We start from the raw sequence: 56,019 nt of genomic DNA on the forward strand, positions 1-56,019 counted from the left end.
GGTTTTGGCGGGCGCTCGATCGGCATCGGCACCATCGTCATCGCCCTCGTCGGCTCGTATGTGCTGGGCGTCAATCCCCTGACCCTGCTCAACCTGCTCAGCGGCGGTGGCGGCCAGGTCAGCACCCAGCAAAGCCAGGCCCCGGCGCGCCAGCCGCCCGAATCGGACGAGATGGCCCGCTTCGTGAAAACCGTGCTGGCCGATACGGAAGACACCTGGGGCGCCCTGTTCAAGGCCGAAGGCGGCAGCTATGTAAAACCCAAGCTGGTGCTGTTTTCCGGCAGCATCCCGACGGCGTGCGGCACGGGCCAGAGCGCCAGCGGGCCGTTCTATTGCCCCGGCGACCAGAAAGTCTATCTGGACCTCGATTTCTTCAATCTGATGCAGCAGCGCTTCAAGGTCTCGGGCGAGTTTGCCGAGGCCTACGTGATCGCTCATGAAGTGGGCCACCACGTGCAGAACCTGATGGGCTTGTCCGAAAAGGTCGACAATGCGCGCCGCACGGCCTCCGAACGCCAGGCCAACGCCATGTCCGTGCGCCTGGAATTGCAGGCCGACTGCTTTGCCGGCGTGTGGGCATTTCACGCGAACGCCGACCGCAAGATCCTGGAGCAGGGCGACGTGGAAGCGGCCCTGAAAGCGGCCACGGCCATTGGCGACGATGCGCTGCAGCGCCAGTCGCAAGGCCATGTCGTGCCGGACTCATTTACGCACGGCACCTCAGAGCAGCGCGTGCGCTGGTTCAGCAAGGGCATCGAGAGCGGCCAGATTGCCCAGTGCAATACGTTCGAGGCGCGCCAGCTGTAAAGATCGCCCCCCGTGCCGCCCTGCGCGCGCACGGGGACGTTGCTTCTACTTCAAATCGATACGCCCGTATTGCCCATGCGTCTCGTCATCCGGCCCGGCCGCATAGAACAGCGTATTGACGGGCTGGCTGTTGAGGCCATTGCCGAAGGCGATGCCCCACAAGCCATCGATCGCCAGAGGCGTGCCATCCGTCTTGCGCAGCACGCCAGCGGCGGTACCCGTGTCGGGGTCATAGGCATTGATCTTGCCATCGCCAAAATTCCCTATCAACAACATATTGCTGGCCGTGCCGAAACCGGCGGGCGCCAGCGCCATGCCCCATGGCGCATTCAGGGCGCCGCCGCTCACCAGCCGCTTGATCAGTGTGCCGCCCGTGTCATACACGTTCACGATACCGAGGCCGGCGCCGGCCTCTTCATCGTCGCCGCTGGCTTCCCGCTTCGCGTAGGCGACATAGATGCGCTCGCCAATGGCCTGGATGCCGAACGGCGCATAGCCAGCCGGCAAGGCGGGGTCGCCGAATGCGCCAGGCAGGGCGACCCTGGCGAAGCCGGCATCGAAGACGTCGACGCGCCCGTTGTGGAAATCGGCCGCATACAGGTAATTGGCGCCCGCATAGCGCGAAATAGCCAGGCCCTTGTAGACACTGCCGCCCGCGCTGCCGTCGAACACGACCAGGGCCGTCGTGGGGCTGACCGTGGGCGACCAGGCGGAAATAGTCCCGCTTTCGCTGGCAAAGATGAAGGGGCTGGGCGCCGTCACGCCGTTCTGGCTCAGCTTGAAATCCTGCGTGCCGTTAAATACGATGCCCGTGGGCCCTGCCGGCGTGCTGACCACCAGCGACTGCGGCACGCCGTTGCCATCGTACAAGGTGGACTTCGCCGTGCCGTTATCGGTCACCCAGACGAAGCCGCGCGGATTGAAGGCCACGCCCCAGGCGTTGACAAGGTTGGCGTCCGTGTGCGCGGCGGGCAAGGCTGTCGTGTCCGACACGAGGCTGGTGGCCGCATAGGCACTGCTGCTGGGCGGCATGTGGTTCCTGCCGTCATCGTGACCGCCGCCGCAGGCAAACAGCGACGCGGCGATGCAGGCGCAGGCTATCCTGCTGACATGGTGCGTATTCATGGCGCTTCCTTTCGGCGTGGTGGGAAAAATGTCGCTGCCCGTTGATACCCGCGCACGCCTGAAAGGTTTCGCCTCCGCGAAAAAAATGCCAATTTGCCATTCAGAAAGAATAGGCAGCGCTGAGTACCACTGCCCGCGACGCCGCTTCCACGTAATAGACCGAGCGCGGCGCACCGCCTGAGCTGGCCACCCAGGCCAGTTGCGCATTCCAGTCGCCCAGTGCCGCTGCCAGGCCGATGCTGCCGTCGCGGCGCATACTGGCCGACTCCATGCCAGGGTGCGACAGCGGGCGCAGCACACCGATGTGGGCCACCAGCTTGAACCCGTGTTGCAAGGGATGCAATCCGTTTATTTCGGCGTACAAGGTGCGCATGTCGCGTCCAAAATAATGGGGCGCGAAATAGAGTCTAACGCCAATGCGTTCGGCAGCAAGTCCGGCATACCATTCTCCATAGTCGCTGCCGTGATCGCGGGTCAGCACCGACCTGCTGGCGCCCGCTTCCCAGCTCCAGCCGGACGCCAGGCGCCGTGCCATGCCCGCATAGGCAATCAGCTGGGTGCCGCCCCGTTCGTGCAGGCTGGCGCCCGAAGCTTGCACGCCCCAGTACCAGCTGTCCGGGTCGTCATAATTCAAGGTGAGCTGCGGCACGGGGTGCCCATCGCTCATCGAAACGCCGCGAAAGCGGTAATCGGAGAGCAGCGCGATGTTGCCGCCAACCTGGGCGGCGGCAGCGCCGGCGCACAGCAGCAGCACGGCACCGGCAGTGGCAGTGGCAATCACGGACCCGGGCCGGCAGGCAGGATAGCGGAGGCTGTTGCGCATGAGCAGGGACACGCGCCAGCGGCGCGCGCGATGGTGGCACAGGCGTCGATAGTAGCATTCAAGCGCGTTTCCGGCATGAGCAAACTCTCCAGTTGCGCTGGCATGGCGCCGGGCCGCAATTCGGCCAGCAAGGCCAGCAAGCCAGTGACATGCGCCGCCGCATACGAGTTGCCGGACACGAAGCGCCAACCGCCGCCAGGGATGCTCGTGGGAATGTCGCGTCCGGGCGCCAGCCGAACGGCATGCTGCGGCGCATCAGGCGGCGCAGCGACCGGGTGCGCGTGGTCCTGTTGCGCGACCGCAATCACACCTGCGTGCGAGGCGGGAAAAGCCCGCGCCCCACCATGGGGATCGAGCGCGCCGACAATACTGATGCCGCGCGCCAGGGCGGCATCGAGCAGGCTTTCCAGCAGGCGGTCGGACGGTCCGGACAGGCTCAGGTTGATAATTTTTGCCTGGTGCACGATGGCAAAGTTGAGCGCTTTGCCCAAGGTAAAGCTGTTGCAGCGTGTGCTGTGGTCCAGCTGCTGCCAGCAGGCACGCAAACCCATCAGCCGCGCACCCGGCGCAACGCCGAGCATGCCGCCATTGCCGTCGCGCGCCGCGATGATGCCAGCGACTGCGGTGCCGTGCGCCTCCGCCGCGTAAGGGCTGCCATCGACAAAATTTTCCGTGAGCGCCACCTGCCCGGCCAGGTCCGGATGCCTGCTGTCGATGCCGCTGTCGACCACGGCGACCGTCACGTCGCGTCCGGTGGCCGTGCGGTGCAGCGCGTCCACATGCCAATAGCGGGCGCCGGGCTGCACCGGATACAGCGGATCGACATCCCCCATGCCGGAAAAAAGCCCGACCGGCTGGGCCCATTCCACGCGCGCATCGCGCGACAACAGGTCGGCAAGGCGCTGTGGCTGCTCTCCCTCCCCGTATTCCAACAGGTAGCAATCGAGACCCAGCGCCGGCATCGGCCAGTCGGCGACCAGTTTCAGGCCGTGGCGCCGCGCCAGGTCCTCGGTAATGCGGCGGCGCGCGCTGCGGCCGCCATCGTCGATGTAGCGCCCGCCGTAACTGGCGTCCGGACGGTAGTGCGGGGCGGGCAGGCGCAGCATGACCAGCAATTGGCGCGGCGGCACGGCGCCATTTCCACCGGGAACGGATGCCACGGCATCATCAAGTGCTGGGGCGTCGTGGGCCGGCGCGCTGCCGGCAAGCAGTGCCAGCAAGGCAAGCGCAGGCATGGTCTGGCGCGGCAGGATCACGGCGGACCTCCCCCATCCAGCGTTTCGGCCAGCACAACCGCCGGCTCGGCGCGCAGACGGGTCAAGGCACGCGCCGGTTCCGGCACATTGAGCAGATAGGCGTCGGTCACGGTCGGGCCATCGACCAGACGCGCGTCATTCGCTTGCAGGATGCGGCGCAACTCTTTCTCTGCTGTATCAGGCTTGAAAAGGACAACCAAGTTGCCGGCGCCGGCCGCGCCGCCCAGGCCGCGATAAGCGCCCTGATCAAAGGTGGGCCTGGCCACCAGGAGAACCAGGCCAAGGATGGCGATGAACTGCAGTGCCAGCGCCCAGGGCATCCAGGCCAGGCGATGGAAGGCCGGCCAGCGCCACCGTGGCGCAGGCCGCTCCCGGGCCACTTGCCTGGGCAGTCGTGGCAATAGTTGCGCCAGCGCCCGCTCGACATCGCATTGCGCAGGCGGCAGGTCCTCATCCGCTTCGGCGCGGGTCGCCGCCAGCAGCTGGCGCTCGATCTCCAGCTCACCCTGGCACAGATTGCATGTGGACAGGTGCTGCTCGAGCATGCGTGCATCGCGCGCTGGCAATTGCCCAGTCGCAAGCCATGGCAACAGCGCGCGCGCGGCCTGATGTGCAGGCTCGTCCGGCTTGACGATGCGTCCGTTCATTCGTAGTCCTCCCGCGCCCGCTCGAGCAGCTCCTGCAACTTGCGCCGCGCGTGGAACATGCGCGTCTTGACCGTGTTGACCGGGCAGCCGATGATCGCGGCGATATCGTTATAGCCCATGTCGTGATAATAGGTCAGCAGCACCACAATGCGCTGCGGCAGCGGCAATGCGCCTATCGCCGCCGACAGGGCACATCCCAATTGCCGCTGGCTAAGTTCGTACTCCGGCTCCAGCTCCGGGCCACCCGGATACAACTCCATGTCGGACTCCAATGGTTCGTCGCAGCTGCGGAAACCTTTCAATGCCTTGCGGTAGGCAATCGCGAAGATCCAGGTCGACACCTTGCAACTCCCATCATAGCGCTGCGCTGTTTGCCATACCACCAGCATGGTGTCGTTGACGATTTCCTCGATCAATGGCGCGCTGCGCGTCATCCGACCCAGAAACCGGGTCAGACGGGGGAAGTAGGCACGGTACAGCGCCTCGAAGGCGCGCCTGTCCCCGGCCACGACACGGCCGAGCAGCTGCGCCTCTTCCAGGTTGGCAGCGGTTGCGCACGCGTCCTCCCCGTGTCCCTCCCGCATGGACAATCTCCTTTGTTGCCTGTAAATACCTTACGGCAGACCAATGGTTCTAAGCCGCGCAAAAAATGCACGGCAATCCATGGTAGCGCGCAGAGGCCTTATCAGGGTAACAATATTCTATGGGGGCGGCGGGCGCCTTGAGGAAAGCCAGGGATGCCGCATCAGGGCGTGCCGACGTCGTAGCGCTTGCCCAGTCGTTTCAATTCGCCCGTCTCGATCAGGTTATTCAGTTCCTGGTCGAACTGCAGCCGCAGCCTGTCGAAAGCGGGTGAGCGTGGATAGGCAAAATAGCCGTTTTGCAGTTCGATGATTCTGGGCAGCGGTTTCACCTGGCGGCCATAGCCGAGACGGGCGATGACGGGGTCGGTATTGCGGCGGTTGCTGATGAACACGTCAACGTGGCTGTGCACCAGCATCTTCAAGCCATTTTCCACATTGTTGGCCACGCTGACCTGCAGGCCGGGCCGCACGCGCTCCCAGTCCGCGCCATAGGCCCAGCCATTGAGCAGCACCACCCTGCGGTTCTTCAGCGCCGCGTAATCGCCATCCCAGCCGAAACTGGCGTCCTGGCGCGTATAAAAGACCATCTGGTCCTGGTAGAACGGCTTGTCGGAAAACGCCATGCTGGCGATGCGCTCGGGCGTCTTGTAGGGACCGATGAGGATATCGGCCTGGCCCTGCACCAGCATGGCTTGCGCGCGCGCCCACGGCACCATGCGAAAACGCACGGTGTTACCCGTGCGCGCCGCCATCACGCGCAGCAGTTCCGCGCCCAGGCCGCCGTATTCGCCGCTGTCCTGATATTCGAACACGCGCTCGAACTGCGCACCCACGGCCAGCAGCTCGCGCGCCGGCGCCGGCAAAGGCACGGCAAACGCCGGCCACAGCAGCGCCAAGGCCAGCAGGCGCCGCCCCGCTCTTCTCATCAGCCGACGATGCGCAAAGAGTAATCGGTGGCCCGCACGTCCTTCGTCAGGCTGCCGATCGAGATGCGGTCCACGCCCGTTTCGGCGATGGCGCGCACGGTGTCGAAGTTAATGCCGCCCGACGCTTCGAGCAAGGCGCGGCCGTTGGTGAGGGCCACGGCCTCGCGCATCATGTCGTTGCTGAAATTATCGAGCAAGACGGAGACGGCGCCCGCGTCCAAGGCTTCCTGCAATTGCGCCAGGGTTTCCACCTCGATCTGCACGGGCACGCCCGCGTCGAGGTTGCGCGCGTTTTCCAGGGCTTGGCTGACGCCGCCTGCCGCCGCGATATGGTTTTCCTTGATCAGGATGCCGTCATACAAGGCCAGGCGCTGGTTCTTGCCGCCGCCGACCCGCACCGCATACTTTTGCGCCAGGCGCAGGCCCGGCAAGGTCTTGCGCGTGTCCAGGATGGAAGCTTTCGTGCCGGCCACCACGTCGACATACTGGCGCGTGGCCGTGGCGACGGCCGACAGCAGCTGCAGGAAATTGAGGGCGCTGCGCTCGGCCGTGAGCAAGGCGCGCGCCGGCGCTTCAATCGTGCAGACGACGCTGTCGGCCGTCATCATGTCGCCTTCGGCATAATGCCAAACGATGTCGATGCTGCGGTCCAGGCTTTTCATGATGCCTTCGAACCATGGCGCGCCGCACAGCACGGCCGCTTCGCGCACGATGACACGGGCCGTGACGATGTGGTCGGGCGGCACCAGCTCGCCCGTCAGGTCGCACTGGCCCACGTCTTCCAGCAAGGCGGCCAGCAGATTGCCTTCGAAGGCGCGCGCCAGGGCGGGATCGAAGGGGGCGAAAGAATTAACGAGGGTACTCATGCTGGACCGATTCCTTGGAACAATGTGGTTTCTTTTGCCAGGTCCGCGCCCGGCTTGAGGCCTGCCTTCTTGGCGGCGGCGAAGTCGAGCATGCGATTGATCGAACGCACGGCCAGCTGGCCGACGGCGGGATCGACGTGGATTTCGTTGTGCATGTTTTCCAGCGTTTGCGCCAGATTCAGCAAGCCGTTCATGGCCATCCACGGGCAATGCGCGCAGCTTTTACAGGTGGCGCTGTTGCCGGCCGTGGGTGCTTCGATGAAGCGTTTACCTGGCGCGGCCGCGCGCATCTTGTGCAGGATGCCGTTGTCGGTGGCGACAATAAAAGTGTCCGTGTCCATGGTTTGCGCTGCCGCAATCATTTGCGACGTCGAGCCCACCATGTCGGCCAGGGCCACCACGTTGGCGGGCGACTCCGGATGCACGAGCACCTTGGCTTGCGGATACTCTTCCTTGAGCAAATCGAGTTCGATGCCCTTGAATTCGTCGTGCACGAGGCAGGAACCTTGCCACAGCAGCATGTCGGCGCCCGTCTGCTTCTGGATATAGGAACCCAGGTGCTTGTCCGGCGCCCACAGGATTTTCTTGCCCTGCGCATGCAGGTGGGCAACGATGTCGAGGCCGATCGACGACGTCACCATCCAGTCCGCGCGCGCCTTGACGGCCGCGCTGGTGTTGGCGTAGACGACGACCGTACGGTCCGGATGCGCGTCGCAGAAGGCCGTGAATTCATCGACCGGGCAGCCGAGGTCGAGCGAGCAAGTGGCGTCGAGGTCGGGCATCAGGACGGTTTTTTCGGGACTGAGGATTTTCGCCGTTTCACCCATGAAGCGCACGCCGGCCACGACCAGGGTCTTGGCCGGATGGTCGCGCCCGAAGCGGGCCATTTCCAGCGAGTCGGAGACGCAGCCGCCCGTGGCTTCGGCCAGGTCTTGCAGGTCGGCATCTACGTAATAGTGGGCAACGAGCACGGCTTCGCGCTCGATCAGCAGGCGCTTGATGCGCGTGATCAGTTCGGCTTTTTCGGCCGGGGACGGCGTCGCTGGCGTGCGTGCCCAGGCGTGGGCAGTGCAGCTGGCTCCGTCTTGTGGATGTTCGTACTCGACGGATTTGATGGCTAAAGTTTGCATGGCTGTGTCAAACAAAAACGGGATAGACCGGCACGATTGCAATGAAGCAGGTGCGCCGGAACGAATGAACCGCGGCGCGTCGGTGTGGTGCTCGGTGGTTTGCCTTGTAATGTCGGATTACGCTACGCCTCGGCGGCCCCGCTAATCCGACCTACGCGACCAACCCGGGGAACTCACCCTGACGTAGGTCGGATTAGCGCACAGCGCGTAATCCGACCCAACGTTAGCGTACAAATTAATCGATACCCTGGCTCTTGAGGTAATCCTCGTAATTGCCGCGGTAATCGACCACTTCATCTTCCTTGATTTCGATGATGCGGTTGGCCAGCGAGGAAACAAATTCGCGGTCATGCGACACGAAGATCAGGGTGCCCGCGTATTTTTCCAGCGCGATGTTCAGCGATTCGATCGATTCCATGTCCATGTGGTTGGTCGGTTCATCGAGCATCAGCACGTTGTGGCGGCCCAGCATCAGCTTGCCGTACATCATGCGGCCCTTTTCACCACCGGACAGTACCTTGACGGCCTTTTTCACATCGTCGCCGCCGAACAGCAAGCGGCCCAGGATGGAACGCACGGCCTGGTCGTCGTCGCCCTCTTTCGTCCACTGGCCGATCCAGTCGGTCAGGTTCGTGTCCTTGGCGAAATCTTCCGTCGGGTCTTGCGGCATGTAGCCGACGTTGGCGTTTTCCGCCCACTTCACGCGGCCCTGGTCCGGCTGCAGGCCGGCGATGTCGCCCGCGATGCAGCGCAGCATGGTGGTCTTGCCGGCGCCGTTGGCGCCGATGATGGCGATGCGTTCGCCCGCTTCAACCATGATGCTGAAGTTCTTGAACAGCTGGCGGTCAAAACCTTTCGAGATGTTCTCGACTTCCACGGCCAGACGGTGCAATTTCTTTTCGCCGTCGAAGCGCACGAACGGATAGGCGCGCGACGATGGCTTGATGTCGTCGACCTTGATCTTTTCGATCTGCTTGGCGCGCGAGGTCGCCTGGCGGGCCTTCGATTTATTCGCGGCGAAGCGGCGCACGAATTCCTGCAGTTCCGCAACCTTGTCTTTCGCTTTCGCGTTGTTGGCCAGCTGCTGGTTGCGCGCCTGGGTCGAGGCGAACATGTATTCGTCGTAGTTGCCCGGATAAATCTTCAGGGTGCCGTAATCCATGTCGGCCACGTGGGTGCACACCTGGTTCAGGAAGTGGCGATCATGGGAAATGATGATCATGGTGGAGTTGCGCTCGTTGAGCACGTCTTCCAGCCAGCGAATCGTGTTGATGTCCAGGTTATTCGTCGGCTCGTCGAGCAGCAGGATGTCCGGATTCGAGAACAGCGCCTGCGCCAGCAGCACGCGCAGCTTCCAGCCTGGCGAGACATTGCTCATCGGACCTTGATGCAGGTCAATGGCGACACCGGCGCCCAGCAGCAGTTCGCCGGCGCGCGATTCGGCCGTGTAGCCGTCGTATTCGGACACTTTGCCTTCCAGCTCAGCCGCCTGCATGTAGTCGTCGTCCGTCGCTTCCGGGTTCGCGTAGATGGCGTCGCGTTGCTGGATGGCGGCCCACATTTCCGTGTGGCCCATCATGACCACGTCGAGCACGCGCATGTCTTCAAACGCGAACTGGTCCTGGCGCAGCTTGCCCAGGCGCTCGTTGGTGTCGAGCATGACGTTGCCGCCCGACGGGTCCAGGTCGCCGCCCAGGATTTTCATGAACGTCGACTTGCCGCAGCCGTTGGCACCGATCAAGCCATAGCGGTTGCCGTCGCCGAACTTGACGGAGATATTCTCAAACAATGGCTTGGCGCCAAACTGCATCGTAATATTTGCTGTAGATAGCATGTGATATTGGGTCTTTATTCAGTTAAAACAGCTAGTTAAATACTTTTCTCCCATTATACAGCACCCACCCTCATCACTCTATAGCGGTCCGCCGAGGGCGACCGGAGCACATGCGGAGAAATAATGGCAAGAAAATATGATTGCCGTATTTTAATTTAACGGATACGCTGCGGGGCATCCGTTTCCACCCCTCCATATCACAGGCTTCACTTGAAAAAAATCACCGTCGCCGCGGCCCTGGCCGTCATTGCCGTCGCCGCCACCGCCTACGCTGCGCCGTATTACACCTTGCACCAGATCAAGACCGCCCTGGCCGAGCGCAATGCCGACGCCCTGGCCGAACACGTGGACTTCCCCGCCCTGCGCGCCAGCGTCAAGACCCAGCTCGAAGCGAGCATGGCGCGCAGCATCGCGGCGACCGCCGGCAGCGATAACCCGCTGGCCGCGCTGGGCCAGTCGATCGCCGGCGCCATGCTGGGCAAGATGGTCGATGCCATGGTCTCGCCCGCAGGTGTCGTCGCGCTGGTCAACAAGAGCGCCGTCAGCCCGCAAGCGGGAGCCGCAGGCGACGCGGACGCGCCCGCCGATGGCGCCCGGAAAAAAGCCGCGTATTCCGCAGGCTATGCCGGCCTGAACACCTTCGTCGTGCGCGCACAAGACGGCAATGCGCAGGACGGCGCACTGGTCCTGCAGCGCCATGGCGTGTGGGACTGGAAGCTGAGTTCGATCGAGATTGCGTCGGCGATGGCTGGCCGCTAGCGGCGAGCGAGCGGCAGCCTGCCGGGCTGCCTTGCCCGCCGCCCGCAATCAAAAGGTCATCGGCAGCCTGACCGAGATGGACACATCGGGCGTATCGCGCGTCAGACCGGCGCCCACCGACACGTTCAAGGTCCTGTCCTTGCCAAGGCGATACGAAAAACCCATCAGCAAGGTGCCGAGCTGGGTGCGCACGGAGCCGGGCACGGTCACGCCATTTTGACGCGTGCGTCCAACGCTGCTGTGATCGTAGCCCAGACTGAGCGACGCCTTTTCATTCAGCGCCAGGCCGATGCCAAAATTCACGCCGAAAATTTTCCCCGGTTCGATGGTGCCCAGCGGTTCGCGCACGCCATTGAGCACCAGGCGGCTGACGTCAGTGCGCTTGAAGCTGTGCAGGTAGCTGATGCTGCCAAAGAATACGGCGGGATCGGAGGGAAACAGCCAGGTCAGGCTGGGCTGCAGGGAATAGAAACCGGAGCCGGTGGGCAAGTCCAGCGGCAAGCCCGTGCCTGTCGCATTCTCGCCCACGCAGCGCTGCGTACAGTCCGTGACGACCTGGAAGGGATCGCGTCCGGTGCGCGACTTGAAGCGCAGGCCGGCCACATAATATGGCTTGTCGGCGCCGCCATTGTTCAGTTGGTAACGGGCGGCCACCTCGATATCGCCCAGGGCGCGCCCGCTGGTGTCGAACACCCGCTCCGAGGCCGTGCCGGTAAACAGTTCGCGGCTGACGGTGGCATCCGAGCGATAGACATACGGCACCCTGGCTTCAACCTCCAGGCGGTTGCTCAGGCCGGTACGCACGGCCAGCGCACCGGTCAGGGTATTGCGCTTGACCTCGCGCACATCGATCAGGCCGATCAGCAAGGCGGGAATAATGGTGTAACCGACCAGGGCGACCCTGTTGCTTGAAGAGTAACCGAATTGCATCGAGGGTTCCAGCACGTATGCCCCCTTGGGCGTCAGCACCCCGGGCTGCTCGAACAGCGGCGCCACTTCGGGCGGCCGGACGGGCGGGCTGGGCGCCTGTCCCACCGGCTGCGGCGCTGGCGGCGGCACCTGCGGAGCGGACCCGACGTCCTGGACCTCCGCCAGCGTCAGATAGACACTGCGCAAACCCGTGCCCCGCTGCCTGGCCAGGCGGCTGTTGTCGAGAGGTTCTGCGCCCTGCAGCACATCGATGCGGCGCTGCTGCTCATGCATCGATGCACGCAACGCCTCCAGCAGGTGCCGCTGTTCGGCCAGTTGCGCTTTCAGGCTTTCCAGCTGCGCCGCCAGATCGTCCTGGCCGGCGCCGGGTGCTTGCTGGGCCTGAACGGCGGCACACAGCAACATAGCCGATACACCCGCCGTACCAGATCGCAATAAGTAAAGATGCCGCATAGTCTCTCCCGATGACAAGCCCTGCCTATCAGTAGCCAGCCCTGGCAGCACGACAGCAACGGCCCGGTGCTACTGCACGATGCCGCCCGGCGAATCCAGGCGGCTTGCTGAAAACCCTATTTGGGACCTGCCACCGTGCCCAGCGCATTTTGCAAGGTGTCCTGGAAGTTCGCCAGCTTCAGCAATTGAAGACTGTTCACGCTGCTATTGACGATCGTCTGGGTACGCAAGACCTGGTCATTCAAGCTGTTCTGGATCACGGTGGTCGCCATCGTTTGCGCCATCGGGCCTGGCGAAAATACATTGCCGGCGCCGTTCTGCAAGACATTCATCGACGCGATTGCCGTATGCGCCAGGCTCGCTTCCTCGACGCTCAGGTGCGCCACGTCGGCAATCGTGAACGCCACGCTGGACACCACGTTACCATTGATGCTGACCAGGCGCTCTATCCCGAAAGACAGGCTCAAGCCGCCTGGCACGTCGAAGCCGCCCCGTGCCTGCTCCAGCGTTTCCTCGCTGACCGCCGTCCATCCCGCCGCCGGCGGCTCGGCGCCGGCATTCTGCACGGCAACAAGCAGACACGCCAGACTGGCCGCAATCAACCGCTCTTTCTTGTACATACATCCTCCAGCGTGGCGTTTTCCCGCCATTAGAAATTTCCACCGTCATTCTTCGGCATGGTGAGCTGATCGAGGCCGCTGCGGCTGATCGCCTGTCCCAGTGGCGCTTGCGGCGCCGCACGCCAGTCATCCGCATCGTTGAAGCGGGCCGCCTGCGTTGCCACGTCGGTCGCGGCGGGACCCGGTGCGGCCGTCGTCGCGCGTCCATGGATCACAAACAGCAAATGGCCCTGCCAGATCGTCTCGAAACCGGCACGCGGCATGGCGCGCGTGCCGCCGGCAGGATCGCCGATCAGCACGCGGCTCTGGCTCAGCCCCTTGACCACGACAAAATGCCGGTAGCCTTTTTCGGCCACCAGCACGATGGCGGGAAAGCCCGCCTCAGCCAACTTATCCAGCGGCAACTGAAACCCGTCGGCCAGAAAGCCACGGGTTGCAAGAAAACGCTTGATATCGAGCAAGGAAAATCCCTCCTTGCGTATCTTTTGCTGATCACCTTGCTTATACATTTCCTCAAAAACAAACTCTTCCGTCACTGGATCGGCATAGTGATGGGTCAGCAGCGTGGCCACCGCGGCGGAGCCACAACTGAAATCGTATTGCTGGTGCAAGGTACGCTGGAAACGCGCCTCGCGCATGCTGACCAGCGGCACCTCGAAGCGGGCGCCGAACGCGCCGATATCGGCTGCGCCCGCGCTTGGAGATGCCAGGCCGCCAAGCAAAGGCAGACACAGCATGAGCAGCGCGAGTGAGCCAGGCGTGGCCATGCCTAGCGCAACTGCAAATTGATGATGGTGGCGTTCTGGATCAACACATTGGCTCCCGAATTCTGAATGACGATCGGGATGCCGGAGGCGTTGGCAAACGCGGCGCCATCGATCGTGTTGGCCCCCGTGCTGACGTAGCTGGCAGAGTTTCCGGTGACAAAGCCGCTCAGGCGCGCTTCATTGGTAATCGTCTCGGTGCCGCCACGCGCCTGGTCCAGCGCGTATTCGCCAGCGGCCCGGCCAAGGCCCCCGGCAAAGGCACCATCCGCCTTCAGCGGCATCAGCGCGGTCAGCGAAGTTGGCGATGCAGTAATAATCGGCAGACTCAACTCTGGCCCGGCAAGCAAGGGCAGCGCCATTGCTTCCTGTGCAGCCATGGCACCTGTGGCAAGACAGGCCAGGCTGGCACAGCATATCGAATGAAAAAAAAGGCGCATGCTCATCCCCTTGTTCATGACTTGCGATGCTCCGCCGCGACATTGCCACGGCGGAGCCTGACACTAAGCGGCTCGCCTAGTGTCCCACTGCCAGATTGGCCTGCACCGTCACACTTTGCTGTATCAGCGAAGAAATGCCGCTGTTCTGGCTGATGACAAGCAAGCCTGCCGCCGACTGCGCGGTACCGCTCATGGTGTTGGACATATCGAAGGCGCCTGCATTGACAGCCACCGCACCGCCGGCACCGCCCGTGCCGCCAGCGCCGGTACCGCCGGTTGCCGCGCCGCCCGTGTTGGTGCCACCGTTACCGGCGGCGCCGCCGCTATTGCTGCCGCCACCGGCACCGCCAGCGCCGCCAGCACCGGCAATGGCGCTGCCGTTCGAGGGCGAGCCATTGCTTGCGTTGCCATTGCTCGAAGCGCCGCCAGTAGCGCCGGCGCCACCCGTGTTTTGCGCCATCCCGCTGCTGCCGCCATTTCCGCCCGCGGCACCAGTGGCACCGTTGCCGCCAGTGCTGGTGCCACCCGCACCGGCGCCACCTGCACCGCCGGTACCACCAGTTGCCGCGGCCCCGGCGCCGCCCATACTCGTCAAGGCGGCGCCAGCGCCGCCAGCACCGGAGGCGCCAGCCCCGCCTGCGGCCCCGGCACCGGCCGTATTGGTGCCACCGGCACCACCGGCACCGCCCGTCGCAGTGCCACCGCCGGAGGTGGATACGCCGCCACCCGCATTCCTGGCCACGCTACTGGCGCTGCCGCTGCCGCCAGAGCCGCCAGCGGCGCTGCGGCTGTAGCCACCGTCGCCACCTGGACCGCCGATGGCTTTGCCGCCATCACCGCCGCTACCGCCTGTCGTGCGGCCAGTATTGCCACCAGCGCCGCCACTGGCATCGCCTGCCAGGCCGCCCTTTCCGCCGTTGCCGCCATAGATATCACCGCCGGCCGCGCCACGGCCACCTGCGCCGCCCTTGCCGCCCACACCGGCATCCCCGCTGCTGGCATTCTTGGCCAGTCCACCCGCGCCACCTGCCCCGGCCGTGCTGTCGCCCACCGTCGCAGCGCCATTGATGGCACTGCCATTCCTGGCGTTCCCCCCTTGCGCGCCCGATGCGCCGTCGCCACCGGCCGCCGCGCCGCCTGAGCCGCCCTTGCCGTAGGCATTGCCCCCCTGCGCACTGCCTCCTATGCCACCCTTGCCTGCGCCACCGCTGGTATTGCCGTTATTGGTGGCGACATTGCCGATGTTATTCACCGTGTTGCCCGACACCGCGCCACTCAGGGTGCTCGCTGCCGTCGCCGTCGAGGTGTTGAAGGCATTTGCCACGCTATTGCTGCTGGTGCCGCCATTGTTTGCCGCGGATGAGCCCAACGCGGTGGCATTCGCGTCACCGCTGCTGTTGTTTTGCCCCGTGCTCTTGTCGTTATTCTGGTCTGAATTATTGTCTTGCGTGGCGGTGGAATGCGCGTTTGCCCCGGGCCCGGCACCGGACTGCGTCGTGGCATTGCTCGCCGTCTGGGTATTGACACCCGTGACATTGTCGACCTTGGTCGTGCCATTGTTCTGGGCATGGGCGCTGAAACCGAAGGCCAGCGCTACCGCTGCCGCGATGAGAGTTTTTTTCATTGCAGTTTCCTCTTTAAAAGTTAATCAGGATGCTGGCACCAGACTGAAGCGTCGGGTCCACAGCTTCACAGCAAATTTGGTGCCAGCAATAAAGAACTTGGCCAAGCCATTGAATTGCAACGTCTTATTCCATGATCGTCGGCTTGCATGGCATTCCCCTTGGAAACTTGGCAAACAAAAAACAGAAAACTGTCGCAGCCCTGCGCCACCCGCTTTGCTGCCCCCGCTTGCAACCACAGAAATATCTACACTGAATCAAGCACTTGCAAGGTGGCCTACCCATCCTGCCGCTGACTCAATCCTGTTACACCCTTCCGCTGCGTCGCTGCGCACGCAGGGCGGAAACGCGCCCCTGATGCGCCAGGTTCAACATTCAATATTGAGCTTTTTGATCAGCCGGTACAGCGTCATGCGGGACACGCCCAGGTCGCGTGCGGCCTTGCTGATATTGCTGCCGGCACTGGCCAGGCAGGCCTGCACGGCGTCACGGTCCGCGCGCCAGCGAATACTGCCGAGTTCGACATCGGCGCCTGGCGCGTCCGCAAGCGACAAGCCCAGGTCCTGCGGCAGGATCGCCCTGCCTTCCGCCATCACCATGGCGCGCCGCACCCGGTTGATCAATTCGCGCACATTGCCCGGCCAGCTATGGTTGCAGATCGCCTCGACGGCGGCGTGGCTGAAGCCGCGTACCAGCGGCGCCCGCTCCGACACATAGGTGGCAAAAAAATGGTTTGCCAGCAACATCAAGTCTTCCTTCCGCTCGCGCAAAGGAGGAACATCGAGCGCCAGCACGTTGAGCCGGTAGTACAAATCCTCGCGGAACGTCCCCTGCTGTACTGCCTCCAGCAAATTCACATGCGAGGCAGCAATGACGCGCGCGTCCACGGCAGTGCTGTGCGTGGCGCCGACCCGGTAAATTGTTTTTTCCTGCAGGAAGCGCAGCAAATTGGTTTGCAAGGAGAGCGGCAAGTCGCCTATCTCGTCAAGAAATACCGTGCCGCCGGCTGCCGACTCGATCAAGCCCCGCTTGTCGCGCGTGGCTCCCGTGAAGGCGCCCCGTTCATGGCCGAACAGCTCGGATTGCGCCAGGCCGGCTGGAATCGCGCCACAGTTGATGGGCACGAAGGGGCCTGCCGCCCGCGCCGAATGGCAGTGTATGGCTTGCGCTGCCAGTTCCTTGCCGCTGCCCGACTCGCCCCAGATCAGCACCGGCGCGCTGGCAGCGGCGACCTTGAGGATCTGGCGCCGCAAACGGCTAATGGCGATGCCGCTGCCCTTGAGCGACATGCCCGGCTGTTCCAGCGCGCACAGCGGCGCTTCCGGCATCTCGCGCAAAGTGGCGTAGCCATACGCATGGCCCAGGGTATGCCGCAGCCGCAGCAGGTCGACAGGCAAAGTGTGGTAATCATGGCAATGTTCGCGGACCAGGCGCCGGCATGCGGCCGTCTGCAGGGCGCGTGGCGGAAAAATGCCCACCCATTGCATATCCCAGTGCTGATGCAGGAAACTGTCGATTTCTCCCAGCCCATCGGATGAAGAAATCAGTACCCCAACGGGAAAGGTGTGCGTGCGCAGCGCACGTGCCGCGGCCGCCAGGCCCGTCACGGTGCAGACTTGCCAGCCTTCCCACGCCACGCCAAACTGCTGCATGCCTGCCTCATGCAGCGAACCGTTGCCACTCAAATCGATGCACAATAACTGTCGTTTCAACATCCAGCCTCCGAATGGACTGTGAGCATCAGAAAACATCGCACCATCGCGTCCCGCAAGCAGAGCTGCCCTGCAGGCAGCCGGATAAGCTGTCGCACTCTGTCCAGCCTGTCTTGCTTTCCAAAATAATAAAAGCCGAAGAGCAGACTGGCGCGGATGGACACCATCACCGCCACCTATCTGCAGTGAATGGAAGCCTTAACAATCAATGACTTAAGGTAAGGGCTGGCGCAACATGCGAAATGGAACAGCCCTCAGGCAGGGTAGCGAGATTTGTGTATATGTGTGACAATCTTATTGATGTATATCACTGTGGTACTAAAAAATACTTTTTTTTATGGCGAGTTTGTATTTTCTGCCACACAGCGTTTTCCATAATCATCCAAGGTGCGGCTCAGCCGTTCGACATCTTTTTGATCAAGGAAGATGCGCCTCCACGAGATCCCCATGCTGACCAAACATGTTTTTACGCTGGCCATCGCCGCCTGCCTCGCCAACACGGCCCTGGCTGCCGGCCCGCTTGAGCAAGCCGAGCGCAGCCACGCTGTCGGCTCGCGCATGCAGGCGGAAACGTCCAGCGCCGCCGATCCCGACGCTCCCGCGCCGCTGCCCGTGCCCAGCGACATCTCGCTCGCCGAGCTGGAGCGTCGCTGGGCGCTGGGACAGGCGCAAGCGGCCGAAAAACACTGGACCAGCGCGCTCGACCCGGCCCCGCTGACGGCCCTGGCGCAGCAGATGGATTGCCAGGATATCGTCGGCGTGCAACCGTTCGGCTTTCCGCTTGAGCCAGCGCAAGCGACCGTCCTGAGCGGCGCCCACCTGCTGGCCCGCTGTCCGGACCGCGCTTACGTGACGATCACGGCAATGTCGATGGCGGGCAAGGCGGGCAAGCGGGCCTCCCTCAGCCCGCAGGCGTTCAGGCACACGGTCGATGGCCGGCCCGCGCGGCGCCTGTATTACAAGGCGCCCAACGGCCGCCAGAAGGAATCGCTGACCATCATCGATGGCAGCTATGCGTATGCGCTCGAATACTGGTCGCTCGATGACAGCCAGCACAGCGGCATGGTGGGCATGCGCCGCATGGAAACATTAACGTTGCCGCAACAAGCCGGGCAAAAATAGTCGAAATACTGTATATTTATACAGTTATCGACTATTTTCCTGCCCGCCATGCCCGCCAACCAGCACCACGCCTTGCCGTACACCATTTCCGTCAGCGCCACGATCGATGCGGAGGTCGAGCAAACCATCCTCGACGGATTGAACGCCTATAACGATGCGATCACGGGATACCAGGACAGACAGGTGTTGAGCGTGGTCGTGCGCGACCGCGACAGCCAGCGCGTGCTGGGCGGCGCCATGGGCCGGACCTCGCTGGGCCTGCTGTTTCTCGATTTGTTTTATTTGCCCGCCGCCTTGCGGGGGCTGGGACTGGGCAGCCAGGTACTGGCGCAGTTCGAAGAGGAAGGCCGCCGGCGCGGCTGCGCCTCGGCGGTGCTGTACACCATCAGTTTCCAGGCGCCCGAATTTTACGAGCGCCGCGGCTGGCGCCGCTTCGGCGACATCGCCTGCAGTCCCGAAGGGACGAGCCGGGTCTTCATGAGCAAGACCCTGTAGGCTCCCTGTAGGCTGTCAACGGCAGCGGCCGGCGGCAAACCGGCCGCCAGCTGCTCTCCGATACCGCTGCTTACATGCCCAGCGATTTGAGCAGGTCGGCGTTGTCGTCGTCTTCCGGTTCCGCTGCAGGCGCCGGGGCGGCGTCGCGTTCGCGGTTCGCATACTCGCTATCCATCAGCGAATCGGCGTCGATTTCGCGCGAATCGAAATCGTGCAGCTTGATGAACTCGGTACGGTCGATCGCCAGTTCCAGATAGAAAATATTATTCTTTTCCGTATAGAAAGTGACGCGGCGCATTTCCGGGCGGTCCAGCGGCGTATCGACGCTGAGCATCACTTGCTTGTTCAGCACCAGCATCTTCGGCTGGCTCTGGGTGATGTTCGTTTGCAGCTCGCGCCGCACCTTGCCCGTGAAGTCGCCGACAATCTGGTTCATCAGTTCGCCCATGATGTTCGACACTTCGTCCGACGTGTAGAAGCTGGCCAGCTCCGACTTCGGCATACCCATGTGCAACATGTAGCGCTCGTAGATTTCCATCGCCGTATCGGCGGCGAAATTGAGCACCACCAGGCCCGTGAAACCGCCATCGAACATCACGAAGCAGCCGATGTCGGGCTTGAGGCCCGTCTTGGTGATGCGCTGCACCATGCCCGAATAATTGACCTTGCTTTGTGTTGCCACGTTGAGCACCCGAACCACCGAGTTGCACAAACTCATCAACAAATCTTCTGTACCGTACACAACATCCTTTTCTGCATCCATGAGCAACCTCTCCTACTATTTTAAAGATGACAGCACTGTTCCCTGCCCGCCGCGAGCCGAAACATGACCGTTTCGCTCAGCAAGCGGACGACTTCACCTTTGCATGCCTGACCTTGCGTGGCAGTGCGCGCCGCGATGCCGCCGGCCCGAACCGCCCTCTTACCTTTTTCTGTATAGAAATAAGTATCAGATGCGCAGAATACCGAGATGTAACATTTCCGTCCAGCCATACCTGCATTTACTTGACGATCTGTGCGGAAATACCATAGCTGGCCAGGACACGGGTGCAGGCAGAAGAAATAGTAACTAAAAATCAAGTGCGCGCAAGACCACGCTGCTGACCAGCAGATCGCGGCTCAGGTAAGCGAAGGCGCGCTGGCCGATGCGCAGGCGGTGGCTGTCGAAGATGTCCAGCAAGTTGCCGCCCTGCTCCTGGTCCAGGCTGTGCAAGGCCGTCACGGTGATGCGGCAGGTCTTTTCCGCCCCGAAGACGGACAAATGGAAGCGAATGGCATCGCCCGCCGGCTCGAGCGCGATGCTGTCGCGCAGGATTTCATAGGGCATGGGCTGGCATCCCGCTGTGCGTATGTTCCGCTGGCCCCCGGCACCATCTGACTGACGGAATCGCCGAACAATGACGCTCAAGCTCGGCGCGGTTTTCTGCTAGGAATAAATGCATCATGACGTGTACGGCAATCTCAATGATCAATAACAAGCAAGCGTAGCGCGATGGCTCGTCAACTACCGTCTGTTACCGTACATATTCAACCGCGTGCCTGCCTTGGGGCCGTGCGGCGCACGTCCCGGCCCTCCCCCTGTGCTATTGTCGTCAGGTACATCACCAGGCAGGAGCCATGCATGAGCAACATCGTTACCAGCGTCTCGTTCCGCCACATCGATCCGCGCCACAAGGAACCGGGCCCCAGCCGGGAATTCATCAACCAGAACATTCTGCTGCCGCCGGGTGCCCATCTGCCGCGCATGGGCGAAGCGATCGAACTCATGCACTGGGACTTGAACCGCGACATGAAATCCGGCGTGTATTCGGTCCTGTTCATCCACACGCGCATCGCCTTGTTTGATGGCAATGACAAGCCATCGGGCTGGCACACCACGATCACCGTGGGCCCGCAGTCCGACGAAATCGACCCGCGCTTCCTCACCGCCCCCTCCTGACAGCCGTGCGGCCCTTGTTGCGGCCAGGCCCCAGCACTTAAAATAATGATTTATATTAAAGATTGCTCGTGACGCCATGCGTTGGCTTTGTCGCGTGCATGGCATGAGAAAGCGAAATAGATGAGCACACTTCAAGAACTGGCAACGGCAGAAATGATGGCTGCCATCAATGCGTGGTTTGACGAGCGCCTGCAGCGCACCGATCTGCAGTCGTCCCTCGACCGGACAGGCATGCAAGTGGGCATCTTCAACGATTTCCTGCTCGACTACAAACCGGGCCGCACGACGGCTGACGATTTCGACTTCGGTTACGACGACGATGAGCGCTCCAGAACGCCGGCCCGTCTTGATGATGCGCAAGTGCGCGACCTGATCGCGCCGCAGCTGACGGCGCTGGTGCAAGCGCGGCTGGCGCCGCTGGTGGACACGCCGATGATCGATTACCGCTTCACGTTCCGCGGCAAATTCCAGACGGCGCAGCGCAAGCTGCACCTGACCTTGCTGGAATACGTGAATGACAATAAACGGCAACTATTGCTCGAACGCATACACGCATATGTCGACCGCAAGCTCACGCACGGCACCGATCCGACGGAAAAGCTGGAAACCTTCTTCCTCACGCGCCACCTGCTCGACAAGCAACTGTTCCCGCAACTCGACGTGGCCTGGACCATCGCGCAATTCGAACGCATCCAGGCCTTGAACAAGGCCAGCCCGGACACGCTGGCCGAACACCGTCACGATATCATCCGCGCCATCACCGGCTGGGCGGAAAACGAGTTCCTGCCGCAATACTACGACCGCGCCCAGTCCGCTTACCGCGCCACCGAATACGCCTTGAAAGCGACCGTGGCGCTCGATGCGCAGGCCATGCGGCCGATCGACCTCCTGTTATATGGCGCCGTCATGATACTGCGCCATGAACCGAGCTACGCCAAGTCGAAGGGCCTGAAATTCCTGGAAATCGCGCGCGAACTGGGCAGCGAGCGGGCCGTGCGCATGCTCAAGGAAGGCAGCGGCGCTTTCGCGCCCGACGCCATCCACCTGAAAAACGCGCAGCTGGAATGCCGCGCCAATGACGTGTTTGCCACCATCAGCATCACGATAGCCCGGGAAGAGGAAGGTGCGTATGCGCAGGCGCTGGCCTTCATCACGCGTTTGCTGAACAACGGTTTTCCGAAAAGCTGCCAGATCAAGCTCAAGTCCAAGGTCAAGGCATACCTGCCGATCAAGGGACTGGCGAAATCCGATACGCACCGCTTCTTTGCCAACGCCCTCGCCTACGCCGCCCTGCAGCCGCAACTGGAAGCGTATGCGCGCGCCGCCATCGAGCAATTCGAATTCTATGCGGACACGGAAGGCGAAAAGAATTGCATGCCCGGCAGCTACGCCACGTTCGGGCTGGGCCTGCTCGATGCGCGCTATTTCCCGCTGGTGCAGCACTACATGGCCAACGTCGACGAGGAACACCAGTCCGTGCAGGACCAGTTCACGGCGGCCTTTGCCGAGCAATATGGCGTCACGCGCGACTCCGCTCCAGTGCTGGCGGCGTGCCTGCGCGCTTGCACGGACAACGCAAAGGTCAAGATCCAGGCGGAACTGGAAGAGGTGGAGAAACTGGAACTGTTCTGCCAGCAACTGCAAGGGCTGGAAGGCTATCTGGTCGAGCACATGCTGTATCCCATCTGGGGCAAGCTGGAAAAACTGGCCACCCTGGCGCGCAAGGCGCAAGGCCGGCGCAAGGAACTGCTGCTGGCCTTGCTGGAAGCGGCCAGCAAGGCGGATGCCTGAGGTGCGCCACCTTCTGTGCGCAACATTATGACTTTCACCATTTATAATGCGGGCGCCATAGTTGCCATAAGGCATTTTTTGGCGCCTGACATTGAATCGTGGAGAAAATACATGCACCAAACAGTAACAACATCGCGCACTGCCCTGCTGGCGGCAGCCTTTGCCGCCGTGGCGCTGGCCCAGCCCGCCATCGCCGCGGAAACCGCCGTCGAACTCGCGCCCGTCGACGTGGCCAACCTGTACATCAAGACCATCGTCAACCAGGATGAAGCGAGCGTCGCCAAGCTTAACGCTTACCTGCGCCCCACCCGCCTGGCGGGCAAGCAGAGCGCCGAGTACGCGTCGTACAGCGACCTGAAGGCGGCCGATGCCAAGTTCCCGACGGAAACCGGCAAGCTGATCGCCGATCTGTTCCCTGCCGCCATGCGCGCGGCCGTGACGCCAGCCGCCGAACAGTTGGCCGCCAATGTCATCGCCGCCAAGAATGGCGCCGCGTGCCAGGCCACCAAGGCGGCCCCGGTGACGGTGGAAAACGGCATGCAGACGGCTGCCGTCAGCTTCGAATGCCAGGTCGTCAAGGTGCCCGTGGCATGGGCGCCTGCCGCCCAGCAACTGGCGAAGAGCGGCTGCAAGGTCGAGCAATGCAAGGCCGGTCTGCAAAAGATCGCCGCCACCTACACGAGTTCGCCGAAGCAGACGTGGCGCGCCGTGTTCGCCGTCAGCCGCGAAAAGAACTCGGAAGCCTGGCGCAACGATTTCGCCCGCGAAACCTTCGATGAAATCTGGGAATACCTGTAATCCCGACCTCGTTTAGAATGGCTGAATGGACAAATTGACACCGGTACCACAGCCTGCGGGCCTGGCCTTGCTGCGCTTGATCGACCCCGACCATGTGGAAGGCGCGGTGGTCGCGCAAGCACTGGCGCAAGACTTGCCTGCCCTGCACGCCAGGCAATTGCTGGCGCTGCTGCGCCGGCTGCGTGCCGCGCAATCGAATCAGCAGGATTATGCGGGCGCCAGCCCGGCGCAGGCCGAACAGCAGTTCGGCGCCGCCATCGCCGCCGTCAAGGCGGAGCTGGCCACGCGCCCGCACATTCCCAACAAGCAGGAAGCCAAGGCCCTGCGCCAGGCGGCGGCAAAGAGGCGCTGAACGAGGCGCAAGCCGCCCGCCAGCAAGGCCGTTTCGTGTGGGCAAGGACGCCAGCCCCCTCCTATAATCGGAGACTCTCCTGTTTCCGCTCTTGAAAGGCATCCCCATGTCCACACGATTTTCCCGCCACGTAGCCGGCTGCGCCATCCTTGCCGTCGGCGGCCTGGCCGCCATGCAGGCTGCCCATGCCCTGGAGACGGGCCCCATCGACGCGCGCGTCGTGTGGCAGGAGCGCTCTTTGTCGGCTTGCCGCAGCGAACAATCGCCCACGGCGCCCGACGTCTGCCTGCTGCGCACCATGCAGCGCTCGGGCGCCCGCCCGCAAGCCATCGCCGCCGCCAAGATGCTGGTCAAGGCAAACAAGGCGGGCTTCATCTCGGCCTGGCGCCCGCTGGGCAAGGCGGCGCTGGCCACCGTCAACTATCCGTTCCGCGCCAACACGAATGAAGGCAGTCTGCTGATCGGCAGCGATGGCGCCGCCATCGACGTCGACGAGGACTCCGTGCGCGAGGAAGACCGCGCCACACCGGCCTGGCGCGCGTTTGCCGCCGCCCACCCAGACTCTGTCCCGTTCGCCCTCGCCGACTTTATTGGCAGCACGGCGACCGCCGATGGCGGCCAGAGCGTGCTGTTTTCCACGCCCCTGATCACCTGCCACGCCTGCGCCGAGGATGGCGCGCTGCTGGTTGCCTACACGATCGACAAGGCGGGGATCGTGCGCGAGCGCAAACTCTTGACGATCAAGTAAGACTGCCTCAAAGATAAGATAGAATTGCTTGGTGGCATGTCTATACGCGTACATGCCATCCATTCAACTTATTTATCACGGGAAAACATGCGCCGCTCTTGCCTTGCACTGCACCTCACCGCCGCCCTGCTGCTGTCCAGCTCTGTCCACCTCGCCACTGCCGCACCCGCCGCTACGGCTAACGCTGCCGCCAGCGCGGCCACGCCGCTCGTCATCGGCGAAAGTTTCACGATCGACTCGCAGGCGCTGAAGGAACGGCGCCACATCAATGTGTATGTGGCGCGCGCCTGGGATACGCCGCCCGACGCGCCCCTGCCCGTGCTGTACATGCCGGACGGCGGCGTGGCCGAAGACTTTCTGCACGTGGCCGGCTTGCTGCAGGTGTCGGTAGCCAACGGCACGATGCGCCCGTTCATGCTGGTCGGCATGCAAAACACGCAGCGCCGGCGCGACCTGACGGGGCCGACGGACAGCGCGGCAGACCGCAAGATCGCGCCCGTCGTGGGCGGTTCGCCAGCCTACCGGGCCTTCATCCGCGATGAACTGATGCCGGAAGTCAAACGCCGCTACCGCACGACGGGCGAGACGGCCATTGTCGGCGAATCGCTGGCGGGCCTGTTCGTGGTGGAAACATACCTGCTGGAACCGCAGCTGTTCGACCACTACCTGGCCTTCGACCCCAGCCTGTGGTGGAACCAGGGAGCCCTGCCGCGCCAGGCGGCGACCCTGCTGGCCAAGGGCAAGCCGGGCAAGCACAGCCTGTACCTGGCATCCAGCAGCGAAGCGGGCATCGCCATCGAAGTGCAGCGCCTGGCCGACGTGCTGGCAAAACAGGCGCCGCCCGGCTTGCAATGGCACCAGGAAAAGATGCCGGAAGAAAGCCATGGCACGATCTATCAACCGGCAGCCTTGCGAGCTTTCCGTGCCGTGTTCAAGCCGGCCGCCGCGCCGCAGTAAGCGACACGGCTACGCCATCGGCAGCGCCTGCCCCATCTGCTCGCGCAGCCAGCGCAGCAAGGCGGTGCGGCGCGCATCGCCGTCGAACGGCAGCGGCGACAGCAGGAAATAGCCGCTGCCGTCGCGCCGGAAACCCAGCGGCGCGACGAGACGCCCGCTGTCGAGGTCTTCGCGCGCCATGAAGACGGAGCCGATCGCCACGCCCAGGCCGGCGCAAGCGGCTTGCAGACTCAGATAGAAATGCTCGTAGGTCTGGCTGTCGCCGTGGCCGTGGCAACTACTGCCGTCGTCCGTGCCGGCGGCGCGCCAGTGCGCCCAGGCGGCCGGGCGCGACGCCGTGTGCAGCAGGCGTTGCACGGACAGGTCCAGCCGGCCTTGCCGCATCAGGGCCGGCGCGCACACGGGCGCGATCCATTCGTCGCACACCTTTTCCACATGCAATCCCCCATCCCACGCAAAATCGTTGCGGCGCAGCGCCACGTCCACCGCATCGCGCTGGAACGCCACCGGCCCGCCCGAGGCGAACAGGTGCAGCGGTACGTCGGGATGACGCTGGTAAAAATCGCCGAGGCGCGGAATCAGCCATTTCATCGCGATCGTCGGCTCGCATGACACCACCAGCGGCGCCGGGCGCGCCGGCTGGCGCACCGCATCGAGGGCGGCGTCGAGCCGTTCGAACGCCTGCTGGACGGCATCGCGCAACTGCGCGCCCGGCGCGGTCAGGAAAACGCCCCGGTTGCGGCGTTCAAACAGGGCCGTGCCCAGCGACGTTTCCAGCAGGCGAATTTGCCGGCTGACCGCCCCGTGCGTCACGTGCAGCTCGTCCGCCGCCTGGACAAAACTGCCCAGCCTGGCCGCCGCCTCGAAGAAACGCAAACTGCCGAGTGCTGTCTGTCCGGTCATGATATGTCACTTTTTCTCACACATATCGGCAAGATATCATCGTTTTTCATCGGCCGCCAGTAGCTTGATAATGCATCTTCCGGCCACCGGCACGGGCACAGGTTCTTGCCCATACAGGCGATGAATACTCACTGATCGCCATGCGGCCGCCACTCCCCAAGGAAGACACATGATTGCATTGCTTGCCGTTGCATTGATTACCCTGCTGGCCGCCATCGTCCCCGGCCCCGATTTCGCGATGGTCACGCGCAACAGCTATCTGCATGGACGCCGCGCGGGCTTGCTGGCCGCGCTCGGCATCGCGCTGGGCGTCCAAGTGCACGTGTTCTATACGATGTTTGGCGTGGGCCTGATTATCGCCAGCTCACCGGCCTTGTTTACGGTGATCAAGACCGTGGGCGCCGTGTACCTGATCGTGATCGGCTGGAAGACCTGGAGCAACCGCGCGGGCCTCGTCATCGACCTGCATGGCGGCACCCGCGTGCCCCGGCATAAAATTTTGCTCAACGGCTTGCTGACGAATGCCCTGAACCCGAAAACCACCTTGTTCGTCATCAGCACCTACACTCAGGTGGTGCAGCCCGGCACGCCATTGAGTGTGCAGTTCGGCTACGGGCTGTGCATGTCCGCCATCCACCTCACGTGGTTTGCCCTGGTGGCCATCTTTTTCTCGCAAGCTAACTTTCGTTTGCGCATGATCAAGCACCAGCGAACCATCGACCGGCTGATCGGCACGCTGCTGATGGCCCTCGGCGTGCTGCTCGCTTGCGCCAACATGGACAAACTGTAATGGCGCGCACGGCTCAGGCACACGCTACGGCGGGTAAAATCGGCGGCCCTGCTTTTCCCGCCTGAGTCCCGTACGCCATGAGCTTTTTGCAATTATTTATCCTTTCCATCGTCCAGGGCTTCGCCGAGCTGCTGCCCGTGTCCAGCTCCGCCCACGTCATCATGGCGGAAAAATGGATGGGGCTGGACCCCACGTCGCCCGAACTGACCATGCTGCTCGTGATGCTGCACACCGGCACCATGTTCGCCGTCATCGTGTATTTCTGGGCATCCTGGCGCGCCACGTATTTCAGTTCGGCCAGCGCCTTGCGCAGCAATGTGCTCCTGCTCGCGGCCGCCACGGCCCTGACGGGCATCGTCGGCTTCGGCTTGCTCAAGGGCATCACCCACTTCATGCGCAAGGATGCACCCGGCTTTGAAATCGAGCACTTGTTCGGCAACGCCAAACTGATGGCTGCCGCGCTGGCCGCCGCCGGCGTGCTGATCATTGTGTCGTCGCGCCTGCAAGCGCGCCAGCATGGCACCTTATCCATCGGCAAGGCGATGGTGATCGGCGCCGTGCAAGGCCTGTGCCTGCCCTTCCGCGGCTTTTCCCGCTCGGGCGCCACCATTTCGGCCGGCATCGCCATGGGCGTGCCGCAGCGCCGCGCCGAGGAATTCAGCTTTGCCCTCGCCGTCGTGCTGACGCCGGCCGTGCTGGCCAAGGAAGGCTGGCGCTTCTACCAGGCCGTGGCAAATGGCAGCCTGGAGCATCTGGAACACGGCAACAGCCTGCTGCACCTGCTCGGCCCCAGCCTGCTGGGCATGCTGCTGTCGTTCCTGGCCGGCTTGCTTGCCTTGCGCTGGCTGTCGCGCTGGCTGGAACAGGGCCGCTGGTATTTCTTTGGCGCCTATTGCCTGCTGGCCTCGTTAGTCGTGCTGTACGTAGGGTAAAATCGCCGGGTTTATAGTTTGTCACTACCATCCCAGCCAGGTTTTACTGAAAGCCAACGATGAATTTCGCCGCCACCGCCGCCCTCTCCCTTGCCATGTCCACCGATGCCTTCGCGGCTGCCGTCGGCAAGGGCGCAGCCCTGCACAAGCCGCAATGGCGCGAGGCGCTGCGCACGGGGCTGATCTTCGGCGTCATCGAGGCGATCACGCCCATCATCGGCTGGGCCCTGGGCAGCGTGGCCGCGCCGTACGTGGAAGCGTGGGATCACTGGATCGCCTTCAGCCTGCTGGGCATCATCGGCCTGTTGATGATACGCAATGCCCTGTCCGACGCGGACGAGGAAGAAGCCCCCGCGCAATCGCACTCGTTCTGGGTGCTGGCCGTCACGGGCCTGGCGACCAGCATCGATGCCATGGTCGTGGGTGCGGGCCTGGCCTTGCTGGGCGCCAATATCGTCGTCACGGCGGCCGCCATCGGCTTTTCCACCTTCGTCATGGTCACCCTGGGCGTGATGCTGGGCCGCGTGCTCGGCACCATCGCCGGGCGGCGCGCCGAACTGGTGGGCGGCCTCGTGCTGATCGTCATTGGCTGCGTCATTTTGTACGAGCATATCGGCCACCCGGCCTGAAGCCTGGCCGCGCACGGCACAAGCGCCGGCGTGGCCGGCAGCGCGCTTTGTGCTACATTCATTACTCTGCATCCCTGTCTCGCAAGGTGACCACCATGGAAACTCTGGAGCTGATTTTTGCCTCGATGGTACGCGAAACGGCCGAGTCGATACGCGACCACCACGTCCCTTTTGCCATCAAACACGACGAGCGCGCGTATTTCGAGTGGATGGACGGGCACCCGGTCAATGGCTATATTCAGGAAGCGTATCGCGAGATCGAGGAAACAGCCCAACAGATCCGCGCCATTCGCGCTGGCTGATGACGGCTGGCCAAATCGGCTGCGCGGGGCGCTTTGCGGCCTGCGATGCTCACCGTACTTATGTGCGGTTGCGCTTCTTAGCCACAAATCGGCGCCGCTCGCTTCGATTTTGCCAGCCGTCGTGACGTGCGTTGGATCGTGGTCAAGAATTGGGGCATTGATCGAGATCAAACACTCTGCCGTTCGATACGCGTGGCATGGTCAGGCCCATGACAATCAGGTCTGGAGGCGGCAAACATGGATCAGCAACAAAAACACCAGATCCGGGGCTATGAATTTCATGTGGCGGGGGCGCTGGAGAAGGATGGGCGCTACCGGGGCATGATTTTGATCAGCAAGCGCGGCGATACCCTGCAGGTGTACCCCAAGCCCGTGCTGATAGAAACGCCGAGCAGTTTCAAGTCCGTGCATGCGGCCTTGATCGAGGCATCGGCGTATGCCCAGGAACTCATCTATAACGGCGCCATCAAGGCGCTGCTGCCGGCCGATGGGCCGATGGCCGGAAAACAGGCGCCGCAGCCGCCGGATTTCGTCGGCAACTGACGCCGGCAAGCGCATCCGGCCATCCAGGGTGGCGCGTATAATGACGCGCTTTCCCGGATGAAAAATCAACACCATGGAATTTGTGAATTTACCGCTCGTCTTCCTGGTCGGCTGCGCGCTGATCGCCTTGCTGGCCAAGAAGAATGGCTACTCGTGGTACCTGTTTTTCTTTGCGATCGCCGTACCCGCGCCCCTGTTGCTGCTGGCCTTGCCCCATGTGCTGGGCGTGGAGGTCGCGTCGCGGACCTCCGTACGGCTGGGCGCCGCGCTGCTGCTGCCGCTCGCCGGCTTGCTGCTGGCCCTGCGAGGCAAGCGCTAAGGCCGTTTCAGCGTGCAGGCACTCCATCGGCCAGGCGCCAGCCTACCGACAAGGCCACTTGCTGCGCTTCTTTTTCATTGCTGCAATCGTCGTAATCGCAGGTGTCCGCATACGCGCCGCACGCCTGGTTCTGGCTGACATATGAGCCGACCCAGCGGCCATCACGGCGCTGGCTGGCCGTGGCACTGATGGTAAAACCTTTGTGGATGGTGGGATTTTCAAAAGGCATAATTCCTCCGATGCAAGAAGCGTCAGGGATCTGACTGGGTTCCACTGTGCGCCTTGCGGCCGCCCAAGTCTGTACGTTTGACCACACTCACGAAAAGGGCGCGCGCCGCGCTCGTGGCACCAGGCGATCGGGTATGATTTCGGCATGTGTGGACGATTCGATCAAAATGACACGGCGCGCGTGCTGGCGTCATCGTTCGGCTGGACCGACGCGGTGTTCGACAGCGAGGCCGAACCGCACCTGAACGTGTCGCCCGGCACGTACCGGCCCGTGCTGCATATCCAGGATGGTGTGCAGCGGGTCGACGATGTCTTCTGGGGCTACCGCCCCGCCTGGGCCGCGCAAGCCGTGCCCGCCCCCGGCAAGAAAAAGATCCTCATCGCCATCAATGCCCGGCTGGAAAAATTGGCAAGTGCCTACTGGAAACCCTTGCTGCGCGCGGGGCGCGGCATCGTCTGCGTCGATGGCTGGTATGAATGGACGGGTGAAAAAGGCAGCAAGCAGCCGTGGCACATCCACCGCAAGGACCGCGCGCCGCTGTTTCTGCTGGCGCTGGCCCAGTTCGGGCCGTACAAATTCAACCGGGAAGAAGCGGGTTTCGTGCTGGTGACGGCCGACAGCCTGGGCGGCATGGTCGATATCCACGACCGCCGCCCCGTCGCCGTCAGCCTGGAAGACGCGCACCGCTGGCTAGCCCCCGCACTGACGTCCGAGCAAGCGCTGCACCTGGCGCGCACCTGCATGCTCGACGTGGAGCTGTTCGAGTGGCATGCCGTCGATAATCCCCTCGTGCCGTCCGCCAAGGCCAAGGCACCACCGCCGGCGTCGCCGCAAGGCGCCTTCGACTGGGGCAGCGACTAACTCAGCCAGGCAAGCGCGCCAGCCGGCGCCACAGCGCTTCCATCGGCCCCTGGCGGAAGTGCCGCAGCCAATAGTGGCTGAGCAGCACCTGCCCCGCCATGATGATGACCGCCAGGCCCAGCATCTCGGCGGGACGCAGTGTGGCGCCCCAGCCCAGGCCCGGCCCCTGCAGCAGCCAGGTGCCGAGCAAGGATTGCAGCAGATAATTGCTCAGCGCCATGCGTCCCACGGGCGCCAGCCATGCACCGAGCCAGCGCAGCAGGAAGGGACCGGCCAGCATCAGCACCGCCACATAACCGGCCGCCAGCACGGGACCGCCGGCAAACAGGCCCACTTCGAACAGGGCCGTATCAAACACGGTTTGATACGGATCGGCCACCTGCCACGCGACGGCCCCCGCCGCCAGCAGGTTGAATGGCAAGCCCACGCCCAGCCCCACGGCGCGCACGCGGCGCCACAGGCGCTCGTGGCGCCACGGCTGCGTCAACCAGCCGCAGCGCACGGACAAAATGCCCAGCAGGAACAGCACGATGATGTGCGGCAGCATGACGCCAGCGTACAGCAAGGAGACGAGGAAATCGTTGGCGCGCAGCCTGGCCACGGCCCACACACTGCCTTGCGTGTAGGTCGCGTAGCGGGCGGCGAAGTTTTGCAAATCCTGCGCCGTATCCGGCGCGCCGCCCTGCTGGCCCACAGGAATGAGCAAACACATGAAGAGCAGAAAACCGGCCGCCACCAGCCAGGCGCGGTTGCGTATGCCGCTCAGTTTAGCCGCTGCCAGCGGCAGAATCAGCATGCCGGCGACAGCATACGAGGTCAGCACGTCGCCGCTCCAGACAAGAAAACCGTGCAGCAGGCCGAACACGAGCAGCCAGCGCAGCCGGCGTTTATACGCCGCTTGCGCCGCTTCCCAGCCGCCCAGCTGGCGTTTCAGTGAACGTGTTTGCAGGGCAAATCCGGCACCGAACAAGAAGGCGAAGATGGGGTAGAACTTGAATTGCGCCAGCGCCGCCACGCCGAAAATGACGAGCTGGTCCAGCACGGGCGGCTGCGCCGGCAAGGTGCCGTAGCGCAAGGACAGCGTGCCCCAGGCAAAGCCCCAGATATTTACCAGTAAGATGCCAAACACGGCGATGCCGCGCAGCACGTCGAGCTGCAGCAACCTGCCGGGTTTGGCGTGAATAGCGTTCAGGGAGTTCAGGGGCGCGCCAGGGTCGGGTAATCGTTTACCTGCAGGCTGAAACCGGACGCATCCGATTGCAGCCGCGCCTGGCCGCCGAACGGCAAGGTGACCCGCCGGCGGATGTGGCCGAATTCGAGCCCCGTCAGCACGGGCACGGGCAGGCGCTCGCGCACGTAGGCCAGCATGACGTCGAAATCGTAGCCCTTGTCCATCGGACTCAATTTATAGGCGGAAAAGTCACCGAGCACGACCGCATGCTGGCGTTCGAACACGCCCGCGTGCAGCAATTGCAGCAGCATGCGCTCGACCCGGTACGGGTGCTCGTTGACGTCTTCCAGGAACAAAATGCCGCCGTCGATCTCGGGGAAATACGGCGTGCCGAGCAGGTGGACCAGCATGGCCAGATTGCCGCCCCACAATTTCCCCGCCACATCAACCTGCGGATTGCCAACGGACGCGCCCGTGACCGTGTGCGTTGGACCCGTCAGGCACGACCACAGTTGATCGAGCGTAAATTGCTCGGGCTCGTCGCGCGTAAAATCATCGCAGATCATGGGGCCGGCAAAGCTGGCGCGGCCCGTTTTCGCCATCAAGCCCATGTGGAAGGCAGTAAAATCGCTGTAGCCGACGAACAGCTTGCGGCTGGCGGCCATGCGGTCGAAATCGATGTCGGGCAGGATGCGGCTGATGCCGTAGCTGCCGCGCAAGGCGAGCACCACTTGCACGTCCGGGTCGCTTGCCGCCGTGTTCAGCTGCGCCAGGCGGCCCGCATCCGTGCCGCCGAAGCGCTGGAAGCTGTGTGCGGGGTCGTAGTACGTGTGGACGGTGGCGCCTTGCGCCTGCAGGCGGGCGATGCCGCGCGCCACGGCCGCGTCATCGGGCGCGCAACCGCCCGGCGCCACGATGGCGATGCCAATTTCAGGTGTCTTCAAAATGCCCGTGCCTTCAAAAGTGGTGGGCGCGCCTAGGCTGGCTGGGAGCGCATCTGGGGCGCCATCTTACCTTGCAGATGCACATCGATCAAGGCGAGCAGGCGCTCGATCAGCTGGGGCGGCATGTCGTGCCCCATGCCTTCGATCACTTCGAGCGTGGCGCCCGGAATCAGCGCCGCCGTATCGATGCCGCAGGCGACGGGGATCAGGGGATCGGCCGCGCCATGGATCACCAGCGCCGGGCAGCTGATGTTGGGCAGCAAAGCCGTGCGCTCGCCCGAGGCGGCAATGGCCACCATTTGCCGCGCCACGCCTTCCGGGCAGCTGCCGCGCTGCAACGCCGCTTCGATGCGCTGGTACAGCAATTTTTCCGACACGGGATAGGCGGGACTGCCGATGACGCGCACGGTGGCCGCCATGTGCGCCATCAGTTCGGCGCGGCTGGCATTGCGTTTCGGGCGTTGCAACAGGGCATTGCGTGCCGCCCGCGTGGGGCCGGGCAAGCCGCGCCGGCCGCTGCTCGACATGATGGAAGTCAAACTGAGCACTTGCAGCGGCGCGCGCGCCGCCATCACTTGCGCGATCATGCCGCCCATCGACACGCCGATTACATGCGCCTGGGCAATGCGCAGAGCCGCCAGCAAGCCCAGCGCGTCGTCCGCCATGTCATTCAAGGTGTAGGAAGTTTTCAGTGGCCAGCCCAGCAGGTTTTTCACGTAGGCCAGCGGCAGATACGGTTTGCCCGCCTGCGCCATCTTGCTCGACAGGCCGCTGTCGCGGTTATCGAAACGTACGACGCGAAAACCTTGTTCGACGATGCCTTCGACGAAGTCCGCCGGCCAGGCAATCAGTTGCATGCCCAGGCCCATGACCAGCAGCACGCACGGATCATCCGGGTTGCCGTGGCTTTCATAAGCTATGTTGAGGCCGTTCGCCATGATGGTTGCCATGATTGCCTCTCTTCAGGAACCAGCACGCAGGCACGATCGCTGCGGCCTTGCAATCAGCATACCACTATTGTGCTTCAGACATGAGACCGGCACGCGGCACCCAGCTGAAGTGTTGCTCTGGTCGCACATGACATCAGCTACGGCGTATCGCTGCGGTTCTGTCACGTGCTGATACTCATCAACTTGCAAAAACCTTATTTTGCCTTTGGCAGACTATCGGCCAGGTCCACCCACGCTTGCGGCTGCGGCTTGCCCCGCTCGCGCACGCCGAAGAACGAGACCACTTGCGTGCCGTCGTTGTCGAAGAATTCGACGGACGTGACGCCGCCGCGCTTGACGACCCAGCCGCTGCGCAGGGCCGTGTCGCGGATGTGCAGGTTGAAGTCCGGGTCCAGCACATTGAAGAAGCCGCCGGCCGCCATGGTTTTTTCGATCTTGCCGCTGTAGATCTGCGTCAAACCTTCATTACCCAGGAAGACCATGATGGCGACCTTGTCCTTGGCCGCGTTTTCCAGCAGGGTGCGCAGCGCTTGCGGCGTCACGCGCTCGACCACGCCGGCCGGCGCCAGGCGCAGCGCCTGCTCGCGCGTCAGGTGGAATTCGCGCATGATTTGCGCAAACTGGTGCACGTCCGTCATGTCTTTCCAGGCCAGATGGAATTCCTTGACGTCGATCTCGCTGTCCGGCTTTTCCGCCGCCTTCGGCGCCACGGCCAGCACGTTCAGTTCGGCGCTTTGCTGCGGCGCACGGAAGGTGGCCACCAATTTATCGTAGACGGCCACGCCAGGCTCGTTGCGCAGGTAGATTTTGTGCACGGCCGTGCCGTTGGCGTCAAAAAATTGCAGGCTGCGCGTCGGCTTGCCATCGCGGCCAGGCTGTTCCACGGCAAATGCGTATTTCCAGTTTTCAAAGTGGAAACGCAGGTCGATCTGGCCGCCCAGGTAGCCGCCCGCGATATTGCGCTGGCGCGCTTCCGTTTCCGGGTCCTTGGCGTCGGCCTGCTCGGACTTGTCGCCCGCCTGCTTGAACTTGCTGGCGACGCCCGTCGTTTCGATGACGCCGTTTTCATTGCGCGTGATCGCTTGCACGACGCCCAGGTCCAGCGCGGCGCGCATGATTTCGCGCGGCTGGTTGCCGTCCGCCTGCAGGCGCGTTACGCCCTTGCCGATGTTGGTTGCCAGCAATTGCGCTTCCGACACACCCAGCGCGCGCGCCGCGTCGCGGATCTGCAGCTTCGGCTGTTCCGTGCGCAAGGTGGACCAGCGTTCCGCCAGGGTGGCTGGGGCCGCATATGCGTTTGCAATCAGCAGGCTGCCTAGCAGGGATAGAACGAGTTTGGATAACTTCATAGAGAGACCATTCAATCAAACATGGAAAATAAGAGGGGCAGGCGCCCCTCCCCGGTAAAAATTTAGAAATTGACGCTGAGGCTGGCTGCGACGTTGCGGCCCGGTTTGGCGTAGCGCTCGATCTCGGCGCGGCTGGCGGCCGTGGTGCCGGCGGCCAGGCTGCGCGAGGCGGCGTAGTCCCAATACTTGCGATCCGTCAAGTTGTACACGCCGACGACGATCTTCGCGTTCTTGTGCACGTTCCAGTACGTCGACAGGTCGAAGATGGTGTACGACGGCACGGTAAACAGCGGGCCGGCATCGCCGATCAGCAGGTTTTCCGGCGCCTGCTTGGCGCCCGCATGCACGGCCGTCAGCGCCAGGCCGAACAACTGGTTCGCATGGTCGTAGCCGAAGGTCAAGGCCGACTTGGCCGGCGCCACCGAGTTCAGGCCGCCGCTCTCGCCCGTCTGGGTATTGAAGGAGCGGCCCTTGGCCACGCCGGTCGCCAGGTCCACGTGGTAGCCCTGCATGGCCGGCGCCCAGGCGCCCAGCTCGGCGCGCAAGGTCAGCTCGGCGCCCCAGGTGCGCGCATTGCCGATGTTTTCCGGGCGGAACAGGCCGCGCGTGATGGTCGGGTAGTTCACCGGATCATCTTTTTGCATCACGTAGTCGATCATGTCCGTGTATTCCGTCTGGTAGACGGACGCGTGCATGCTCAAGCCCCTGGTGACGTCGCCCTTCAGGCCCAGTTCATACGCCTTGCTCGTTTCCTTGCGCAAGTTAGCATTGCCCAGCACGGCATAGCCCTGCCCCGTGCCCGTATAGCTGAACGAGTCGTAGGTGCCCGTGCGCTCGGCCGCCGTCGGCAGGCGCGTGCCTCGCGTGAAAGTGGCGTAGGCGTTCATCTGCGGCAAGACTTCCACGGACAGGCTCAGGCTGGGCGTGAAATAGGTGTCGCTCTCTTCGCGCACTTCCTTGGCCGCGTTCGGCACGGCAATCGCATAGGTTTGCAGGTTTTTCGGTTCGTTCTTGCGGTAATCGGCACGCAAGCCCGGCGTCAGCACGGCTTTCTTGCCCGCCAGATTGAAACTGAGATCGTCGCGCACATACAGGGCCAGTTTGCTCGTGTCCATGTCGGCCATGCGGTTCTTGTTGGTGACCTGATGCTGGCCCGTGGCGACGATGACGCGGTCTTCGCGCCACGGACGGCGCGTTTTCAGCTGTTCCAGCTGCACGCCGTACAGCAGCGCGTTGTCCGCATTGAGCTGCTTGAACGCTTCCGACGTGACGCCGATGCTGTCATTCTTGAAATTGGTATCGATCGAGCGCCGGGCCGGACTGCCAAACGTGTAGAGGCCTTGCGTCTTGTCCTCGGTTTTCGCGTTCTGCAGATACACTTTCGACGTCAGGCGGTCGAACAGGGCAAAATCCTTGAGCACCACGTCGTGGCCCAGGCTCACGCGCGTGCGCTTGGTAGTGGAATCCTGCTGCACGCCCGTCGGATAATACGTGCTGACCTTGCTACGCAGGTCGCGCTTGTTCTTGCGCTCGAACATGTCGACCGTCAAGTCCAGCTTCTGTTCGCCAGGCAAGGTCCACACGAGCTTGGACAGCAAGGCGTTCGAATGCCAGTCGTCCGGGTTGACGGGCGTGGTACCGCGGCTGTCCATCTGCTCGCCATCGCGGTGCACGTAGACGGCCAGGCCCTGCAGATTGGCGCCGATTTTGGCGGCGCCCGTCAGCGTGTGTGCATTGCTGCGGTCGGCCGTGGCGCGGCCGTATTTATAGGCCACGTAATGGTCTTGCCCTTCGCCCAGGTAATCCTCGGGCGACTTGGTGATGAAGGCCACGCCGCCGCCCAGGCCGGGATTGGCGCCGCTGGCCGCCGTCGTGCCCGAATCGATGCGCACTTCGCGGAAGGTTTCCGGATCAAAATAATCACGGCCCGTGGCGAAAGCGTTGAGGGTGTTTCCGTCCGGCTTGGGCGCCGCGTCGGGCAGCGAGATGCCGTCGAGTTCCAGGCTGACCCGGTTGCCTTCCAGGCCGCGGATGTTGTAACCGGTATTGCCGGAGCCGTCCCACACGCTGCCGCTGCCCGAGGCCGCCGCCGGCGCACTGATCAAGGGCAAATAGCGCACGATGCCGCCCATCTCGGTGACATTGCGGCGCTCCAGGTCGTCCGCCGTGACGACCGTCTTGGTGCCGGCGCGGCGTTCATAGTCCTGCTTGGCGTTGACGACGATTTCCGGGAAGACAGGCAACTTGGCCGGCTCCTGAGCGGCCGTGCCCGCATTGATGGCGGCCGTCTGCGCGAGAGCAGGCAGCATCGGCGCCGCGAACAAGCCCAGCAAGGCGGCGCGCAGCACCAGGTTATGGCGGCGGGCAGGCAGATGAGCTGAGAATACGACGGGTGCAGCGGTGCGCTGCGGAAGCACAGTAGTCATGATGGTCCGGTTTAAGAGTGGAGGCTGGCTCTTGAACCCGGATCGATAACGAAAGTGTTAACGATGCATAAGGAAAGTTTGCTGGCGAAAACAATACTGTAACACGAATCATTCTCATTTGAGAATGACAAAGTGGTCTAGACAGATGTTATTTCGCAACAATTATAAAAATGCCAGCCGGATGGCTGGCAAGGGATGACTGACAAGGCATGGATGGCATTCTGGCAAAGCCATGGCGGCCCTGCCCGGCGTCAGGTAGCCGGATTGGCCAGCTTGCGCGCCTCCGCCTGCGCACGGCGGCGCTCGGCAAAGAAACGCTTGAGAAAAGCGCCGCACTCGTCGGCCAGCACCCCGCCAACGATCGCCGTCTGGTGGTTCAGCGCGGGCTGTTCGAACAGGTTCAGCACGGAGCCGCAGGCGCCCGTCTTCGGGTCGCCCGCACCGTACACCACGCGCGCCAGCCGGGCATGCAGCATGGCGCCCGAACACATCACGCACGGCTCCAGGGTCACGTACAGCTCGCAGCCGGGCAGGCGGTAGTTGCCCAGCTTTTCGGCGGCCGCGCGCAGCGCCATCACTTCCGCGTGCGCCGTGGGGTCGTGGCGGCCGATGGGCTGGTTGTAGCCCACGGCGATGACTTCCCCGTCCTTGACGACGACGGCGCCGACGGGCACTTCACCCAGGTCCCACGCGTGCTGGGCCTGCTCCAGGGCCAGCTGCATGTAGCGCGCGTCCTGCGCGCCAGCGTGCATTTCAGTCATCGGTCACTTCTGCCCAGCAATTTGGCGTTTCATGCAGCACCAGTTTATGCAGGTGCAAGCCCGTGCCGAAATGGTCGGTAAAGGCCGCTTTCAAGATCTCGAAGGCGATGCGCGCCAGGTTTTCCACGGTCGGGATGCGGTCGATGACGACGGTTTTATGGTCGGGCAGGCTGGCCAGGAAGTCGCGCACGGCCGTGTCTTTCTCGTAGACGAGGAAGGCATGGTCCCACACGTCGACCAGATGCTGCTTGGCCAGGGTTTTCACGTCGGAAAAATCCATGATCATGCCATTGTCGGAATTGCCTTCCGCTTCGATAACCTTGCCGACCAGCGTGATTTCCACCGTGTAGCGGTGGCCGTGCAGGTTGCGGCACTGGCTTTTGTGGTCGGGAATGCGGTGGCCCGCGTCGAATTCGAGCTTGCGTGTGATAGTCAGCATATTGTTTTGTTAAGGTATTTGCAGGAGTTTATGGGTTTGCAGGCTCAGCTTCCACTTCGGGTTGCTTTTGCACGTCTCGATGGCCAGCTTCATGTTGTGCGCGGCCAGGGGGCCATCCATCGCCTGCACGAAGAAGTTCTCAAAGTCGAGCCCTTCGTAGGCGGCCAGGTCTTGCTGGAACTGGGGAATGACGACCTTGATCTCATTGCCCTTGTGGACGACCAGTGTCGAACCCATCTTCGGGCTGACGCAGATCCAGTCCACGCCGGCCGGCACGGGCAAGGTGCCGTTGGTTTCGATGGCGATGGTAAAGCCGACCGCGTGCATGGCGTCGATCAGGGCCGTGTCCAGCTGCAGCAGCGGTTCGCCGCCCGTAAACACCACGTATTTGCTCGGCGCGTAGCTGGCCGGCCACAGGCTGTCGATCAGCGCGGCCAGCTCCTCGGGCGTCTTGAACTTGCCGCCCAGTTCGCCATCGGTGCCGACGAAATCCGTGTCGCAGAACTGGCACACGGCCGTGGCGCGGTCGCTTTCGCGGCCCGTCCACAGGTTGCAGCCGGAAAAGCGGCAAAACACGGCCGGACGGCCCGCGTGCGCACCTTCGCCCTGCAGGGTGTAAAAAATCTCTTTGATGCTATAAGTCACTGTATTTCCTAAGAGCTGGCTGGCGTCATCGCGCAGGGCGAACGCATCGAGGCCGGCGCACCGCACCGTCACCGCAAAAGCTGATTGACAACCCTCTATTATATGCCGCCACGACACTTTCCGTGCAAATGCCGTGCCCGCCGTCTGGCGCCGCGGCATCCGACAGCAAGAAAGCCACGGCGGCCGGCAAAACTGCGCAGCTTTTGCGTTTAGACAATATAAATAACCCATGGTTAATATATTTTCTGTAAGAACATTGCCTGCTGGAAAACATTTAGGGAGCGAGAAAATGATGCAACGCTGGCTACGCCCGCCGTACCGCCTGAGCATTCTGGCTTGCCTGGCGGCCGGCGCACTCGCTTCCCTGCACGCCGGCTACGCCGCCGGCCCGACACTGCAGACCGGCACGCCCTTGCCCCTGATGCTGGCCTGCTCCATCCTGTGCGGTGCGCTGGCGCTGATGCTGTGGCGCCAGCACCGCCTGGCGCTGCGCCTGCGGGCGCTGGAACAGCTGCGCGCGGACGCCGAGCAGGAGCGCCTGGCCAGCGGGCAGCAGCAGGCGCGCGAACAAGAGCGCCAGCGCATCGGGCGCGACATCCACGACGACCTGGGCCAGCATCTGCTGACCTTGAAGATCGACCTGTCCATGCTTCAGACCAGCACGCATGGCACGGCGCCCCAGCTGGCGCAGCAACTGGCCGTGATCGTGCGCAATGTCGACCTCAGCATCGCTGCACTGCGCTGCGTCATCCATGACTTGCGCCCGCCCGCCCTCGACGCCGGGCTGCAAGCAGCATGCGAAGAGCTGTTGGCCGACTTCCGGCGCACCACGGGCATTGATTGCCGTTTCGATTACCGGCTCGACGCCGCCGCCGGCCGCGCGCATGGCGTCTTGCTGTACCACGTGGTGCAGGAAGCGCTGGCCAATATCGCCCGCCACGCGCGCGCCACGCATGTCCAGCTGTGCCTGCAGCAAGCGGGCGCCACCGTGACGTGCCGCATCAGCGACGACGGCATAGGGCTGTCGGGTTCGCCGCCGCGCCTCGGTTGCGGCCTGTCCGGCATGCATGAGCGCGTGGCGGCCGCCGGCGGCAGCCTGCACATCGACAGCCGCAGCGGCACCGGCACCACCTTGCGCTTGTCGCTGCCGCTGCCGGTCCGCCATGACGAGGCGATGGCCCATCGCTGAAAATATTGCTCAGTATCAACACCTTCGGCCCGCCACGCTGCATCATGGCCAACGAACCAGCCCCCACTCACGCCCAAGAAGGATGCTTTCATGCCGGATAGCCACGCACATGCCAGCGTATCGCCGTATGGTGAAGCCCAGGGTTTCGCCGTCAAGATGATGGAATTACTGGTCGTGCCCACCTTCGTACTCGATGTGCATGGCAGGGTGATGATCTGGAACCGCGCCTGCGAGCAGCTGACGGGCGTGCCAGCGTCCGAAGTGCTGGGCGCGCGCGAGCCGGGCCGCTGCTTTTACAACGACGAGCGCCCCACCCTGGCCGACCTGCTGCTGTCCGGGCGCGGCGGCGACATGCGCGCCCTGCATGCCCAGCAGCAATATCGCAGCGGCACGGGCAGCAACCTGTGCGCGGAAAACTGGTGCGACATGCCGCGCACGGGGCGGCGGCGCTACCTGGCCGTCGATGCCAGCCCCATCCACGGCAATCACGGTGAACTGATCGCCGTGGTCGAAACCCTGCGCGACATGACCGATGAAAAACGCGCGCAGGTGGAACTGGAACGCCTGGCCACGCGCGATGGCTTGACGGGGCTGGCCAACCGGCGTTGCTTTGACGACACCATCCTGGCCGAGTGGCAGCGCGCGCAGCGGCAGGAGCAGCCCCTGTCGCTGCTGATGGTCGACGTCGACAATTTCAAGGAATATAACGACAGCCACGGCCACCAGGGCGGCGACCTGTGCCTGCGCAAGGTGGCCGGCGCCGTGGCCAGCGAAATGCGCACGAACGACATGGTGGCCCGCTACGGCGGCGAAGAGTTCGCCGTCATCCTGCCGAACCAGTCGCTCAAGGGCGCGGCCATCGTGGCCGAACGCATCCGCCAGCGCGTGGAACGGCTGCAGCTGCCGCGCAAGCGTCCCGACGGCGCCTGCGTCACCGTCAGCATCGGCGCCGCCACGGCCCTGCCCGGCCCCGGCACGGAACTGGGACAACTGATCCACACGGCCGACTGCGCCCTGTACCGCGCCAAGCACCTGGGCCGCAACCGCATCAGCCTGCCGGAAACGACGCTGACCTGAGCACCTGTCCCTGCGGCACGCCTTGCCTGCCCTGACGGGGCCGCCCCTTCATGCCAAAACGCCTTGCCCCTATGCACGGCGGCATGAATATTCTATGCTGCGGCGTTGCACTTTCATAACATCCAAAAAAGAAGGAGCCCTCGTGTCAAGAATCATGCCCGCTTTATTACCCGCTTTCGCCCTGGCCCTGTCGGCCATGGCCGCGTCGAACCTGGGCGCCGCGCCCGTCAAGCCGGCCGCTGCCCACAGCGCTGCCGCCGCCAAGGCTGATTTGCTGCCGTTCAAGGCCACGGAAAAAACCCTGGCCAACGGTTTGAAAATCATCATCGTGCCGACGGGCTTCCCGAACCTCGTCTCGCTGCAGATTCCCGTACAGACGGGTTCGCGCAATGAAGTCGAACCGGGCAAGTCCGGTTTCGCTCATTTCTTCGAGCACATGATGTTCCGCGGCACCAAGGCCTATCCGCCCGAGAAATACCAGGAAGTCATCACCCGCGCCGGCGCGCGCCAGAACGCCTACACGAGCGACGACCTGACCAATTACCACACGACGTTCGCCAAGCAGGACCTGGAAACCGTGCTGAAAGTGGAGGCGGACCGCTTCCAGCACCTCGATTACGCGGAAGACGCGTTCAAGACGGAATCGCGGGCCGTGCTGGGCGAATACAACAAGAACAGCGCCAATCCCGTCTCGAAACTGTTCGAAGTGATGCGCGACAGCGCCTACACGACGCATACCTACAAGCATACGACGATGGGTTTTATCCAGGACATCGAAGACATGCCGAACCAGTACGCGTACTCGAAACTGTTCTTCGACCGCTGGTACCGTCCCGAGCGCACCACCATCATCATCGCCGGCGACGTGGAGCCGCAGCAGGCGATCGCGCTGGTGGAAAAATACTGGAGCGGCTGGCAGCGCGGCAAGCAGCAGGCGGCCGTGCCCGTCGAACCCGCGCCGCGCGGCCCCGTCTACAAGCACGTGGCCTGGCCCACGCCGACCCTGCCGTGGGTAGCAGTGGGCTTCCACGCGCCCGCGTTTTCCGTCAAGGACAAGGACCAGGCCGCGCTGGCGACCTTGCTGTCGCTGTCGTTCGGCCGCACCTCGCCGCTATATAAACGCCTGGTGCAGAACGAACAGAAGGTCGACCAGTTGTTCGAGATGACGCCGGACCGCGTCGATCCAACCCTGGCCGTGCTGGGCGCGCGCGTGAAAAACATCGATGACGCCGTCTACGTGCGCGACGCGATATTGGCCACCGTGGCGCAGCTGCGCGACACGCCGGTGAGCGAAAAAGACCTGGCGGATGCCAAGTCGGCCGAAAAATACGGCTTGATCCGTTCGCTCGACAACACGGAGCAGATCGCCGGCACCCTGGCCTCGTTCGTGCACTTCGACCGCTCGTATGCCACCATCAACCAGTACTACCGCCTGATCGACACGCTCACGCCGGCCGACCTGCAGGCGGCCGCGCGCAAATACCTGACGGATGACGGCCTGGTGGTGACCACCCTGTCGCACCAGCCGATGGCGGCCGCCATCGCCACGACGCCAAAGCTGGCCAGCCTGCTGCCGGCCGCCTCGAACGTGAAGTTCGACGTGCTCGTGCAAAAGTCCGCGCTGCCGCAAATCCGCTACAAGCTGCTGTTTATGGCCGGTTCCGCGCAAGACCCGCAGGGCAAGGAAGGCCTGGCCGCGCTGACGGCCGCCATGGTGGCGTCCGGCGGCTCGTCCGAGCGCAAGATCGACGAAGTCAACCAGGCCCTGTTCCCGCTGGCCGGCAGTTTCAGCCAGCAGACGGACAAGGAAATGACGACGTTTACCGGTTCCATCCACAAGGATAACTGGACCCAGTTCAACGCCATCGCCCTGCCGCTGCTGCTCTCGCCCGGTTTCCGCGAAGACGACTTCCGCCGCCTGAAGGATGCGCAAAAGAACGCGCTGCTGCTGGACCTGAAGGACAACAACGAAGAGGAATTCGCCAAGGAACGCCTGCAAACCAATGTGTATGCGGGCACGCCGTATGGCCACCCCGTGCTGGGCACGGTCGCCGGCATTGACGCCATCACCCTGGACGACGTGAAACAGTTCTGGAAAAGCGCGTACGCGCAAGGCGCCGTCAAGGTGGGCCTTTCCGGCGACGTGTCCGACGCCATGACGGCCTCGCTGACGCAGGCGCTGGGCAAGCTGCCGGCCGGTCCCGGCTTGCCGGCCACCGTCAAACCCGCGGGCCGCAAGGCGAACGGCCTGGAAGTGGAAATCATCGAGAAGAACACGCGCGCCACGGCGATTTCCTTCGGCCTGCCGCTGGAGGTGACGCGCACGCACCCGGACTTCCCCGCCCTGTGGCTGGCGAAGACGTGGCTGGGCGAGCACCGCGCCTCGAATTCCTACCTGTACCAGCGCATCCGTGAAATCCGCGGCATGAACTACGGCGATTACGCGTACATCGAAGCGTTCCCGCGCGGCATGTACCAGTTCTTCCCGAACCCGAACCTGGGCCGCAAGGCGCAGCTGTTCGAAATCTGGATCCGTCCCGTGGCGCCGGACAACGCCCACTTCGCCCTGCGCGTGGCGCTGACGGAATTGGGCAAGCTCATCGACAACGGCCTGACGCAGGACGATTTCGCCACCACGCGCGACTACCTGATGAAGAACGTCTTCGTCATGACGTCGACGCAAGACCAGCAACTCGGTTACGCGCTCGATTCGCAATGGTATGGCACGCCCGAGTTCACCAAGCTGATGCGTGACGGCTTGTCGAAACTGACGGTGCAAGACGTCAACCGCGCCATCAAACAGCACTTGTCGGCGAAGAACCTGTCCGTGGTGATCGTTGCCAAGGATGCGGCCGGCCTGAAGGAAAAGCTCGTCAGCGACGCGTTTTCTCCCATCAAGTATGACGGCAACAAGCCGCAGGCCCTGCTCGATGAAGACAAGGTCATCGGCGCGATGCAGCTGAACATCAAGCCGGAGGCCGTCACCGTGACGCCGGCGGCGCAGGCGTTTGCGAAGTAAGAGCTAGTGCTGGATCAACCTCATCTGACGAAGAATGTCGGATGAGGTTACCTCCGAGGATGACCTGGCATGAACATCTCAACGACCTTACGGTGAAGGATCTGCAATGCCACGCTGCCACATTGACCATATCGCCATCACGGCGCCAACGCTGGAAGCGGGTGCGGAGCTGGTGCGGCTGGCGCTGGGGGTGGAACCTCAGGCTGGCGGAGCACATGCCCGCATGGGGACGCACAACCTTCTGTTGCGGCTTGGCGATGCTGTCTATCTGGAGGTGATCGCGCCCGACCCCAGGGCGCCGCTGCCGTCCAGGCCCCGCTGGTTCGCGCTTGACACCCTGGCTGCCGATGCGGCGCCGGCACTCGCCACCTGGGTAGCCCGCACCACCGATATCCAGGCAAGCGTTGCGGCTTGTTCGGAGCCGTTTGGAAATATCGAAGCCATGAGCCGAGGCGCCCTGAATTGGCTGATCACCATCCCCGATGATGGCGCGTTGCCCCTGAACGGCGTCGCCCCGGCACTCATCGAGTGGCAGGCAGAGGCGCACCCCGCGGCCAAACTGCAGGATCATGGGCTGTCCCTCGTCAAGCTGGAACTGTTTCATCCCGAACCCGAACGCATTGCTCGCTTGCTGCTATCGCTGGGCCTGGATAGCCAGCTGACGGTGCACCCATCGACAGGGGAACGCGGCGCCGGCCTGGTGGCCCACATCGATACGCCGCAGGGGCCGCGCCAACTGTAAGCAAGGGGGACGATCAACCGCCCCCGAGCTTGCCAACTCACTCGAAGGGATTGGCCACCGACGTCACCTCGGGCGGCGGCAGCTGGTCGGGCAGTTCCTGCTTTTCCAGCTGCGCCACCACGTCGGCCAGCAGTTTTTGCAGCTGCTTGGCCAGCGCCAGGCCCGGCTTGTCCAGGGTCAGGTCGATGTCGCCGCTGATGCTGATGCGGTCGATACGGTTTTCGATGGTCAGGCTGCCAATTTCCAGCACATCGCTTTCATTGGCATACGGGACGAATTTTTTTGCGCACATGGGATTTCCTTTTTGACGGTCTTGTTATTTCTTGGACTTGCTCTTCACCTTGGGCAAACTCAGCATGCGCAGTTTCTGCTGGCGCGTCAGCGACGGTAACAGATCGATGCCTATCCTGTCTTCCAGTTGCGCAATGCTCAGCACTTCATACGTCTTGGTATCGACGTTTTCAATGAAGTAGGCGGCGCCGGCGCGCTGGCGCGGGCTGTACACGGCCTTGTACAGATGACTGGGCACAATGACTCTTCCCACCTTGCGCAGGTTGCCGCCGATAAAAGCCGGCCCCGTGATCACGTACAGGTCGCCCTCTTTCTTCGCCATCTTGCGCACGGCGCCTTCGATGCCGGCCCACACATAGCGGTTGTTGCGCGCGTCTTGCGGCACCATGTTAGCCAAGGTAAAGCTGTCGCGCTGGCTCTGGCGGTCCGGCATGTCGCCGTTGGGCGCCATGTGGCCACGGTCGAAGCCGCTGCGCGCGTAGTCGGCCAATTCGGCGCGCTGGGCGGCGGGCAGCTTGCGTTCAGGGTGAAAGGAGTTTTCGCGCGACAAATCCTGCGCCGCTTCCAGATTGTTGGCCGTCAAGTGCTCTGCCGACCACAGCGGCGTGCGCGTGATACCCGAGTGCATGACGCCAAACACGTTGTAGCACAGCTCTTTGGTTGCCACGTCCAGCTTGGGGTTGGTGATTTCCGGCTTGCGGCCATCGACGTAATGGGCGGGACAGGCATCGGCATGCGCCAGGTTCGCGGCAAAGGCGGAAGCCAGCACGCCGCACGCCAGGGTCAGCCTGGCGATCGTTCCTTGAATCATATTTCCCTTTGAAATCTTTGCAGGCCAGCATTCTAGCGGACGGCGGCCCTCGCCACAAACCGGCACTAGCCTGGCGTGCGCGCAGGCGTGCAAGCGGCCCTGCGCAAAGCCAGCGCAAATAAAGGCCAACAGGCCGCGCACGGCCATTCATATCTGCTAAGATTGCCTTGATTCGTTCGCATCGACCATTCAAGATTTGGAGAGCATATGATCAAAAAAACCCTGCTGCTGATCGTTGTCGTCGTCGCCGCCATCCTCGGCTATGCCACCACCAAGCCCGACACCTTCAGTGTCCAGCGCGAAATCACCATCAAGGCCCCGCCCGAGAAAATCGCCGCCCTGATCACGGACTTCCATTACTGGGCCGCCTGGTCGCCGTGGGAAAAGCTCGATCCGGCCATGCGCCGCACGTTTACAGGCCCGGCCAATGGCCTGGGCGCGCAGTATGCATGGCAAGGCAATGACAAGGTGGGCGCCGGGCGCATGGAAATCACGGAGGCGGCCCAGCCCGAACGCACCGTCATCAAGCTGGACTTCCTCAAGCCGTTTGAAAGCCACAACACCACCACCTTTACCATGACTCCCGAGGGCGACGGCACCAAGGTGAACTGGACCATGACCGGCCCCAGCCCTTACGTCAGCAAGGTCATGACGGTCTTCGTCAGCATGGACAGGATGATCGGCAAGGATTTTGAAAAAGGCTTGAACAACCTGAAGGCGGCTGCGGAACGCTAAGCCTGCTCGCAGCACATGACAACAGGGCCCGTGCGGCCCTGTTTTATTTGGCGCTCCCCCTTGCGGGCCCCGTCAGAATTGCTCGATCCAGGCGGCCAGGTGGTCCGGCGTGAGCGCCGGCTCGGCCTGCACCACCTTGCCCTGCAAGCCCAGTTCCGTCTTGCTCAGCTGCAGGGACCAGCCGCGCCGCGCCAGCCACAACAAGCTGGCCAGCCAGAACGAGTGAATGGGCGAGACGGGCGCCGTGGTCGGCGTTTCCAGAAATTCCGTCAGCAGCCGGCCATCGAGAAACAGTGCCGTGCCGCCCTGGTTTTGCAGCGCCGCGCCAAACACGGGCAGCAGCATGTCGATCGCCTGCTCCACGCCACGCCCCGGATGCTCGCGCTCGAGCGTGTCGAGCTGCTGGCGCACGGCGGCGGCAAAGGCCGTGCCGCGGAAGGCTTCCGAACTGACCAGGTCGGCATAATCCATCAGCAGCCAGTCCGGCTCGGGCGGCGTGACGCCGGCCGTCAGGGCCGCCGACAGATACGCTTCCACAGGCAGCTGCTGTTCCGGACCGGCCAGGCTGGCGCACAAGGCGTACAGGGTGCCGATGCGGTTGGCGACGGCTTGCCGCTGGCGCACCATCAGCTTTTCGCGCAGCAACTGGGCGTGTTCATTGCGCAAGCGCGCCAGTTCCAGCGCCTGCTTGAGTTCCATGCGCAACGCCGCGATATCCCACGGCTTCTGGATGTAGCGGTGGATCTGCCCCTGGTTGACGGCTTCCACCGTGTGCTCGAGCTCGGAATACGCGGTGGTGAGTATGCGCACGATGTGCGGATGGCGATCCCAGCAATACGACAGCAGCTCGTTGCCGTAGGCGCCAGGCATGCGCTGGTCGGACACCAGCACGGCGATGCGGTCGGCCTGCTCGTCGAGTATGCGCTTGCCTTCCTCGACCGAAGTGGCCGTCAGCACGTCGGCCAGCGGCGCGATGGCGCGCTGGAAGTATTTGAGGGCGTTGGCCTCGTCATCGACATAGAGTATCGTCGGCAAGCCTTGCGCCGGCTCACGCTGAGCCGGTAAACGCAGATTGGCGTCAATCATGCTCGTTCCTTATATGTACTGGAAAATTCAGGGTTACCGTGGTGGAAGTGTCAAATTCGGTGGCGATATCGAGGTTGCCGCCGAACGACTGCATCATGCGGTGGCAAAACACCATGCCCCAGCCCTTGCCTTCGCCGCCACCGGCACTGACGGGGTCGCTCAACAGCTGTGTGACGATCTCGGGGGCGATGCCGGCGCCATTGTCGCGCACCGTGATGCGGCCCGCATCGATGCGGATGCCGATCGCAGGATGGGCTTGCTCGCCGGCCGAACGCAAAGCATTCGCCAGCACCGACGATAAAATCAGCGCGACGCAATTGGGCGACTCGGCAATGGAGAAATCGTCGCCCACTTCCACCGTAATGGCGGCGCGCTGGTCCGTGCTCAAGGGATAGCTGTCGAGCAAGGCATCCAGCAGCTGGCGCGCGCTGCCGGCGCGGCGTCCGCCCTGCATGCCGGGACCGGCGCTGGCCAGACGCACCGTGTCGACAAAGCTGGCCAGCACCGACAAACAATAACGCGCATTGTCGTGCATCAAGGCGGCCGCTTCGCCGATCTCGGCCTGCGGTGCGGCGTCCGATTGCGCGCGGCGCGCAATGCCGCGCGCAAAATTGGCGATGGCCGCCAGCGGCGTGTTCAATTCATGCGCGAGAAAGGCCAGCGACTCCTCCATCGCCACCAGGCCCTGGCGGCGGGCGGCCCGCTCGCGTCCCGTCTGCACGGCCAGCTGCAGCGCCGTTTGCATGGCGGCCAGGTCGAGCGGCTTTTCCAGCAAACGGAACAAGGTGCCGCCGTTGATCAGCTCGAGCAGCACGTCCTTGTCCGCATACGCGGTGACGAGCATGCAGACGATGTGCGGATAGCGCTGCGCCACTTCCTGCAGCAATTCGCTGCCCAGGCGGTCCGGCATGCGGTAATCGGTGACGAGCACGTCGATCTGGCCGGCCTCGTCTTTCAGCAAGGCCAGCGCAGCATCGACGCTCTGCGCCGTCAGCACGCGGTAGCGCTGGCCGACGGCGCGCTCGAAATACTTGCAGGCGAGCGCTTCGTCGTCCACGTACAGCACGCTGGCGCGGCTATCGTTATCCATGCTAGCGGCCCTCCCAGTCGGAGCGCTGCAAGTCGAAATTCATGCTGGCCCATACACCCAGCTCGCTTTCGGCGGAGAGGGTGCCGCCGTGGCGCTCGATCACGCCATAGCTGATGCTCAGGCCCAGGCCCAGGCCCTGCCCCACTTCGCGCGTGGTAAAGAACGGTTCGAACACGCGCGCCAGGTTTTCCGGGGCGATGCCGGGGCCGTTGTCGCGCACGCTGATGCGCAGGCGGTTGTCATCCCAGTGGGCCGTGATGCGGATCTCGAACGGCGGCGCATTGCCCTTGCGCATGGACAGCACGGCATTGCCCAGCAAATTGATCAGTACGCCCACGATGGCCGCCTCGTCGCCGCGCACCAGGGTGTCGACCGGCAAGTCGTGGCTGATGCTGACGTTCTTCGTTTCGTGGCCCACGAGGCGGATGGCGGCCTCGAGCGCGCTGCGGAACTGGAAGTGGCCCGTTTCCAGCTGGTTGCCGCTCTTGCGGTAGGCAAAGGTTTTCAAATCGGACACGATGTGCTGCACGCGCAGCATGCCCTGCTTCGCGTCGGCCAGGCATTCGCTGACCAGTGCGCTTTGCTTGGCGGCCGGGTCTTCGATGGCCACCTCGATGGCCATCATGCAGAAGTTCACGGGATTGTTCACTTCATGGAGCATGCCGGCGGCCAGGGTGCCGATGGCGGCCATTTTCTCTTGCTGCAGCATCTGTCCCTTGATATCGGCCAGGCTTTTATTCGTTTCTTCCAGCTGCGTGTTCTTTTGCGCCACTTCCGCCTTCAGCTGGAACAGCATGAAGCGGGCGCGTTCATTAAAATAGGTAAATACGGCGCTGATGCTGGCCGACATGATGAGGAATAAACAGTTGACGACAAACGTACTCGGCAAGTCGAAACCGCCCGCATGCCAGGCGCACGCGGCCACGTACAGCAGGCAGGAAATCGCGCCAAAGACCATATTTTGCCACAGGCCGAAGGCCAGCACGATGCCCGATGAATAGATGGCCAGGGTCATGCCCACATAATAGATCGAGGTGGCGCCTTCCGTGACGGCGATCATCCAGGCGATCATGATTTGCGGCAGGATCAGCCAGACAAAGGTCAGTCCCTGGATGCGGTCTTGCGCCCAGCGCGTGCGCATGGCCAGCACGACGCAAAAGATCAGCACGGACACGACGATGCGCGCGCTGGTAAACGCCGACTGCTTGTCCGGATACAGGGCCGAATCGAGGCCCATGCCCAGCAGGATCAGCACGATGCCCGTGTAGGCCCCGCCGCGGCTGAATTCCAGGCGGAAGTCGCGCAAAACGGCCGTGTAGCCGGCGTGCAGGCCTGGGGTATCCATCATCAAGGAATGCTCACTTCCGCAAATACATTCACGCCCGTCGCGTCGACATAGATTTTCGGGTCCGTCGCATGTTCGGGCAGCAAGGCCGACAGGCCCGCTTCATTGCGATAGATCAAATGCCACTCCAGCAAATGCTCCATGCCGAACTTGCCCGGATTATCCGCGTGCACATTCGTCACCAGCAGCCGCCCGCCCGGCCCCACGCGCGAGGCGAAGTGCATCAGCAGGCGCGCGCACACCTTGTCGGACAGATAGTCGAACAGGCCGGCGCAATACACGGCGTCGAAACTGCCGGGTAGACCCGTGGCGCCCGAACCGTGGCGGCGCTTGAGCAGGTTGTGCACGGAGTCGTGCACATAATCGATCTCGACCACACGCCCCGTGCGCTGCATGATGGTGGTCAGGCGCGCGCGCGTCCAGTCCAGCGTCTCGCTGCTGAAGTCGACCAGCTCGAAGGCCAGCCATTGCGCATCGGGGCACGTTTCCAGAAAACGCTGCACCTCGATGGCCGGGCCGCAGCCCACGTTGAGCACTTTATACACACGCCCGGCGGCGCGCGCCGCGGCCGCCTTTTGCGACAGGAATTCCGTCAGGATATCGATGCGGTTGCGGTGTGCCGTCGCCACGGCCGCCTGCAGGAAGGCCGCATTGACGATCTGAAAATACGTGCTCGGGCCCTGGCGCGGATCGTCCAGCAGCTGGTTGACCATCTGGTAGTCGCCCGCATAGCCAAGCGGCTTGGTAAACGTGCGGAAGACGAAGGGCGCGCGCAGGATCAGCGGGTGCAGCGCCGCCTGGGCAAAGGCGCGGTGGGCCGGCGCCCGCTCTTCCTCGACCAGCGACGCTTCCACCTCGAGCTGGCGCAAGTACAGCTGGGTTTGCTCCATCAGCGGCAAGGCCAGCTCGTCGAAGATGTCGGGACGCAGGCGGCCGTTTTCCTTGGGCAGCGAGTCGGACAAGTCGACCTGCTCGACCCAGCGCGCCACTTCCGACAGGAAGGCGCGCATTTCGTTGACGACGATCTGGTAGTCGCGGCGGATGCGGAAGCGCTCGCCCCAGCCGGCGACAAAGGCGCTCGACTCTTTCAACACGGCGCCCTTGACGACGACCACATCGCTCAATTCGCGCCACTCGTCGATCAGGGTCACGGAAACGATGGCGGTCAGGCCCGTGTTGACGCTGCTGATGACGACGGCCTTGCCCACGTAGGCGTTCTTCGCCCCCATGCGCACCGTCACGTCATTGAGCACCTCGCTGACCTGCACAATCGAGTATGGATTATAGATTTCCATGACCAGCGAATTGCGCTGCAAGTTGAAAATCGTGCCGCGCACCGCCTCACCCTGGGTGTTGCGGAAACTGACGACTGGATCGATCTGCGATTGTGAATACACGATTGAGCATTATCAAGTTGCCCGGTTTCCGGCGCACCACACTGGTGACGCCAGTTTCCAGGCTGGGTTAAGGCACGGCACGCCGGTTGTCTGCCGCCGGCCCGCCATCGTGATGGCGGTATTGCGGCGTCGCGTGACGCCGTACCGGAGCGCCTCAAAGCGCGTCTGTCCGCTCTCTGATCGAGTGTACTATGGATGTAGCAGAACGGGCAATTGTTCCCTCAGGAACGACCTTGCGTGGCGCCGGCGCGCAACGCCGGCGATCATCCAGCCACGAACAGAGCCAGCGCGTGACGCAATAATTGCGGCGTTTGCCCCGTCCACCGTTTGAACGAGCGGCGGAAGTTGGTGGCATCATGAAAGCCGAGGTAGGCGGCCACGGCATCGTTGTCGTAGCCATGCGCCTGGAACAGGTAGATGGCCTTGTGTGCGCGCACCTGATCGAGCTCGGCCTGGAAATGCGTGCCATGGCGCGCCAAATGGCGTTTCAGGGTGGCGGGACTGACGCCGAATTCCTGCGCCGTGCGCTCCAGGGTCGGTGCGCAGCGGATATTGAGCAGCAGGTAGTCGTACAGCGCACCGAGCAGGCTGGCTGCCGGCACGGGCGCCAGGGCCGCCGCGCGCAAGGCCAGCGCGGCCGCCGTGGCATTGCCGCGCGGCCAGGGCTTGTCGAGCCAGCTCGAATCGATGAGCATGGCGTCCACCTGGCAATCGAAACGCAGCGCCTGGCCCAGGTGCACCTCGTGCTGCTCCACGTGGCGGGGCCGCGCGCGGTTGAAACAGAAGCGCCATGGCAAGGACTCTCCCGCCAGCCAGCGGCACATGGCCGCCAGCGCCGTCATGTGCATTTCCACCAAAAAAGGCAGCTGGCTGGGCGCGCCGAATGCATCGACCCAGTACAGCACGTGCATGTCGCCGGCCTCGCGCAAGCGCGGCTGCAGCAGCGGACACAGCAAGGTATGAAAATCGCACAGGATGGCCAAGGCCTGGCGCAGATTCTGCGCCTGCAGCAAGGCATGACTGGCGGCGCCGTAATGGCCGGGCAACATTTGCTGGCCCAGCATGAAGCTGGTGTCGGCACTGTCGAGGCCGCGCGCCACGTTGGCCAGCAATTGCAGGTATTGCGCGGCGCTCACCTGACTTTCCGCGGACGGCAGCGCGCCGCCATCGAGGCCCGTGCCCTTGAGCAGCGGCGCCGTGGCCAGGTCGCGGCTGCGCGCGTAATCGAGCACCAGCGCCGGCTGGTGATGGGCCGCGATGCTGGGGTCGCCCTGCTGGTTCAGCAGCATCAGGCAGGCGCGGCGCTGCCGGCCCTGGGACTGGCGCTGCGGCCGGGCGTTTCCACGGCCCGGCTCAGCTCGGCCAGCACCACTTCCGGCACGCCATCGGTCAGCGAGCACGCATGCCGCAGGCTCAGGCCGATTTCGCGGTTGTCGTTGGTGTGGTGGCGCATCTGCCCCACCATCACGCACAGGTGGCGCGCCCGCACGGCCGCATCCTCGCGCGACACGCCCGGCATCAGCACGGCGAAGCGGTCGCCCGCATAGCGGCACAGCAGATCGTCATTACGCAAATTCAACAGCAGCATGTGGCCCACGGCTTGCAGCACGCGGTCGCCTTCGCGGTGGCCGTATTCGCGGTTAATCAGGTGAAAGCTGTCGATGTCGAGCAAGACCAGCGCGCAATCGAGGCCGGGCCGGCGTTCCTGCTCCAGGCGCATCTGCGTGCGCAGGTAGCTGGCGTCGGCCAGCTGCGTGATGCGGTCGAAGGCGCGGTGGTCGCGGAACAGGCGTTCGCGCTTTTGCAGATGTTCGTTCAGGCGGAACTGTTCCTGGCGCCAGTAATACATGCCGATCGTCAGCACCAGCATGCCGAATGGAATCAGGGCTTCCAGCCAGTTATCCCATACTTCCAGCTTGTCGATGGCGAAGAATTCATCGAGGCAATCGGCCCAAGACCCCAGCATGATGGCGCACAGGCCGCCGGCGATCAGGCTCGTCACCCGTCCACGCGGCCGGCTGCTGAGGGTAAACAAAAACCAGATGCCCGCCATGACGGCCGTGCCGCCTTCGCAGACGATATCCATCCACTTCCAGACGGCAAACGGTTTAACGTGGCCCAATGTGGCGTACAGGAACAAGAACAGGGGCAAGGCCAGTGCGGCGGCAATCAGGCTGTTACGGTGCAATGGCAGCATGTGGGAAAACCTTTAAAAGTGGTGCTGCCGCCACGATAGCGCCCGCCCATGACGGCACGATGACATGCCCCGCTCCCGTGCGGCAGGTGCAAACGGCTCATCATTACCAGGGACACCCATGCAAATACGGCGAGCCTTTGCCCATGCGCCCTGCGCCGGCAGGTCATTTCAGCTCACCACGGTTCATTTCCGGCCGGAAAGCGTTCACCCGCCGTTGTTTTCAGGGTGGCAATCGATTGCCTGTCACGCAACCGTCATATTTGCTGCCTAGAATCCGCCCGGTTCCTTCCTCCCTAACCGAGCTCTTCATGAAAACCACGCACACATCGTTCCCCTCCCCGCTGCGCCTGACGGCCCTGTCCCTGGCCATCATGGCCGTCTTCAGCGGTCAAAGCCATGCGCAAGCACAAGATGCGGCTGGCCAGCCGGCCGCCACCGTGGTCGTCAGCGGCCAGCGCGCCAGCCTGCGCAACGCCATCGCCGCGCAAGAGAAAGCCGACAACATCATCAGCGTCATCAGCAGCGACGATATCGGCGGTTTGCCCGATAAAAACGCGGCCGAGGCGCTGGCCCGCTTGCCGGGCGTGTCGGTGCAGCGCGACCAGGGCGAAGGCCGCTACATCACGGTGCGCGGCCTGGGTCCGGACCTGAACGCGGTTACCATCAACGGCGCGCTGGTGCCGTCGCCGGAAGCGGGCCGCCGCGCCGTGGCGCTGGACATCCTGCCTGCCGGCCTGATCCGCACGCTGGAAGTCTCGAAGACCTTGCTGCCGGAAATGGACGCCAACTCGCTGGGCGCCACCATCGAAGTCAAGTCGCTGTCCGCCTTCGACTTGCCCGGCAAGCTGCTGTCGGCCAACGTGGCCGCCAGCCATGATGAAAAAACGGGCAAGACCAGCCCCAGCGGCGGCGCCCTGTGGGCCCAGCGCTTCCTCGACGGCAAGCTGGGCGTGGCCGCCGGCCTGAGCGCGGAAAAGCGCTCATTCGGCTCCGATGACGTGGAAACGGGCGGCGCCTGGAGCAAGGGCAAATTGTCGGGCCTGGAATTGCGCGACTACCTGCCCGTGCGCAAGCGCGGCGCCCTGGCCGTCAACCTCGATTACCGTCCGGAAGCGGGCAACAGCTGGTTCTTGCGCTCGTTCGTCAGCGAATTTTCCGACGATGAAGTGCGCGACCGCCTGACCATCAGCAATATCGCCGGCGGCAGCCTGGCCGAAGGCCAGACGGCCAGCGCGCGCGCCGAGCGCCGCATCCGCCAGCGCAAGTACACGCAGCAAGTGCGCTCGCTGGTGCTGGGCACGCAGCAGAAATCGGGCGACTGGACCCTGGACGTGAAAGGCGGCCTGA

The 56,019-nt window shown here is 63.4% G+C and carries 58 protein-coding genes (1 of these 58 only partly in view); 23 read left to right on the plus strand and 35 right to left on the minus strand.

The window, feature by feature from the left end:
* On the plus strand, nt 1-807 hold an 807-nt coding region (locus CSQ95_RS27455; RefSeq protein ID WP_099411795.1), incomplete at its 5' end, for a neutral zinc metallopeptidase.
* Between the two features lie 45 nt (nt 808-852).
* Here the strand turns inward: CSQ95_RS27455 and CSQ95_RS27460 are convergent.
* The 9 genes from CSQ95_RS27460 to CSQ95_RS27500 form a co-directional block, all read right to left on the minus strand.
* Complete coding sequence (locus CSQ95_RS27460) at nt 853-1,932, minus strand: TIGR03118 family protein (RefSeq protein ID WP_099411796.1); 1,080 nt, start codon at nt 1,930-1,932, stop codon at nt 853-855.
* 100 nt (nt 1,933-2,032) lie between these two features.
* On the minus strand, nt 2,033-2,713 hold the full coding sequence (locus CSQ95_RS27465) for a TorF family putative porin (protein ID WP_180279189.1): 681 nt from the start codon (nt 2,711-2,713) through the stop codon (nt 2,033-2,035).
* Entirely contained in the window at nt 2,710-4,011 is a 1,302-nt protein-coding gene (locus CSQ95_RS27470; protein ID WP_257218250.1) for a S8 family serine peptidase, read from the minus strand. The genes CSQ95_RS27465 and CSQ95_RS27470 overlap by 4 nt, the downstream gene beginning before the upstream one ends.
* The gene (locus CSQ95_RS27475) at nt 4,008-4,658 is read right to left on the minus strand and encodes a zf-HC2 domain-containing protein (protein ID WP_099411798.1); all 651 of its coding nucleotides are present in this window, start codon (nt 4,656-4,658) and stop codon (nt 4,008-4,010) included. Before CSQ95_RS27475 ends, CSQ95_RS27470 begins: the two co-directional genes overlap by 4 nt.
* On the minus strand, nt 4,655-5,242 hold the full coding sequence (locus CSQ95_RS27480) for an RNA polymerase sigma factor (protein WP_099411799.1): 588 nt from the start codon (nt 5,240-5,242) through the stop codon (nt 4,655-4,657). The genes CSQ95_RS27475 and CSQ95_RS27480 overlap by 4 nt, the downstream gene beginning before the upstream one ends.
* Before the next feature lie 161 nt (nt 5,243-5,403).
* Nucleotides 5,404-6,168: an ABC transporter substrate-binding protein gene (locus CSQ95_RS27485; RefSeq protein ID WP_099411800.1), complete on the minus strand. Its 765-nt coding sequence runs from the start codon at nt 6,166-6,168 to the stop codon at nt 5,404-5,406.
* Complete coding sequence (gene nadC, locus CSQ95_RS27490; protein WP_099411801.1) at nt 6,168-7,034, minus strand: carboxylating nicotinate-nucleotide diphosphorylase; 867 nt, start codon at nt 7,032-7,034, stop codon at nt 6,168-6,170. Before nadC ends, CSQ95_RS27485 begins: the two co-directional genes overlap by 1 nt.
* A complete protein-coding gene (gene nadA, locus CSQ95_RS27495) occupies nt 7,031-8,164 on the minus strand; it encodes a quinolinate synthase NadA (protein ID WP_034756048.1) in 1,134 nt (377 codons plus the stop codon). The genes nadC and nadA overlap by 4 nt, the downstream gene beginning before the upstream one ends.
* 235 nt (nt 8,165-8,399) lie before the next feature.
* Nucleotides 8,400-9,998, minus strand: a complete 1,599-nt coding sequence (locus CSQ95_RS27500) for an ABC-F family ATPase (RefSeq protein ID WP_034756044.1) — start codon at nt 9,996-9,998, stop codon at nt 8,400-8,402.
* Between the two features lie 210 nt (nt 9,999-10,208).
* Here CSQ95_RS27500 and CSQ95_RS27505 point away from each other — a divergent pair, with 210 nt between their 5' ends.
* The gene (locus tag CSQ95_RS27505) at nt 10,209-10,757 is read left to right on the plus strand and encodes a DUF2939 domain-containing protein (RefSeq protein WP_180279190.1); all 549 of its coding nucleotides are present in this window, start codon (nt 10,209-10,211) and stop codon (nt 10,755-10,757) included.
* A 48-nt stretch (nt 10,758-10,805) separates the two neighbouring features.
* On the opposite strand, the gene CSQ95_RS27510 is transcribed toward CSQ95_RS27505, so the two are convergent.
* The 6 genes from CSQ95_RS27510 to CSQ95_RS27535 all read right to left on the minus strand — a co-directional run bounded on the left by CSQ95_RS27510 (nt 10,806) and on the right by CSQ95_RS27535 (nt 17,301).
* Complete coding sequence (locus CSQ95_RS27510) at nt 10,806-12,092, minus strand: PspA/IM30 family protein (protein ID WP_257218251.1); 1,287 nt, start codon at nt 12,090-12,092, stop codon at nt 10,806-10,808.
* Nucleotides 12,093-12,256: 164 nt separating this feature from the next.
* Nucleotides 12,257-12,760 (minus strand): hypothetical protein, encoded by a 504-nt coding sequence (locus CSQ95_RS27515; protein WP_099411804.1) that lies wholly within the window; start codon nt 12,758-12,760, stop codon nt 12,257-12,259.
* Between the two features lie 29 nt (nt 12,761-12,789).
* Nucleotides 12,790-13,497 carry a C39 family peptidase gene (locus tag CSQ95_RS27520; protein ID WP_257218252.1) on the minus strand — a complete coding sequence of 236 codons (708 nt, stop codon included), beginning with the start codon at nt 13,495-13,497 and terminating at the stop codon, nt 12,790-12,792.
* A 32-nt stretch (nt 13,498-13,529) separates the two neighbouring features.
* Nucleotides 13,530-13,982 carry a hypothetical protein gene (locus CSQ95_RS27525; protein WP_143450114.1) on the minus strand — a complete coding sequence of 151 codons (453 nt, stop codon included), beginning with the start codon at nt 13,980-13,982 and terminating at the stop codon, nt 13,530-13,532.
* 58 nt (nt 13,983-14,040) lie between these two features.
* Nucleotides 14,041-15,588: a hypothetical protein gene (locus tag CSQ95_RS27530; RefSeq protein WP_099411807.1), complete on the minus strand. Its 1,548-nt coding sequence runs from the start codon at nt 15,586-15,588 to the stop codon at nt 14,041-14,043.
* Between the two features lie 366 nt (nt 15,589-15,954).
* Entirely contained in the window at nt 15,955-17,301 is a 1,347-nt protein-coding gene (locus CSQ95_RS27535) for a sigma-54 dependent transcriptional regulator (protein ID WP_099411808.1), read from the minus strand.
* Between the two features lie 444 nt (nt 17,302-17,745).
* On the opposite strand from CSQ95_RS27535, the gene CSQ95_RS27540 reads away from it, so the two are divergent.
* Together CSQ95_RS27540 and CSQ95_RS27545 are read left to right on the plus strand one after the other, a co-directional pair.
* The gene (locus CSQ95_RS27540; protein WP_099411809.1) at nt 17,746-18,420 is read left to right on the plus strand and encodes a hypothetical protein; all 675 of its coding nucleotides are present in this window, start codon (nt 17,746-17,748) and stop codon (nt 18,418-18,420) included.
* A gap of 48 nt (nt 18,421-18,468) precedes the next feature.
* On the plus strand, nt 18,469-18,915 hold the full coding sequence (locus CSQ95_RS27545) for a GNAT family N-acetyltransferase (protein ID WP_099411810.1): 447 nt from the start codon (nt 18,469-18,471) through the stop codon (nt 18,913-18,915).
* Between the two features lie 70 nt (nt 18,916-18,985).
* Here the strand turns inward: CSQ95_RS27545 and CSQ95_RS27550 are convergent, their stop codons facing one another.
* Nucleotides 18,986-19,678, minus strand: coding sequence for a DUF3334 family protein (locus CSQ95_RS27550; RefSeq protein ID WP_070218387.1), 693 nt, complete (start codon nt 19,676-19,678; stop codon nt 18,986-18,988).
* Between the two features lie 306 nt (nt 19,679-19,984).
* The gene (locus CSQ95_RS27555) at nt 19,985-20,242 is read right to left on the minus strand and encodes a DUF1488 family protein (RefSeq protein ID WP_070218388.1); all 258 of its coding nucleotides are present in this window, start codon (nt 20,240-20,242) and stop codon (nt 19,985-19,987) included.
* A gap of 294 nt (nt 20,243-20,536) precedes the next feature.
* Here CSQ95_RS27555 and CSQ95_RS27560 point away from each other — a divergent pair, with 294 nt between their 5' ends.
* From CSQ95_RS27560 to CSQ95_RS27585, 6 genes are all read left to right on the plus strand, one after another.
* Nucleotides 20,537-20,854 carry a hypothetical protein gene (locus CSQ95_RS27560; RefSeq protein ID WP_099411811.1) on the plus strand — a complete coding sequence of 106 codons (318 nt, stop codon included), beginning with the start codon at nt 20,537-20,539 and terminating at the stop codon, nt 20,852-20,854.
* A 120-nt stretch (nt 20,855-20,974) separates the two neighbouring features.
* Nucleotides 20,975-22,645, plus strand: a complete 1,671-nt coding sequence (locus CSQ95_RS27565) for a DUF6138 family protein (RefSeq protein ID WP_099411812.1) — start codon at nt 20,975-20,977, stop codon at nt 22,643-22,645.
* 111 nt (nt 22,646-22,756) lie between these two features.
* Entirely contained in the window at nt 22,757-23,443 is a 687-nt protein-coding gene (locus CSQ95_RS27570; protein WP_099411813.1) for a hypothetical protein, read from the plus strand.
* A gap of 25 nt (nt 23,444-23,468) precedes the next feature.
* Nucleotides 23,469-23,795, plus strand: a complete 327-nt coding sequence (locus CSQ95_RS27575) for a hypothetical protein (RefSeq protein WP_099411814.1) — start codon at nt 23,469-23,471, stop codon at nt 23,793-23,795.
* 106 nt (nt 23,796-23,901) lie between these two features.
* Entirely contained in the window at nt 23,902-24,543 is a 642-nt protein-coding gene (locus CSQ95_RS27580; protein WP_099411815.1) for a hypothetical protein, read from the plus strand.
* Nucleotides 24,544-24,630: 87 nt separating this feature from the next.
* Nucleotides 24,631-25,500, plus strand: coding sequence for an alpha/beta hydrolase (locus CSQ95_RS27585; RefSeq protein WP_099411816.1), 870 nt, complete (start codon nt 24,631-24,633; stop codon nt 25,498-25,500).
* Between the two features lie 9 nt (nt 25,501-25,509).
* Here the strand turns inward: CSQ95_RS27585 and CSQ95_RS27590 are convergent, their stop codons facing one another.
* Entirely contained in the window at nt 25,510-26,403 is an 894-nt protein-coding gene (locus CSQ95_RS27590; RefSeq protein ID WP_099411817.1) for a LysR substrate-binding domain-containing protein, read from the minus strand.
* 169 nt (nt 26,404-26,572) lie between these two features.
* Between CSQ95_RS27590 and CSQ95_RS27595 the strand changes: the two genes are divergently transcribed.
* From CSQ95_RS27595 to CSQ95_RS27620, 6 genes are all read left to right on the plus strand, one after another.
* The gene (locus tag CSQ95_RS27595) at nt 26,573-27,193 is read left to right on the plus strand and encodes a LysE family translocator (RefSeq protein ID WP_099411818.1); all 621 of its coding nucleotides are present in this window, start codon (nt 26,573-26,575) and stop codon (nt 27,191-27,193) included.
* Nucleotides 27,194-27,270: 77 nt separating this feature from the next.
* Nucleotides 27,271-28,125 carry an undecaprenyl-diphosphate phosphatase gene (locus tag CSQ95_RS27600; protein ID WP_099411819.1) on the plus strand — a complete coding sequence of 285 codons (855 nt, stop codon included), beginning with the start codon at nt 27,271-27,273 and terminating at the stop codon, nt 28,123-28,125.
* Between the two features lie 59 nt (nt 28,126-28,184).
* Nucleotides 28,185-28,754, plus strand: a complete 570-nt coding sequence (mntP, locus tag CSQ95_RS27605) for a manganese efflux pump MntP (RefSeq protein ID WP_099411820.1) — start codon at nt 28,185-28,187, stop codon at nt 28,752-28,754.
* A gap of 95 nt (nt 28,755-28,849) precedes the next feature.
* Nucleotides 28,850-29,056: a hypothetical protein gene (locus tag CSQ95_RS27610; RefSeq protein ID WP_143450115.1), complete on the plus strand. Its 207-nt coding sequence runs from the start codon at nt 28,850-28,852 to the stop codon at nt 29,054-29,056.
* A 237-nt stretch (nt 29,057-29,293) separates the two neighbouring features.
* Nucleotides 29,294-29,599, plus strand: coding sequence for a hypothetical protein (locus CSQ95_RS27615; RefSeq protein ID WP_099411822.1), 306 nt, complete (start codon nt 29,294-29,296; stop codon nt 29,597-29,599).
* A gap of 73 nt (nt 29,600-29,672) precedes the next feature.
* Nucleotides 29,673-29,918, plus strand: coding sequence for a hypothetical protein (locus CSQ95_RS27620; RefSeq protein ID WP_099411823.1), 246 nt, complete (start codon nt 29,673-29,675; stop codon nt 29,916-29,918).
* 7 nt (nt 29,919-29,925) lie between these two features.
* Here the strand turns inward: CSQ95_RS27620 and CSQ95_RS27625 are convergent, their stop codons facing one another.
* Complete coding sequence (locus CSQ95_RS27625) at nt 29,926-30,147, minus strand: hypothetical protein (RefSeq protein WP_099411824.1); 222 nt, start codon at nt 30,145-30,147, stop codon at nt 29,926-29,928.
* A gap of 144 nt (nt 30,148-30,291) precedes the next feature.
* Here CSQ95_RS27625 and CSQ95_RS27630 point away from each other — a divergent pair, with 144 nt between their 5' ends.
* On the plus strand, nt 30,292-31,008 hold the full coding sequence (locus CSQ95_RS27630) for an SOS response-associated peptidase (protein ID WP_099411825.1): 717 nt from the start codon (nt 30,292-30,294) through the stop codon (nt 31,006-31,008).
* Between the two features lies 1 nt (nt 31,009).
* On the opposite strand, the gene CSQ95_RS27635 is transcribed toward CSQ95_RS27630, so the two are convergent.
* The 8 genes from CSQ95_RS27635 to queE all read right to left on the minus strand — a co-directional run bounded on the left by CSQ95_RS27635 (nt 31,010) and on the right by queE (nt 39,693).
* Nucleotides 31,010-32,170, minus strand: coding sequence for a DUF418 domain-containing protein (locus CSQ95_RS27635; protein WP_257218253.1), 1,161 nt, complete (start codon nt 32,168-32,170; stop codon nt 31,010-31,012).
* Nucleotides 32,171-32,205: 35 nt separating this feature from the next.
* Nucleotides 32,206-33,123, minus strand: coding sequence for a muramoyltetrapeptide carboxypeptidase (gene ldcA / locus CSQ95_RS27640; RefSeq protein WP_099411827.1), 918 nt, complete (start codon nt 33,121-33,123; stop codon nt 32,206-32,208).
* A 32-nt stretch (nt 33,124-33,155) separates the two neighbouring features.
* Nucleotides 33,156-34,073 (minus strand): alpha/beta fold hydrolase, encoded by a 918-nt coding sequence (locus tag CSQ95_RS27645; protein ID WP_099411828.1) that lies wholly within the window; start codon nt 34,071-34,073, stop codon nt 33,156-33,158.
* Nucleotides 34,074-34,267: 194 nt separating this feature from the next.
* A complete protein-coding gene (locus CSQ95_RS27650; RefSeq protein ID WP_099411829.1) occupies nt 34,268-35,422 on the minus strand; it encodes a hemin-degrading factor in 1,155 nt (384 codons plus the stop codon).
* A gap of 62 nt (nt 35,423-35,484) precedes the next feature.
* A complete protein-coding gene (locus tag CSQ95_RS27655) occupies nt 35,485-37,848 on the minus strand; it encodes a TonB-dependent hemoglobin/transferrin/lactoferrin family receptor (protein ID WP_099411830.1) in 2,364 nt (787 codons plus the stop codon).
* A 251-nt stretch (nt 37,849-38,099) separates the two neighbouring features.
* Nucleotides 38,100-38,609 (minus strand): tRNA adenosine(34) deaminase TadA, encoded by a 510-nt coding sequence (gene tadA / locus CSQ95_RS27660; RefSeq protein ID WP_099411831.1) that lies wholly within the window; start codon nt 38,607-38,609, stop codon nt 38,100-38,102.
* A complete protein-coding gene (gene queD, locus CSQ95_RS27665; protein ID WP_035819191.1) occupies nt 38,602-39,048 on the minus strand; it encodes a 6-carboxytetrahydropterin synthase QueD in 447 nt (148 codons plus the stop codon). Before queD ends, tadA begins: the two co-directional genes overlap by 8 nt.
* A 9-nt stretch (nt 39,049-39,057) precedes the next feature.
* Nucleotides 39,058-39,693: a 7-carboxy-7-deazaguanine synthase gene (gene queE, locus CSQ95_RS27670; protein ID WP_070218406.1), complete on the minus strand. Its 636-nt coding sequence runs from the start codon at nt 39,691-39,693 to the stop codon at nt 39,058-39,060.
* Between the two features lie 289 nt (nt 39,694-39,982).
* Between queE and CSQ95_RS27675 the strand changes: the two genes are divergently transcribed.
* The 4 genes from CSQ95_RS27675 to CSQ95_RS27690 all read left to right on the plus strand — a co-directional run bounded on the left by CSQ95_RS27675 (nt 39,983) and on the right by CSQ95_RS27690 (nt 45,720).
* Nucleotides 39,983-40,882, plus strand: a complete 900-nt coding sequence (locus CSQ95_RS27675) for a sensor histidine kinase (RefSeq protein WP_143450116.1) — start codon at nt 39,983-39,985, stop codon at nt 40,880-40,882.
* A 90-nt stretch (nt 40,883-40,972) separates the two neighbouring features.
* Complete coding sequence (locus tag CSQ95_RS27680; protein ID WP_257218254.1) at nt 40,973-41,959, plus strand: diguanylate cyclase; 987 nt, start codon at nt 40,973-40,975, stop codon at nt 41,957-41,959.
* 142 nt (nt 41,960-42,101) lie between these two features.
* Complete coding sequence (locus CSQ95_RS27685) at nt 42,102-44,978, plus strand: pitrilysin family protein (RefSeq protein WP_099411833.1); 2,877 nt, start codon at nt 42,102-42,104, stop codon at nt 44,976-44,978.
* A gap of 106 nt (nt 44,979-45,084) precedes the next feature.
* On the plus strand, nt 45,085-45,720 hold the full coding sequence (locus tag CSQ95_RS27690; protein ID WP_099411834.1) for a VOC family protein: 636 nt from the start codon (nt 45,085-45,087) through the stop codon (nt 45,718-45,720).
* Nucleotides 45,721-45,757: 37 nt separating this feature from the next.
* Here the strand turns inward: CSQ95_RS27690 and CSQ95_RS27695 are convergent, their stop codons facing one another.
* Nucleotides 45,758-46,012, minus strand: coding sequence for a hypothetical protein (locus tag CSQ95_RS27695; RefSeq protein WP_070218411.1), 255 nt, complete (start codon nt 46,010-46,012; stop codon nt 45,758-45,760).
* Between the two features lie 24 nt (nt 46,013-46,036).
* A complete protein-coding gene (locus tag CSQ95_RS27700; RefSeq protein WP_070292278.1) occupies nt 46,037-46,822 on the minus strand; it encodes a DNA/RNA non-specific endonuclease in 786 nt (261 codons plus the stop codon).
* Nucleotides 46,823-47,029: 207 nt separating this feature from the next.
* Between CSQ95_RS27700 and CSQ95_RS27705 the strand changes: the two genes are divergently transcribed.
* Nucleotides 47,030-47,557, plus strand: coding sequence for an SRPBCC family protein (locus tag CSQ95_RS27705; RefSeq protein WP_034755971.1), 528 nt, complete (start codon nt 47,030-47,032; stop codon nt 47,555-47,557).
* Between the two features lie 72 nt (nt 47,558-47,629).
* On the opposite strand, the gene CSQ95_RS27710 is transcribed toward CSQ95_RS27705, so the two are convergent.
* The 6 genes from CSQ95_RS27710 to CSQ95_RS27735 form a co-directional block, all read right to left on the minus strand.
* Complete coding sequence (locus tag CSQ95_RS27710; protein ID WP_070292277.1) at nt 47,630-48,643, minus strand: response regulator; 1,014 nt, start codon at nt 48,641-48,643, stop codon at nt 47,630-47,632.
* A complete protein-coding gene (locus CSQ95_RS27715) occupies nt 48,636-49,733 on the minus strand; it encodes a hybrid sensor histidine kinase/response regulator (RefSeq protein WP_070292276.1) in 1,098 nt (365 codons plus the stop codon). Before CSQ95_RS27715 ends, CSQ95_RS27710 begins: the two co-directional genes overlap by 8 nt.
* 1 nt (nt 49,734) lies before the next feature.
* Entirely contained in the window at nt 49,735-51,078 is a 1,344-nt protein-coding gene (locus CSQ95_RS27720; protein WP_070292310.1) for a sensor histidine kinase, read from the minus strand.
* Nucleotides 51,079-51,080: 2 nt separating this feature from the next.
* On the minus strand, nt 51,081-52,475 hold the full coding sequence (locus CSQ95_RS27725) for a class I SAM-dependent methyltransferase (protein WP_070292275.1): 1,395 nt from the start codon (nt 52,473-52,475) through the stop codon (nt 51,081-51,083).
* Between the two features lie 263 nt (nt 52,476-52,738).
* Nucleotides 52,739-53,764, minus strand: a complete 1,026-nt coding sequence (locus CSQ95_RS27730) for an AraC family transcriptional regulator (RefSeq protein WP_099411835.1) — start codon at nt 53,762-53,764, stop codon at nt 52,739-52,741.
* On the minus strand, nt 53,764-54,672 hold the full coding sequence (locus CSQ95_RS27735) for a GGDEF domain-containing protein (protein ID WP_099411836.1): 909 nt from the start codon (nt 54,670-54,672) through the stop codon (nt 53,764-53,766). The genes CSQ95_RS27730 and CSQ95_RS27735 overlap by 1 nt, the downstream gene beginning before the upstream one ends.
* Before the next feature lie 308 nt (nt 54,673-54,980).
* On the opposite strand from CSQ95_RS27735, the gene CSQ95_RS27740 reads away from it, so the two are divergent.
* On the plus strand, nt 54,981-56,019 hold the 5' portion of the coding sequence (locus CSQ95_RS27740; RefSeq protein ID WP_099411837.1) for a TonB-dependent receptor. Its footprint extends 1,499 nt past the window's final position; the window shows 1,039 of its 2,538 coding nt (coding positions 1-1,039); its start codon is at nt 54,981-54,983; the stop codon falls past the right edge of the window.

This window comes from Janthinobacterium sp. BJB304 (assembly GCF_002735765.1).
In the GTDB taxonomy this organism is placed as follows: Bacteria; Pseudomonadota; Gammaproteobacteria; order Burkholderiales; family Burkholderiaceae_D; genus Janthinobacterium.

Bases quoted from the DNA above. Each gene is read 5' to 3' on its own strand.
- CSQ95_RS27480 (WP_099411799.1), bottom strand. From the start codon at position 5,242: ATGCGGGAGGGACACGGGGAGGACGCGTGCGCAACCGCTGCCAACCTG.
- CSQ95_RS27730 (WP_099411835.1), bottom strand. From the start codon at position 53,764: ATGCTGCTGAACCAGCAGGGCGACCCCAGCATCGCGGCCCATCACCAG.
- CSQ95_RS27620 (WP_099411823.1), top strand. From the start codon at position 29,673: ATGGAATTTGTGAATTTACCGCTCGTCTTCCTGGTCGGCTGCGCGCTG.
- CSQ95_RS27595 (WP_099411818.1), top strand. From the start codon at position 26,573: ATGATTGCATTGCTTGCCGTTGCATTGATTACCCTGCTGGCCGCCATC.
- CSQ95_RS27520 (WP_257218252.1), bottom strand. From the start codon at position 13,497: ATGCTGTGTCTGCCTTTGCTTGGCGGCCTGGCATCTCCAAGCGCGGGC.
- CSQ95_RS27545 (WP_099411810.1), top strand. From the start codon at position 18,469: ATGCCCGCCAACCAGCACCACGCCTTGCCGTACACCATTTCCGTCAGC.
- CSQ95_RS27485 (WP_099411800.1), bottom strand. From the start codon at position 6,168: ATGAGAAGAGCGGGGCGGCGCCTGCTGGCCTTGGCGCTGCTGTGGCCG.
- CSQ95_RS27615 (WP_099411822.1), top strand. From the start codon at position 29,294: ATGGATCAGCAACAAAAACACCAGATCCGGGGCTATGAATTTCATGTG.
- CSQ95_RS27690 (WP_099411834.1), top strand. From the start codon at position 45,085: ATGCCACGCTGCCACATTGACCATATCGCCATCACGGCGCCAACGCTG.
- tadA (WP_099411831.1), bottom strand. From the start codon at position 38,609: ATGACTGAAATGCACGCTGGCGCGCAGGACGCGCGCTACATGCAGCTG.
- CSQ95_RS27625 (WP_099411824.1), bottom strand. From the start codon at position 30,147: ATGCCTTTTGAAAATCCCACCATCCACAAAGGTTTTACCATCAGTGCC.
- CSQ95_RS27720 (WP_070292310.1), bottom strand. From the start codon at position 51,078: ATGGATACCCCAGGCCTGCACGCCGGCTACACGGCCGTTTTGCGCGAC.
- CSQ95_RS27525 (WP_143450114.1), bottom strand. From the start codon at position 13,982: ATGAACAAGGGGATGAGCATGCGCCTTTTTTTTCATTCGATATGCTGT.
- CSQ95_RS27715 (WP_070292276.1), bottom strand. From the start codon at position 49,733: ATGGATAACGATAGCCGCGCCAGCGTGCTGTACGTGGACGACGAAGCG.
- CSQ95_RS27575 (WP_099411814.1), top strand. From the start codon at position 23,469: ATGGACAAATTGACACCGGTACCACAGCCTGCGGGCCTGGCCTTGCTG.
- mntP (WP_099411820.1), top strand. From the start codon at position 28,185: ATGAATTTCGCCGCCACCGCCGCCCTCTCCCTTGCCATGTCCACCGAT.
- CSQ95_RS27630 (WP_099411825.1), top strand. From the start codon at position 30,292: ATGTGTGGACGATTCGATCAAAATGACACGGCGCGCGTGCTGGCGTCA.
- CSQ95_RS27650 (WP_099411829.1), bottom strand. From the start codon at position 35,422: ATGAAGTTATCCAAACTCGTTCTATCCCTGCTAGGCAGCCTGCTGATT.
- CSQ95_RS27535 (WP_099411808.1), bottom strand. From the start codon at position 17,301: ATGTTGAAACGACAGTTATTGTGCATCGATTTGAGTGGCAACGGTTCG.
- CSQ95_RS27530 (WP_099411807.1), bottom strand. From the start codon at position 15,588: ATGAAAAAAACTCTCATCGCGGCAGCGGTAGCGCTGGCCTTCGGTTTC.
- CSQ95_RS27560 (WP_099411811.1), top strand. From the start codon at position 20,537: ATGAGCAACATCGTTACCAGCGTCTCGTTCCGCCACATCGATCCGCGC.
- CSQ95_RS27565 (WP_099411812.1), top strand. From the start codon at position 20,975: ATGAGCACACTTCAAGAACTGGCAACGGCAGAAATGATGGCTGCCATC.
- CSQ95_RS27700 (WP_070292278.1), bottom strand. From the start codon at position 46,822: ATGATTCAAGGAACGATCGCCAGGCTGACCCTGGCGTGCGGCGTGCTG.
- CSQ95_RS27555 (WP_070218388.1), bottom strand. From the start codon at position 20,242: ATGCCCTATGAAATCCTGCGCGACAGCATCGCGCTCGAGCCGGCGGGC.
- CSQ95_RS27550 (WP_070218387.1), bottom strand. From the start codon at position 19,678: ATGGATGCAGAAAAGGATGTTGTGTACGGTACAGAAGATTTGTTGATG.
- queD (WP_035819191.1), bottom strand. From the start codon at position 39,048: ATGCTGACTATCACACGCAAGCTCGAATTCGACGCGGGCCACCGCATT.
- CSQ95_RS27610 (WP_143450115.1), top strand. From the start codon at position 28,850: ATGGAAACTCTGGAGCTGATTTTTGCCTCGATGGTACGCGAAACGGCC.
- CSQ95_RS27735 (WP_099411836.1), bottom strand. From the start codon at position 54,672: ATGCTGCCATTGCACCGTAACAGCCTGATTGCCGCCGCACTGGCCTTG.
- CSQ95_RS27600 (WP_099411819.1), top strand. From the start codon at position 27,271: ATGAGCTTTTTGCAATTATTTATCCTTTCCATCGTCCAGGGCTTCGCC.
- CSQ95_RS27695 (WP_070218411.1), bottom strand. From the start codon at position 46,012: ATGTGCGCAAAAAAATTCGTCCCGTATGCCAATGAAAGCGATGTGCTG.
- CSQ95_RS27705 (WP_034755971.1), top strand. From the start codon at position 47,030: ATGATCAAAAAAACCCTGCTGCTGATCGTTGTCGTCGTCGCCGCCATC.
- CSQ95_RS27710 (WP_070292277.1), bottom strand. From the start codon at position 48,643: ATGATTGACGCCAATCTGCGTTTACCGGCTCAGCGTGAGCCGGCGCAA.
- CSQ95_RS27500 (WP_034756044.1), bottom strand. From the start codon at position 9,998: ATGCTATCTACAGCAAATATTACGATGCAGTTTGGCGCCAAGCCATTG.
- CSQ95_RS27645 (WP_099411828.1), bottom strand. From the start codon at position 34,073: ATGGCAACCATCATGGCGAACGGCCTCAACATAGCTTATGAAAGCCAC.
- CSQ95_RS27585 (WP_099411816.1), top strand. From the start codon at position 24,631: ATGCGCCGCTCTTGCCTTGCACTGCACCTCACCGCCGCCCTGCTGCTG.
- CSQ95_RS27675 (WP_143450116.1), top strand. From the start codon at position 39,983: ATGATGCAACGCTGGCTACGCCCGCCGTACCGCCTGAGCATTCTGGCT.
- CSQ95_RS27590 (WP_099411817.1), bottom strand. From the start codon at position 26,403: ATGACCGGACAGACAGCACTCGGCAGTTTGCGTTTCTTCGAGGCGGCG.
- CSQ95_RS27680 (WP_257218254.1), top strand. From the start codon at position 40,973: ATGCCGGATAGCCACGCACATGCCAGCGTATCGCCGTATGGTGAAGCC.
- nadA (WP_034756048.1), bottom strand. From the start codon at position 8,164: ATGCAAACTTTAGCCATCAAATCCGTCGAGTACGAACATCCACAAGAC.
- CSQ95_RS27580 (WP_099411815.1), top strand. From the start codon at position 23,902: ATGTCCACACGATTTTCCCGCCACGTAGCCGGCTGCGCCATCCTTGCC.
- CSQ95_RS27515 (WP_099411804.1), bottom strand. From the start codon at position 12,760: ATGTACAAGAAAGAGCGGTTGATTGCGGCCAGTCTGGCGTGTCTGCTT.
- CSQ95_RS27540 (WP_099411809.1), top strand. From the start codon at position 17,746: ATGCTGACCAAACATGTTTTTACGCTGGCCATCGCCGCCTGCCTCGCC.
- CSQ95_RS27570 (WP_099411813.1), top strand. From the start codon at position 22,757: ATGCACCAAACAGTAACAACATCGCGCACTGCCCTGCTGGCGGCAGCC.
- CSQ95_RS27475 (WP_099411798.1), bottom strand. From the start codon at position 4,658: ATGAACGGACGCATCGTCAAGCCGGACGAGCCTGCACATCAGGCCGCG.
- CSQ95_RS27510 (WP_257218251.1), bottom strand. From the start codon at position 12,092: ATGTTGCTGTGTGCCGCCGTTCAGGCCCAGCAAGCACCCGGCGCCGGC.
- CSQ95_RS27655 (WP_099411830.1), bottom strand. From the start codon at position 37,848: ATGACTACTGTGCTTCCGCAGCGCACCGCTGCACCCGTCGTATTCTCA.
- nadC (WP_099411801.1), bottom strand. From the start codon at position 7,034: ATGAGTACCCTCGTTAATTCTTTCGCCCCCTTCGATCCCGCCCTGGCG.
- CSQ95_RS27460 (WP_099411796.1), bottom strand. From the start codon at position 1,932: ATGAATACGCACCATGTCAGCAGGATAGCCTGCGCCTGCATCGCCGCG.